This window comes from Chryseobacterium sp. HNCC26DJ241, from assembly GCF_057180505.1.
In genome coordinates this window covers 1-57,671 of record NZ_JBXUGL010000004.1, presented here as the reverse complement: position 1 = coordinate 57,671, position 57,671 = coordinate 1, and the positions used below count along the sequence as shown (strand labels likewise).

The following is a 57,671-nucleotide window of genomic DNA, read 5'->3' as shown; positions in this document are numbered from 1 at the left end:
AATTCAAATTTCAAAAAAATCAAATTGATTCTTCATGGTTTTGATACTGTAAAATCTGAATTAAATGTAAAAATAGAAAAGCAAAAACCATTTGATCCGTTGGCAAATCTAGATCAGATTTATTATGATGCTTCCGCACTGCAAAACATGAGAAAACAAAATGAAATAAAAGACACACAGACTTTTGTTGTGGAAAATAAGAATGAAGAAATGATTTTTACCTATTAATACAGTTCCCTTATGAAAACCTATTTTTTTTCCATTTTTTTGATGGGAATAAGCCTGATAAAATCACAATATAAAATTGAAAATATATTTGTGACCTCAGATTCTTTAAAGGCAAAACTCATCAAAGCAGAATCAAAAAACCAGTGGAAAACCTATACAGAAATGGGAGAATGGGACAATTATATTGTTATAGACCCTAAAAAAACATATCAGGAATTTTTAGGAATTGGTGGAGCGGTTACTGATGCCTCCGCAGAAGTTTTTTACAAATTACCAAAAGCAAAACAAGAAGAACTTCTAAAAGCCTATTATTCTAAAGAAGGACTTAATTATTCTTTGGGAAGAACCAATATTCATTCATGTGATTTTTCTTCAGAATCATACACGTATGTTGCTGAAAATGATAAAAGCCTGTCTACTTTTTCTGTAGAGCATGATAAAAAATACAGAATACCTTTGCTAAAGGAAATTTTAAAAATTCGCAATAATGATTTAACGCTGTATGCAAGTCCATGGAGTCCACCAGCTTGGATGAAAACTAATAATGACATATTGCATGGTGGTAAGTTGAAAAAGGAGTATTACGAAACTTGGGCAAAATATTTTGTTAAATTTATTCAAAACTATCAAAAAGAGGGAATACCGATCTGGGGAATAACAGTGCAAAACGAACCGATGGCAACGCAAATATGGGAAAGCTGTCAGTTTTCTGCTAAAGAAGAAGCCGATTTTGTGAGAAACAATCTGTCGCCTCAGCTCAGAAAAGCAGGATTTTCTGATAAAAAGATAATTATTTGGGATCACAACCGTAATGCAATGGCACAGCGTACTTTTGAAACTTTAGATCCTGAAACTGCAAAATTGGTTTGGGGAATTGGTTATCATTGGTATGAAGACTGGTCTGTTGGAAGACCAATGTACGAAAACGTAGCAAAAGTACAGGAGATGTTTCCGAATCACCATCTGCTTTTTACGGAAGGATGTAACGCTCCTTTTGATTTTTCTAAAATGAACGATTGGAAATGGGGAGAAAGGTATGGTTCGGCTATGATTAACGATTTTAACGCAGGAACGGTAGGTTGGACAGACTGGAATATACTCTTGGATGAAAAAGGAGGACCAAACCATGTTGGAAACTTTTGCTTTGCGCCGGTACACGCAGACACAAAAACAGGAGAGCTTATTTATACTCCGGCGTTTTATTATATCGGACATTTTTCAAAATTTATAGAAAAGGGAGCGAAAAGAATTAATATTTTTCTGAATAATGCCTATCTCCAAGCAACAGCTTTTCAAAACCCTGATGGAAAAATGGTTTTGGTAGTGATGAATTCTTCTGATAAATCTTTACCCTATAAAATCCTTATCAACAATCAGGAAATTACACAAAAAGCGGTTCAACATTCTATCTACACTTTTATTATTAACAAAAAATAAGACGTAAAAATATTTTAAAACAAATTTTATGAAAAAACTATTAGACACAAATCCTATTGTAGGACATCAAAATCTGTATTTTTTATTAAGACTAATTCTGGGAGGATTAATGATATGGCACGGAAAAGAAGTTTTTGATGGGCAACTGATGATGGATTATTCTAAATGGGATCAGTTTAAAAACTCGTCCAATCCTTTATTGATGGTGTATCTTGGAAAAGGAACGGAATTGGCCTGTGGAATTCTCATTGTATTGGGTTTTTTGTTCCGTTTTGCTTGTTTGGTTCTCTCAGTTACTATGTTTTATATTTGTTTTAAAGTAGGAAATGGCGAATTTTGGTATGCAGATCAATTACCATTTTTGTGGGGATTGGTAGGAATATTACTTTTTGCACAAGGTGCTGGAAAATGGAGTGTAGATGGGATTTTCCGTGATAAAAATTATTATGGATAATTTTTATCATTCAGATTCGTACTAATGAATGAGGGATTCGATTATTGATTGTGAATAAAGAATCACCTAATTTATTATAAAAAACACAAATCAATATAAACGATTGATCGTCAGATTTATATTTGACTTTTTAAACATTTTTAGTTGAAATATTCTGTTGAAAGGCAGGATATTTCTTTTTCTATTCATAGTTTTTTAAATTTAATTTATTATTTTTCAAATTTTTTATTGTTATTATAATTTTACAAAATTTTGACAAAGCAGCCTTTTTTGATTTATCTGATAAGCTTTATTCTGGGAATTTTTTTTCAGAATAATTTTTTTATTGGCAAGTATTGTATTTTTACATTGTTGGGAATCAGTTTTTTATCCATTCTTTCACTTTTTCTGAAAAACCTATATATCCAGAAAATGAAGGAAGTTTTTGTTGTTTTTTTATTTTTTTCTGTGGGAATGTTTATGCATTTCTATAATTCTCAGAAGCCAGACCTTCCAAATTTGGAAAAAGAAAAAAAGATGATTTTCACTCTTGAAAAAAAGCTGAATTCTACCGCAAAAAGTAGAAGATATGTTATCAACCTGCATACAAAATCAGGAATTTTCACCAGTGTGCTTACTGCTCCTAAAAATTTAAAAGAATTGGATTTTCTACATTTTTACCGTGCAGATTTATGGATAAACAGGCCTCAAAAACCGGATAATGATTTTCAGTTTGATTATCAGAAATATCTTGAAAGGGAGAGAATTTATTTTCAAAGCTATCTCCCAAACTCTTACGAAATTGCTGACCGAAAAAATCTAAACTATATTGATAAAATTAAACAAAATAGAGTAGACCTTTTACGGAAAATTGATAATTCAGCAATATCATTTCAAACAAAAAATCTACTGAAAGGTATTATTCTGGCTGATCGTACGGAAATGGATGAGGTTACAATTCAGGATTTTAATAAATCGGGATTGGTACATTTTTTGGCAATTTCCGGAACACATATTGCGATCATGTATTGGATAATCATGATGATTCTTAAGAACCTGATTCCTGTAAAGTTTCGCAATGTAAGCATCATAATAAGTTTGCTTTTAATTTGGGGATTTGCCATGTATATTGGTTTTGGGAATTCTGTTGTGCGTTCTTGCATTATGATTACCATTTATTGTATTTATATACTTTTGCAGCGGAAGCCGGATTTGTTGCATTCACTTTCTTTTGCAGGGTTGATCATTCTTTTTGCAGATACGCAGCAACTTTTTGATATCGGTTTTCAATTAAGTTTTCTTGCCGTTCTTGGGATTTTTTGGCTGAATCAGCCTATTTTGAATTATTTTCCGATTGCAGAAAAATGGTATCAAAAGTTATTTTATAACGCTTTTTCTATGTCAGTTTCTGCACAAATTGCAACCTTGCCTTTGGTTTGTATTATTTTCATCAGTTTTCATGGATGTCGGTTCCGGCTAATCTTATTATAATTCCCTTTTCGGAATTCATCATTATTTTTTCATTGCTCATGACAATCCTTTTCAATTTTGAAATGAACATTAAATATATAAATCAGATGTATGATTGGATAATTGAGATTTTGCTTAAAATCATTCATTGGTTTGCAGATAAAGATTTTGCTTTCAATAAAATGATTCCGATGAATGCTGTTGAAGTATTGATTTGTTTTATTATTGTTTTCAGTCTGAAGTTTTTAATGGAGAAATTTAATTTTAAAACTTTGTTTCTGACAGTTTCATTATTATGCAGTTTTATATTGTTCCGAATTTTTTTCACATTACATGAAAATAGCAAAAATGAAATCCTAATTTCCAAACATTTTAAAGACAAAGTATTGATTAGTAAAGAAAGGAACGAGGTACATTTTTATTTTTCAGAAAAATGCGATACTGCTAAAATTAGAAAAAATATCATTGAGCCTTATCTTGCCTCGAGAAGAACGGAGGAATATGATGTATTTTTCGTTTCTGCAAAAGGATTGAATGTCAATGGGAAGTATTATTCTCTAGAAAAAGAATGATTATTAAGCGTTAAAATTTCCCAATGTCTTATTTAGAAGGATTACAAACTATTGAATTCTGATAAATCTCACTTTTAAGGTAGTGACACATTTTCTAAATTTGTGAAATTACATCTATTAAAAAAATACTATGTCGGGATTTTTAAGTTCTACTATTGGTAGAAAATATGCAATGGCATTATCGGCGATATTTCTGCTGATCTTTTTGATTATGCATGTTTCCGTAAATATGCTTTCTGTTTTTAGTGAATCTGCATTCAACGATGCATCCTATTTTATGGGATACAATCCTTTTGTGCAATATCTCATGCAACCGATTCTTATTTTTGCAGTGGTATTTCACTTTGTGATGGGTTTTGTTTTGGAAATTAAGAATAACAAGGCGAGACCTGTGAAATATTCAGCAAATTCTCCGGCAAATAATTCCACTTGGATGTCCAGAAATATGGTTATTTCGGGAGCAGTTATTTTGGCCTTTTTAGTGCTTCACTTTTATGATTTCTGGATTCATGAGGTATCTTATAAATATATTCCTGGAAACGGAGACCCTTCTGATACTACTAGATTTTGGGGAGAATTGCATGAAAAATTTGCCGATTTATGGAGAGTAATTTTATATGTAGTTTCCTTTATTTTGTTGGGATTGCATTTAGCGCACGGTTTTCAATCGTCTTTCCAGTCTGTTGGAGCAAGACATCCAAAATATACACCGGTTATTAAGACTTTAGGAAATTGGTATTCAATTTTGATTCCTTTAGGATTTATCATTATCGCTGTTTTTCATTACGTAACTCAATAATATCAAGATAAAATATGAGCACATTAGATTCAAAAATTCCGGCAGGTCCTTTAAAAGACAAATGGAAAAATCATAAAGACCATATGAACCTTGTTGCACCAAACAATCGTGATAAAATTGATATTATTGTTGTAGGTACAGGTTTGGCAGGTGGTTCTGCCGCAGCTACATTAGCAGAGCAAGGATACAATGTGAAAGCATTCTGCTATCAGGATTCTCCAAGAAGAGCACACTCTATTGCTGCACAAGGAGGTATCAACGCTGCTAAAAATTATCAGGGAGACGGAGATTCTACATACAGATTATTTTACGATACTATCAAAGGTGGAGACTACAGAGCAAGAGAAGCAAACGTTTACAGACTTGCCGAAGTTTCTGCAAATATTATAGATCAGTGTGTTTCTCAGGGTGTTCCTTTTGGTCGTGATTATGGCGGTCAGTTGGATAATCGTTCTTTTGGAGGAGTTCAGGTAAAAAGAACTTTTTATGCAAAAGGACAAACGGGACAACAACTTTTATTGGGTGCATATTCTGCAATGAGCCGTCAAATTGGTAAAGGTAGAATCAAAATGTACAACCGTCACGAAATGATGGATCTTGTAATTGTGGATGGAAAAGCAAGAGGAATTATTGCAAGAAATTTGGTAACGGGAGAAATTGAAAGGCATTCTGCACATGCAGTTGTAATTGCTTCCGGAGGTTATGGAAATGTATACTTCCTTTCCACCAATGCAATGGGATCCAATGTTTCTGCTGCTTGGAAAATTCATAAAAAAGGAGCGTATTTTGCAAATCCTTGCTATGTTCAGATTCACCCGACTTGTATTCCAGTTCATGGAACTCAGCAGTCTAAACTGACTTTGATGTCCGAATCTTTAAGGAATTCCGGAAGAATTTGGGTTCCGAAGAAAGTAGAAGATGCAGAAGCCATTCGTGCCGGAAAATTGAGACCGGAAAATATTAAAGAAGAAGACAGAGATTATTATCTTGAAAGAAGATATCCTGCTTTTGGAAATTTAGTTCCGAGAGACGTAGCTTCCAGAGCAGCAAAAGAAAGATGCGATCATGGATTTGGTATCGAAAATAATGATACTAAAGAAGGGGTTTATCTGGATTTTTCTACAGAAATCATCAAAAAAGGAAAAGAATCAGCTTTAGAAAAAAATATTCATAATCCTACCGATAAGCAGATTTACGATTTAGGAAAAGCATGGGTGGAAGAAAAGTATGGAAACCTTTTTCAGATGTATGAAAAAATTACAGCCGATGATCCGTACAAAACTCCGATGAAGATTTATCCTGCTGTTCACTATACAATGGGTGGAGTTTGGGTAGATTATAATTTGATGTCTACCATTCCGGGATGTTTTGTGATTGGAGAAGCTAATTTCTCAGATCATGGAGCGAATAGATTGGGAGCTTCTGCTTTGATGCAAGGATTAGCCGATGGTTATTTTGTTCTTCCTTATACAATTGCGGATTATCTTTCTGCGGATATCAGAACCGGTAAAATCCCTACCAATACAGCTTCTTTTGATGAAGCGGAAAAAGATGTTCAAGAAAAGATACATTTCTTTTTGAATAATAAAGGAACACATTCTGTAGATTATTTTCATAAACGATTAGGACACATTATGTGGAATAAAGTAGGAATGGGAAGAACTCCGGAAGGTTTAAGAGAAGCTATTAAAGAGATTGAAGAAGTACGAAACGATTTCTGGAAAAATGTAAAAGTTCCGGGTGAAGCAAACGGAATGAACACCGAGCTTGAAAAAGCATTTCGTGTTGCAGATTTTCTGGAATTAGGACATCTTATGGCGATCGATGCGCTTAACAGAAACGAATCTTGTGGTGGACATTTCCGTGAAGATCATGCTACTCCTGATGGTGAAGCTGAAAGAGATGATGTGAATTACAAATACGTAGCAGCTTGGGAATATAAAGGGGCGGATATTAATCAGGAAGTGATGCACAAAGAAGATCTGGTGTACGAAAACATTGAAGTGAAAACTAGAAGTTATAAATAATCTGTCTATGAAAAATCTAAAAAAAATATTAATACTCTTTGTATTTGTAATAGGATGCATAAATATTTTTTCACAAAAAATAACTACACAAGCCATTGATAAACCTTCAGAAGGAAAATCATTAGTATATTTTGTGAGATCAGGTGCTGGGTTTATGTTGAACTTTAGATTTTATGATAAAGATACTTTTTTGGGAGCAATTTCTGGAAGTAACTATTTGGTTTATGAATGCGAACCAGGAGAGCATTTGTTTTGGGCTGCATCTGAAAATAGAGACTACATTGAGGCAAATTTGGAGCCTAATTCAGTATATGTTCTAAATGGAGAAGGTCAATCAGGAGCATTTATCGCAGGTGTAAATTTTAAGCCATTAGATCCTAAAGAATTTAAAGATAAAAAACTTTTTTATCAGGTGATTAAAAATGATACTAAACAGGCTTTTACAAAAACTAATGATGATAAGTCAGAAAACATTAAAAAAGGCTTAGAAAAATATCAGGAATTAAAGAAAAATAATTCAAAAAAAATAAAAATTTTGAAACCTGATATGAAGTTTGAAAATGCAGACAAGCCCACAAAAAATTAATCTCCAAAAAGTAAGAAAATGAGTGCAAAAAAAGGATTAAATCTGACTCTGAAAATTTGGAGACAGAAAAACAATAAAACAAAAGGACAATTTGAGGTATATAAAATTTCAGACGTTTCTACGGATTCTTCATTCTTAGAAATGTTGGATATTTTGAATGAAAACCTTATCAACGAAGGAAAAGAACCTGTTGCTTTCGACCATGATTGTCGTGAAGGAATTTGCGGTATGTGTTCGCTTTACATCAACGGAAGAGCTCATGGTCCTGATACAGGAATTACAACTTGCCAGCTTCACATGAGAATGTTCAAAGATGGCGAAACCATTACTATCGAACCATGGAGAAGTGCAGCTTTTCCGGTAATTAAAGATTTGGTGGTGGATAGAAGCGCATTCGATAGAATTATGGCTGCAGGTGGATTTATTTCAGTGAATACTTCCGGAAATACTACCGATGCCAATAGTATTCTTGTTCCTAAAGAAGATGCCGATAAAGCGATGGATGCTGCTGCTTGTATTGGTTGCGGAGCTTGTGTTGCAACTTGTAAAAACGGTTCTGCAATGCTTTTTGTGGGAGCAAAAGTTTCGCAATACGCTTTACTTCCACAAGGAAGAGTAGAAGCGAAGAGAAGAGTTCTGAATATGGTAAAAGCAATGGACGAAGAAGGATTCGGAAACTGTTCCAATACTGGAGCTTGCGAAGTAGAATGCCCGAAAGGAATTTCTCTGGAAAACATTGCGAGGATGAACAGAGAATATCTTGCTGCATCATTAGATACAAAATAAAGACAAAGTTAATAAGCCTCCTTTTTTGGAGGTTTTTTATTGTTAAATCTTTCACAATTTTTAAAAAGAAATTTTAATAAAATTCCCGAATAATGTATTTTTGCCCCAAATTAAAATTCAAAAATGAAATCGAAGATTCAATTATTCCGTAAAAAAAAAAATAATATAATGATGATTAAGAAAATTTTTTTAGTGCTTCTCATAGCTTTTTTTGCTGTTTCATGTTCTAAAAAAGTAGAAGTAAATGGTAAAATTATCGGTGGTTCTCCTTTGGAAAGGATAGAATTTATTGAAGCATCAGGTGTGGGTACATTACCTTTGGTGAATTTAGGTGCAGACAAGAATGGAAATTTTTCAGGAAGTTTTGAAGCTCCAAAAAACGGTATGTATCTAATTAGCTACGCTGGTAGACAGGGTTTTGTATACTTGAAAGGCGGGCAAAAATTTGATTTTACAGCCAATGCAAATGATTTTCCTGAAAGTATAAAAGTAACAGGTGATGCACAGAAAAATAATGATTTCCTGAAAGAAACACAAAAATTTGTTTCTACTTATGCTGCTAAAATAGATATGGGATCTTTATTGACGAAAAATGAAGGAGAATTTTTGAAAGAGGCTAAAAAAATAAAAGCGGATGTTGAAAAAAATCTTGATGATGTTTCTAAAAAATTAGGTGCTGATAGTGAAGTTTTGAACTTCAAAAAAGATGAAATCAAAGCAAGCATTCTTGGTCTTTTGAGTCAATATGCTATTAATCATCCAATGGCTATTCAAAATCCGGGTTTCAAAGTTTCTAAAAATTTCAAAGATTATGAGAAAGAATTGGAAGCCGACAATGACCAAATGGTAAAAAGCCAACCTATTTATAGAAACTATCTTCTTAATAAATTATCATCTGATTATCAGGTTTTTGCCAATAATAATAAAAATACTAAAAGTACTTCTAATTCTGAAATTTTTTCAAAGTTTCTGGATACGAGAAAAGACCTTTCTCAGGTAACGAAAGATTATCTTTTAGCATTTATTATGGGACAATATGATATCAATCCGAGTCTTGATGCAAAAGGAAAAGAAAAGCTAAGCAAACTTATTGATGATAAGATTAAAGAAAGCTCTGTAAAGGACGACCTGAAAAAAGTTCTTTTTGTAATTTCCGGACCAAAAATCGGAGAAGTGCCAGAAGAAAGCGGAATGATAAAGCAGGATGGGAAATCTTTCAAATTTACTGATGTTAAAGGAAAACCAACGATGGTAATGTTCTATACTTCATGGAATCCTTATATCAATGAATCTGTAATCCCTATTTTGAAAGAGGTAACCAATTTTTATAAGTCTAAAATGAATTTTACTTATGTGAATATGGATGATACTAAAGAGCAATTCGTGAAAACCAGCAACGCAATGTTGAAAGGATTTCCTGGAAATAATGTATATGCTGAAGGCGGATTGAATTCTAAATTTGCTGAAAAATGGGGAATGTATTCTTTTAAAACTCCGGGTTACGTTTTCTTGGATAAAGACGGAAAAGTTGTAAGTAAATTTTATTTCAATGTAAGTCCGGGAGATCAAATGTTGGTTGCAGAGATGGATAAATTAACTGGATTGAAAGCTCCAACAGCAAATCCAAATGTTACTTTACAAAACGACATTTTAAAAGCACCAGCGGAACAGCCAAAAGAAAAAGAAGCTCCGAAGGAAGCCTCTAAAAAATAAAGATCAATTAAAAAAACTTTGCCATTTGGCAAAGTTTTTTTTAACAATATAATCTAATTTTAGGATTAGTTTCCTCCTGTTCTTTGTTTTATTTCGTCATTGGCTCCGCTTGCTTTTTTAGCCTTTTGCAATTTTTGATTTCCGAAAGTGTAGGTTGCTGTTAATGTTACCATTCTGTTATATTGATTTTGTTTCACGGAGTTGTACGTTCCGTCCTGCTGAATTCCATAGATGTAATTTCTGTTTTGATCGAATATATCATTGGCTTCAAAGTTAAGCGTCCATTTTTCCCAGATTTTCTTGATAGATAAATTGAAATTCTGTATAGTTCCCAATCTTCCCATCTCTAATTGCAATGGAGTAAGAAGGAAATAATTGAATCCTAAAAACCAATCTTTTTTAGAAGAAAGACGAATTTGATTGTTTAGTTGCAACTGTACATAATTTGCATTTCCATCTATAACGTAAGGTGTAAAGGTGACATTGTTTTTAATATCTGCAGGATTACGATCAACAGTTCCTTTGTAAATATTTCTTCCAAATGTAGCACTGTGATTGGCATTCCAGATTCCTTTAAAAAATTGTTTGTTCATTCCTAATGTTATTCCCATTTCCTGTTTGTCTCCATAATTTGTTCTGATGTAAGCCAATACTCTTTCTCCATCTCCGTTCACTCCCTGAAGCGGAATTTGTTCTGAAGCATCTTTTACATAACTATGACTGATGGTGATGAAATAACTGTTTTTCAGCATATACATCAATTCCTGATTGTAATAAGTTTCTGCTTTTGCAAACGGATTATTTTGTACATAGTTCGTTTTGGTCAGCAAAATAATTGCGGGATTTATTGCCCAAAATGAAGGTCTTCTTATTCTGCTGCTAAAACTGTAAGAAAAGCTGTTATTCTGATTTGGATTGTAATTCAAGCTAAAATAGGGAAGTAGATTGTCAAGATTTCGGGTAATATTTAAGTTTTTATCCAAAACATTTCCTTCGCTTCTTGTCATTTCAAAACGGCTACCTATTTTTCCTGAAAATTTTTCTCCGAAACTTTTCTCTAAAGTCACATAGATGCTTGGAATATTTTCCCGGTAAACAAAATGATTAGATTGGTTTGCATCCAAACCTGTTGGTGGAATCAGATTGAAAAATTCCGTGTTGCTATCGGTTTTTGTAGTGTTAAAGCTCCCTCCGAAACTTAATGTATAGTCCTTGTCAAATTTTTGGATATAATCGATCAACACTCCAAAATTATCAATATACAAAGGAATTTTTTGCTGAATTTTTGCTCCCACTTTTACAAATTCCCGATTCTCATTCAATACATTTGTGACGTTTTCATTTTCCTGAATTCTTTCAAAATGCAGATAAGAAACATTTGCACTCAATTTACTGCCTTTATCATCCGTTTTCAGTTCATAATTCAGATTTATATTATTGTTAACAGAATGAGCATTTTCATTATTATTGGTACGAGTTCTTTCAATAGTATTATTCAATAAATTGGTAAATTCATTATACAGTTCACTTCTTGAATTATTACTCCAATTGTATCGGGAATTAAAAGAAAATGCAAGATTTTGCTTTTCATTGATGTCATAATCCAGATTTATGTATCCTCCAAGATTTAAATTAGGATCAGTAATAGCACCTTCTGAAGTTTGTCTGAAAGGTTTAAGGCTTATATTATTTCCATTTTCCAAAATATAATACTGTCTTTGCGTCCAAGATCCTGCATTGATGTTCCCACTAATTCCCAGTTTATCTTTTCTGTAATTGAGGGTGAAAGAAGCATTAGGATTATTGTAAAAAGACTGTGTATCTTCGAGTTTTACGTTTCCACTGGTTCCGTCTGTACTTTTCTTTTTAAGAATAATATTGATGATTCCTTCGTTGCTTTCCACCGGAAATTCTGAGGAAGGAACTGTAATTACCTCGATTTTAGAAATATTTTCAGAAGGAGTGGCTTTTAGCATTTCGATGATTGCATCTGCATCCATATTGGATTTTCTGCCATTGATATAGATAACGGAAGCATTTTTTCCAAGAATTTTCAGAGTTTTGTTGTCCGTTGTAGAAATCATTGGAGTTTCTTTCAACAATTCTAATCCGTTGCTTCCTTTCGCAATGGGAGAATTTGCAACATCAAATACCAAACGATCGGTTTTTTTCTGAATAACTTTTTTAGTCATCGCAACTTCCTGAATATCCTGAACTTTTGTGGAATCTTTTTCCTGAGCTGAAGCAAAAACTCCGGAAATTAAAAGAATGGGAATAATTAATTTCTTCATGGTGTATTTTTTTGTTTATTTCTGAAAAAAAATGAAGTGAATATGGTTATTAGTCTTTTTTGGTTATCAGTTGTAATGTTATTAGCTTTTAATATTCACTTCTTTTTATTGGCTATTAATTTACATTACAAAGATATATTAAAATAATAGTATCATGCAATACAAAGTAGTAAATAAATTTTATTTTTAGATTAAAACATTGATAATCAGTGCTAAAAATTTAAATTGATTTTTTTGCCTTTCACTTAATAAGACAATAGAAAAGAAATTTTGTTACATTTTGAAAACAAATTTTCTGAAAACAAATTATTCTCTGTCAAATTTTGCCAATTTTTTATCTATCCAAATGGTTGCAAAAGGAAATAATGAAGCCAACAAAGCGAAGACAAAATCTTCATCATCCCATTTGAAAATTTTCTTTGCAGGAAGGCAAAGAAGTAAGTAAAGTGTGAAAAAGAGTCCGTGGAGATTTCCAACAATAATAATGAAAATTGTAGGCAGCAATCCTTCTTCATCATATCTTTTCCAGATCATTGCGATACAATAAAGTAAAAAACATGAAATCGCTTCAGCCACACAAATCTGTCTAAACCATTTTATGATTTTTTCTTGCGGATATTTTGAAAAGAATTTTTCGATGAAGTTCATATAAATGTATTAAATTGTTTATAAAATTAATTATACATTTTTTTAAGTATCAATTTTAATGAAAAGTCTGCTATCTTGTATCTACTATCTTGAATCTATTTATAAAAACTACTACCATCCAAATATTCAAAAACTTCGGGAGGAAGCATTGGTCTTACATTTTTGCCTTCTTTTATCATATTTCGGATTTCGGTGGCAGATAGTTCTATAATCGGAGCATTTATGAAGGAAATATTTTCATGTTGGAAGTATTCGGAATCTTTTTTTTCTCCGTCAAAAATTCTTGGATAAACAAGAATCTGATGATTTTTAATTAAAGTTTCTGCATTTTTCCATTTGTGGAGGCCTTCCAGATTATCTTCTCCCATAATCAGACTGAAAGAGTAGTCCGGATATTTTTCGTGGAGATAGGTAAGAGTATCAATAGTATAACTTGGTCTCGGCAAAGAAAACTCTATATTGGAAGCCCGTATTTTTGGATAATTTTTTACGGCTAATTGTACCATATCCAATCTGTTGTTATCCTTCAGAAGAGATTTTTTTTCCTTAAAAGGGTTTTGCGGACTTACCACAAACCAGAGTTCATCCATATCAGAATGTTCCAGAATATAATTGGCTAAAATGAGATGTCCGATATGAATGGGATTAAAAGATCCGAAAAATAATCCGATTTTTTTCATTAATACCGTTTATTAAATTATCACTGTTTTAAAATATAAACTACAATTTCAAATTTTTCAGAACCCATATCTTGAAACCAGAAACTCTAATAAAATTTCACATCACGAATATTGAGATAATAAGTGACATTTCCTTTCCAGTGATTTTCTTCTACAGTGAAAGCAATATCGAATTTTTTTTCACGGAACTGATCTGAAAATTTACCAAGTTTGAAACCTACACATTCGATATTTCTTCCTGTAGCTTCCTGTTTGATGTAAAACTTCAAATGATTGCTTTCTTTTCCCATGGTTTTTACAATTCCGTGTACTTTCTGGTTTTTAAGTACCAGTATCGGTTTCATATTATGAGGACCGAAAGGAGCGAGCTTTCTATGAAAATTATAAAATTCTCGATTAAGAATATTAATATCAATTTCAGTGTCAATCTGAATGCTTGGTTCTTTCTGATGATCCTGAATTCTATCGGCTACCACTTTTTCGAATTTCAAACGAAATTCTTCAAAACGGTCTTTTTCCATGGAAAGTCCGGCTGCAGCCTGATGTCCTCCAAATTTCAGAAAAAATTCTGAACAAATATCCAACGCTTCATGCACATCAAAATCGGCAACGGAACGAGCTGAAGCCACCATTTCGCCATTATTTCCTTCTGTGAAAACAAGGGTCGGTTTGTAGTAGGTTTCCGTCAATCTGGATGCAACAATCCCAATCACACCTTTATTCCATTGAGGATTATAAACAATAGTGGTGAAATTTTTTATTTGATTGGTTTCAATAATCTGATTAAGTGCGTCTTGAGTAGAATTCATGTCTAATTCCCTCCGTTCATCATTCAGATCCATGATATTATCTACAATTTGATGGGCTTGTTTCAGATTATCGGAAATCATAAGTTCTACCGCTGCTTTTCCATGCGAGATTCTTCCGGCAGCATTAATTTTCGGGGCAATTTCAAAAACAATATTCGAAATCTCAAAAGTGGAAAGTTTTTCCTGAGGAATCAAAAGACGAATCCCGAGTTTTCTGGTTTTGCGCAATGTTTTCAGTCCCAATTTGGCAAGAACCCTATTTTCTCCCGTCATTGCAACAATATCGGCAGCAATGGAAATGGCAAGTAAATCCGTTAATTCAAAAAGTTCATTTTCCGGAATTTTATACATTGTATTCAGACCTTGGCAAAGTTTAAATCCTACTCCGCAACCTGAAAGTTCCTTGTAAGGATATCGGCAATCTTTTCTTTTCGGATCTAATACAGCGTAAGCATTTGGAATTTCATCACCAGGTAAATGGTGATCACAAATGATAAAATCTACTCCGAGAGAATTGGCATATTCTATTTTATCGGCTGCTTTTATTCCGCAGTCTAAAGCGATAATTAACGAGAAATCGTTTTGTTTGGCAAAATCAATTCCTTCAGTAGAAATTCCGTATCCTTCAGAGTTTCTGTCGGGAATGTAAAAATCAAGGTATTTTTTTTCTACAATTTTGGAAAGATAAAGATACATCAGCGCAACAGCTGTAGTACCGTCTACATCGTAATCTCCATAAACCAGAATTTTCTCTCCATTTTCGATGGCAGTTGCAATACGTTCTACTGCTTTCTGCATGTCGGCCATAAGAAAAGGATTATGAATATCCTCCATTTTTGGCTTGAAAAATTCTCGGGCTTTCTGATAATTATCAATTCCTCGAAGAACCAGAATTTTGGATTCAAAAGTTCCAAAACCAAGAGACGAGCTTAGTCCGTCTACAATTTCTTCGTCGGGTTCGGGTTTATAAATCCATTTTTGACTCATAGCCTACAAAGCTACGACTTTTAAATTTCTAAAACCAATGTTTACGGTAAAGTAAAATTCTAATTGAAACCCTGCGAATTCTAATTCGTATAAAATTCTATGAACTATTAAAATTAAGCACAGCCGAATATCACTAACCAAAAAAATCCGTCTCAAACCAAAAAAGTGACACGGATTTTTTATTTTTATCAATTTCTATTCATTCTGGAAAAAAGAAAAAACCGTCTTCTTAGGCAACTTTCTTTTTTGTCCGTATTAAGCTCATAAACCACTGTATAAAAATCTAATTTTACTGTACCCATATCTAAAAACCCTATACAAAAATCATAAATCCCTCCGCTAATTTCTTTTTCCACTGTATTAATTTCATAAATCCCTGCATAAATATCTAATTCTACTGTATGAATATCTAAAAATCTTATACAAAAATCACAAATACCTTTGCTAATTTCTTTTTTCCCTGTATTAATTTCATAATTCCCTGTACGAATATCAAAAATGACTGTATTAGTTTCTTTTATCGGGGCTTTGTAAATTCTAAACCTGATACTTGCCTGAACTGAGGACTGGTAGCACCAAAAACAGATTTTATATACAACTTGACTTCTTTTGCTACCTGAAAAAGACCACTGAGAGGATTATAAAGAACCTGATCTCTTCCTATTCTTGCGTTGGAATATTCGGTATAGGCATTAATCAATGCTGTATTTTTAGCCTGCATATCTGCTAATTTGCTTTGCAGGGAAGTGGTTTTTAATTCTTCTTCATTGGGATTGTATTCTCCGCTTTCCACCAGCACCTGAATGAGATTTGCAAAGTGGTCTATCTTTCTATCATAGCTTTGCTGTGATGTGGAAATGCTATTAACTGTAGGCTGGTTGCTGTCTGTTGCGGGAGGATTTGCAGAATTGCTGCTGCTTTTTCCCTGCAATTTTTTGTTGTAGGTTTTGGCATTATTAACAGTTAAGGGACTTACGCCGGAAACGGTTAATGAATTAATGATTTTTGTTGCTAAAGGATTAAGACCTTCAAAAGCTTCTATTCTCTGATCTGTGGAATTATCGAAAAGAGTTTTTTTGTTTTGAGTTTCTGAAAGTTTTTGTGAAGCCTCCTGATAAAGATTTTCCAAGCTTGCTATCTTTAATGATTCTTTTACGGGAGCATAGGTTTTATCATAACCTTTACAAAAGGAAATAAGTGACTGGAAGTTTGCAATGTTTTTAGCGTGACCTGTTTCGTAAACTACTGGCATAATCAATTTGTTTTTAATAGATATATTTAAAAAAGGTATTTTTCACAATTTTAAAAACTATTCCTGAAATTATCAAAGGGTGTTTTAACGGTTTTTTGTGACCAACAAAAGCCCAGTATTTTGTGTGGCTTTCTTATTTTAATTTTTTACTTTGTCTATCCAAAAAAAAATAAATCCGTTTCAGTTGTGAGACGGATTTATTTTTTTGTTTTGGACTTGAAATTTTATAAAAGGATATTTCCTCTTCCACCTCCTCCTTTTGTAGGTACCAACTGAAGAACTCCATTTTGGTCGTATACATATTCATAACCTTCCGGAGCAACATTTGCACCACCTTGTACTTTCTTCATTTCTTTAGATGAAAGTTTTTTAATTTTTGTGTTCATATTCATAATAAATTATTGTTTGAATAACGAAGATAAATATTTTTTAAATAAAAACAAGAAAAAATTATATTTTTTAGAAATAAATTTGTTTACACTTTTTATTTAACCACAAAAGACAGCTATAACATGCTGAAATTATAGATATACTCAGAGCCTGTTTAAATTTTATTCAAATATTTTTAAATAGTTGATTTTCAATAATATTTTCGAATAATTTGTCATTCCGTAGGAATCCTAACTCTGATTTAAGCTCTTATAAATGTCTAGATTCCTACGGAATGACAGAGTTACGTTAATTTTAATTTAATTTTTAACAGGCTCTTAAATGTAAAAAATGCGATTCGATACAATAGAAAATCGTAGAGATTCTTCATTCCACTACGTTTCATTCAGAATGACAATTCTTTACATACTGTCAAAATATAATAATCTGATATAGCTGATATATATCTTTGATGTAAAAAACATATTATGACAAACTGTTCACTTTTTTACTAAACTATTAACTCTTACAAACAATCATTCAATATTTTTCTAATCCAAAAAACAATCAGAATATTTCTGCGAATTCTAATTCAGAATACGCAAATACTCAATCATTCATTTTATATCTTATCATTTTTCCTATTTTTGGCCTTACGAACATACATGATGAAAAATAATGTATTGAAATTACTTTTTGTTTTCTTTTTCGGGTTTGTTTTTTCACAAAATAAAAGCCTGGATTCACTTTTGATAAAGCTCAATACTGAAAAAAATCTTTCCTCAAAATCTGAAATACTAAACCATGTCTCAGATGAATATAAAAAAAGTGATCCCGAAAAAATGCAGTATTTTGCCAGACAAGCTATTGCCGCAGCTCAACAATCTGGTAACAAAAAAGAGGAGAGTATAGGTTTTATTAATATTGCAGTTTCTAATATTATTCTTGGCGATTATTCTGAAGCACTAAAAAACCTTAACTATGCAGAGCGTATTTATAAAAATTTAAACTCTAAACGTGATGGTCAAGAAGTTATAGCAAAAATATTTGGATATAAAGGGATGATTTTTTCTGAACAAAACAATTATTCTAAAGCTATTGAATTTGACTTGAAAGCCTTAAAAATATATGAAGAATTAGATGATAAAGAAAAAATTGCCAAAATAAGCAATAATATAGGTGTTATATATCGCTCAACAAATGAACTTGATAAGGCTTTTCAATATTTTTGGAGATCCAATAAAACTAAGAAATCTGGGATTGCATGCTCAAATATTGGCTTTATTTATTTAAGTAAAAATAATTTTAATAAAGCAAAAATTTTTTTTGATGAAGCTTTGCTTCAATATAAAAAGACACCAGATGCAAGAGGTTTAGGAGATCTCTATCATAATTATGCCACTTATTTTTTGAAAAAAGAAGACACTGTGCAGGCTAAAAAATATCTTTTTGATGCAGAAAAAACATTTTTAAGCATTCAGGATAAATTTGATGTTACGGATACATATTTAGATTTAGCGAATATTTTTTTTAAAGAAAATAATTTTTCAAAAGCTCTTTTTTACTCTCAAAAAAGCCTGAATTTATCTAATGAATTGGATATTACTGATATCAGAATGCATAGTGAAAAATTGCTTTCCGAGATTTATGAAAAACAAAATGAATCTATTCTAGCACTACAACATCTTAAAAACTATACTGTAATAAGAGAAGAACTTCTAAAGAAAGAGAATTATAAAAATATAGAAAAAGCTGAACAAGCATATCTTAAAGAAAAGCAACAAATTATTACACAGAATCATTTGAAGCAGGAGAAACTGAAATGGATGTTCATTATTTTTTTAATAATCCTCTTTTTTATATGTGCTTTAATCTTTTATAGAAACCATCAAGAGAAAAAAAGAATTTTATTGGAGAAAGAATTGGCGGAGTATGAGCAGAAAGCTCTGCATATGCAGATGAATCCTCATTTTGTTTTTAATTGTCTGGCTTCTATTTCGGCATTTATAATGCAAAACAGTAAAGAAGATGCTATAAAATATTTATCCAAATTTTCAAAGTTAATGAGATTGACTTTAGAATATTCTAAAGAGTCTTTTATCCCCATTCATAAAGAAATTGAAAGTCTTCAGAACTATCTGCAACTGGAGCAGTTGCGCTTCAATCACAAGTTTATTTTTACAATCACAAAAAATCCTGATATTGAAGATGACACGGCTTTGCCTTCCTTATTATTACAGCCTTATGTGGAAAATGCCATTATTCACGGTATCGCTCCTAAAAAAGAAAATGGAAATATAAACATTGATTTTTCTCTTGAAAATGATTTTTTAGTTTGTAAAATTCAGGATAACGGAGTAGGTATAGAAACTTCAAAAAAGAATAAAGAAAACCTCCTGAACGTTCATAAATCCAGAGGATTGGAGATTTCGGAAAAAAGATTAGGAAAGATTAAGGAAATTACCGGAAAAGATGTTTACTATAATATCAGGGAAACTAAAAATGAAACATCTGAAAATACGGGTACATTGGTCACAATAAAATTACCTCTTCAATTTATAAAAAATTAAAAATGATTCGGACAGTATTAATAGATGATGATGAAAATCTTCGCAATGGTATGAAAGCACTTTTGCAGACGTATGCGCCGGAAATAAAAATTATTGGTGAGGCAGGAAGTGTAGAAACCGGCACCCAGATCATACGAATGCAAAACCCGGATGTTGTTTTTCTGGATATACAAATGCATGACGGAACCGGATTTGATATTTTAGAACAATTGAGTTCTCATGCTGACAAAATCATTCCACATATCGTCTTCATCACAGCTCATGAAGAATACGCTATTAAAGCTTTTCGTTTCAGTGCCTTGGATTTTTTATTGAAACCAGTAGATCCTGAAGAATTGCAACATGTTATTCTCAAAATAAAAAATATATTGCATCAGAATGATAGTAATGCTCATATCAATCTTTTATTAGATAATATCCAAAAGAAAGTAAACAGCTATCAAAAAATTGCGCTTTCTACTTCCGAAGGAGTTCATTTGTTTGATATTAAAGATATTATACGATGCGAAAGTCAGGATAATTATACAAAATTCCACATAAAAAATCAAAAACCGTTATTAATTTCCAAAACTCTTAAGGAATATGAAGAATTGTTGGGAGAACATAATTTTGAGCGAATCCATCAATCACATCTCATTAATCTAAACGAGCTAAAATCGTATATTAAAAAAGACGGGGGCTATGTTATTATGAATGATAACTCCCAGATTCCGGTATCACAAAGAAAGAAGGAAAGATTACAGGAACTAATTATGAAAATGAATTAAAAAAAATTAAACATACTATGAAATTAAAATTATTTTTATTGACAATATTTATGTTTTGCTTTATACAGAATAAAGCAGAAATAAACAGTATGCCCAATTCCAAAAAAAATCCGGGTAATAATATTGTGTGTATGGAAGGGGAAACCATTCCCGTTACTTCAGTTGGTAAATACATGCATTATGTAGTGAATTTCCAAAATACCGGAGCAACAACGGTAAAAGATGTGATGGTAAAAATGGACATTGATCCGCAAAAATTCGATATCAATACTCTTGTTGTAGAAAACGCTTCCGCAAGTATTTCCACTCAGATTACGGGTAATACAGCTCAATTTACTTTCAGTAATATACAGCTAAAAGGAGGAGGAAAAGGAGACGTCTTATTACTCGTAAAAACCCGATCGAATCTTCAGGAAGGAGATGTTGTAAGCAACAGCGCGGATATTTATTTTGATAATAATACACCAATAGAAACAAATAATTATACAACAACTATTGATAATCTGAGCTCAGTACTTAAAGCCAAAATTAATTATACCGCTAATTTTAGCTCCGGCTATTTTGTTAATTTTGACGGCAGCCTCAGTACCGGAGATATAGTTTCGTATTCGTGGGAATTTTCCGGAAATCCGGTAGTTTCATCTACTACAGTTGTCAATCCAGACGTAACCTATAATAATCCTGGAAATTACACTGCAAAACTTACTGTTTATGATAGTAATAATAACACTTCATCCCAAACCGTAACTTTCACAATTGGCGGGAGCAATGCAGATATATCCACCGGAAAAAATAGTAATGGTAGTTTTATAGCCATAGATAGTGATGAAGACGATTGGAAAGGATATGATGTCAATGGAACTTTATTTATACCAAAAGTGAGACATGCCTATACAGGCTGGAGCAATGCTGATTTAGGAAATGGAATAAACAGCCAATGGATTACACTGAATAATTTAGAAGGGTACTATAATTATAAAAGCAAAGAATTTGCAATTCCGGAAAATGCTACAGATGCCAAGTTAAATTTAAGATCTCTATCTTTTGTAAGAAACTGGACTTATCTGGTAAAAGTAAATCCTGACGGAAGCGAAACGGAAACAAAAATTACCGAAACACAATGGATGAACGATGGAGCTAAAGGTTGGCTGAATAGCAGAAGCCCTAAAGTTGATAATTATGTATTAACTCCCGGAACTTATTATATTAAAGTATTGGTATATTCCAATAATGAAAATATAAGAGAATCTTTGGATGTAAACGCATTAGTCACTTGTTCGGTAGGTCTTATGAATACCCATAGATTGGGAACTTTTGGAACTCAGGAGCAAAACCATTCGGAGCAGAACATTACAGTATATCCTATCCCTGTAAAAGATGAACTTACAATATCGGCAGATTCTAAGATATTTTCTGTAGAAATCCATGATGCACAAGGAAGAGCAATACAAAGATATAATGATAATTCCGGATCAAAAGCTGTAAAGATTCGTTTACAAGATAAAACTCCGGGAACGTATTACTTGAAAATAAAAACCGAAAAAGGCGTGAAAGTAAAAACACTAATTAAAAACTAATTTTTTACATCCTATATCTTAAACCTTCCTTCAAAATTTTTTGAAGGAAGGTTTTTTTACTGCAAATTCTAATTGAAAACTGTCGAATTCTAATTTGTATTTTGGCATAAGTATCTAAAGAGAGTAGCTTTACAAAAAACATAAATGATATGAAAATAACTAAATCTATTCTTTTTTTATTAGTGTTTTTATGCATTGGTATAAAAGCACAAATCGTTAATTTTCCGGATGCAAATTTTAAAGCCAAACTGCTTTCATCTTCTTCCGATAATACTATTGCAAAAGATTTGAATGGAAATTATTTTGCGATTGATGCGAATGGTGATGGCGAAATAAGCGTAACTGAAGCGCAAAATGTAGGAGAGATAAATATTCAGCCGGAAATGGATAACCATTTCAATGAACCGATATTCCCGGATCCATATCCAATGATGAGTTATGAAGGAATTAATTCTTTCACTAATGCTACTTCGATTGCTCTCAATAGAGTAGCTATTCCTACAGAAGAAGTAAATATTTCTAATCTTTCAAATCTGAAAAATTTTTCTGCTATATTTCACGCTTATGATCCCGGATCTGTGGTGGTTAATAATTGTCCGGCTTTAATAGGCTTGAAAATTTCAGGAATTAAATTCAATAGTCCATCAGTAATTCCTCAACTTAAAAATTTAAGCATAGCGATTGACCATGTTAATCTTCTTAATATTCTTCCACAAATAGAGAATGCAGATCTGCTTGAAAATTTAGAACTGATAAATGATGCTTTCAACTTTTCTGCACTCGATGACAATCGTTATTCATTAAATTTAAGTCATCATCAAAATTTAAAATCGGTTTATATACATTCAATCGGTTTATATAATCTTAATTTAAGCTATTGCAGTCAGTTAAGTAATTTATCTATTAATAGCGATTATTCTCATTATATACCAATGATGTTTGGAGGTGTGGATGTAAGTAATTGTCCACTAATTTCGATTTTAAGTTTTAACGATTATTCAAATATTGGTGGTTTGAAAGCCAACAATTGTCAGAATCTTACAAGTATAGAAAGTTCTTCAGAATTTTTAGGATTGATTGAAGCTAATAATTGTCCTGTTCTTTCTTTAATAAATGTATTTTCCAACTCCGGAATTTCGATGAGTAATGTTCCAAATTTGGAAAATATTTTAGTATCAAAATATAGTGCAGCATCTTTCGATGCGACATCGGCTTCTAATTTAAAAGTATTGAAGTTGAATTATTATGTGAATGGCAATAGTATGTATGATAATTTTTTTGGACCATTAAAAAACCTTACCATTAAGAACAATTCACAACTTCAGGAATTAAGTATAGAAAATCAGACGATATCCCAACTGGATGTTAGTGGTCTACAAAATTTGGTGTCTCTATTTTTAAGAGTAGGATATAATATCAATGCCCAACCTTTACCTGACTTTACAGCAAATTTCTTACATGATTTGAACGCAGAAAACTGTACAGCTCTTAAAAATATTAATATTTCAGGACAAGAAGGTTTGATAAATGCTAATTTTAAAAATTGTACAGCTTTAGAAAAATTTTCATATTATTATGGGCAAGGATATATACAAGGTGTTTTAGAAAAACTAAATTTCGAAAACTGTACCTCAATAACAGAAATAGATGCGATGCAGACAAACTTGCAAGATTTTAATATTAAAAATTGTACTAATCTGATAAATTTATATATATCCAGTGATAATTTAAATGAGATAAATTTTGATAATACTCCAAAAATTGAAAACTTAACTATTGGTAGTAATAAAATATCATCATTAGATATTTCATCTCTTAAAAATCTTAAAACTATATATTGTAGTACAAATATTTCTACTTTTGACGCATCTCAGAATGCCAATTTGGAAGTTCTGGTAATCACTAATAATCCTAATCTCCAATCATTATTTCTGAAAAATGGGAAACAACAATATATAGAAACTTATGGTGGTGCATTTACTAATACCAATATCCAATACATCTGTGCAGATGAATCAGAGATAGAAATGATCAATGCTATTTTGTCTAATGAAGGCAAAACAGCTTCCATCAACACCTACTGCACCTTTGTTCCAGGCGGAACATACAACACGATCACCGGAACGGCAAGATTTGATGAAAACGGAAATGGCTGCGATTCCGGAGATGAGGTATTTAAATATCTTAAGCTAAAAATAAATGACGGAACCAACTCCGGAGAAACATTCACAAACGTAGAGGGAAATTATAATTTCTACACTCAAGATGGAAATTTCACCGTAACTGCCGAAGCTGAAAATCCTGCATTATTTCAAGTTTCTCCAGCTTCCGTTTCTGTGAATTTTGCAGATACTAATAACAATGTTTCTACTCAAAATTTTTGTGTAACAAAGGTTGGAAATGCAAAAGACTTGGAAGTAGTTATTGCACCAGTTACCAATGCAAGACCGGGATTTGATGCCACCTACAAAATGATGTGGAGAAATAAAGGAAATACGAATCTTTCAGGAAACGTAACGTTCAGTTTTGAAAATTCTAAAATGAGTTTTGTATCTTCATCTTTGCCTCATACTTTAGCAGGAAATCAGATTACATATACTTTCTCCAATTTAAAACCGTATGAAAATACAGCTACGGAAATTGTTCTGAATGTAAATCCGCCAACACATCCTACAAATCCTGTAAATAATGGAGACAAGTTGAACTTTAATGCAATAGTTCCGGTTTTAGGAGATATCCACGAAAATGACAATTCATTTGCATTGGAACAAACTGTAGTAGGCTCATTTGATCCGAATGATATTGTATGTTTGGAAGGCAAAACCGCTCCTGTTGAAAAAATCGGCGAATATCTTCATTACATCGTAAATTTTGAAAATACCGGAACTGCCGCTGCCGAAAATATTGTAGTGGAAATGGACATCAATCCGGACTATTTTGATGCTCAAACACTTCAGGTGCAAAATTCTTCTCATTCACTTTATACAAAAGTAACAGAAAATAAAGCTGAATTTATTATGAAAAATATAAATCTTGGAAGTGGCGAGCATGGAAATGTGGTGTTGAAAATGAAAACCAATACGTCTTTGCAAAATGGAGATCATGTAGCCAACAATGCCAATATTTATTTCGACTATAATTTCCCGGTGAAAACCAATGATGCAGTAACCACTTTTGGTGAAGAAACCTTTCAGGCAAATGAAGTGAAGGATAATTCTGTAAATGTATATCCTGTTCCTACAAAAGGAGAATTGACTATTGATGCGGATTCTAAAATCCTTTCTGTAGAAATATATGATGTTCAGGGAAGAATTGTACAAAAGCAAATTGGCGATTCTAAGAACACAAAACTTTTTTTGAAAGCAAGTTCGGGACTTTATTACTTGAAAATAAAAACCGAAAAAGGCGTGAAAGTAAAAACACTAATTAAAAACTAATTTTTTACATCCTATATCTTGAACCTTCCTTCAAAATTTTTTGAAGGAAGGTTTTTTTACTGCAAATTCTAATTGAAAACTGTCGAATTCTAAATATGAATTGATGTCATTATTGAAATGATTTAATTTTACTTAAAAACACAAATGACATGAAAACAATGAGATCTATTCCTTTTTTGTTGCTGCTTTTCTGTATTACGACAAAAGCACAAATCATAAATTTTCCGGATGCAAATTTTAAAGCCAAACTACTTTCATCTTCTTCTGACAATATTATTGCAAAAGATTTGAATGGAAATTATTTTGCCATAGATATGAATGGAGATGGAGAAATACAAATGAGCGAAGCAGAACAAGTGAGCGAATTATCTTTTGGTCTTGCTTATTACATGACATCTGTTGAAGGTATTTTGAATTTTACTCATTTAAAAAAATTAAATATTTCCGAAATAAACAATGAATCTTTCATTGCTTTTGATTTGCACGAAATGCAAAATTTAGAAGAAGTATCTGTAGCAGATTTCCCGCTAAATTCCGATGCAATTCTTTACAATATTTCATTTGATTTATCCAATTGTTTAAAATTAAAGAGTTTCAAGGGGGCTGTAGACGGGTTAAATTTAACCGGATGTACATCCTTAGAGTCTATTGAATGCAGTGGTAATTATTTTGGATACACAGATGCAAATGTTGTTATAAATTTTCAGCAGACTCCGAATTTAAAGAATATTTCATTTCATAATGTGGATCTCAGCTCTATGAATTGGAATGGATTAAATAGACTGGAAACATTGAGATTAACATCCCGAGCTCAAGATTCAAATCAGTATAATGCTATAAGTAATATAGATTTGTCTAACAATATCCATTTAAAAAAGGTATACATCAATTATTGGTCAAATTATCGCTTTCATGATGAGTATACTACAAATAATGATTTAATTTTAAATTCACTGAATGTACAAGGCTGTTCACAACTTGAGATATTGGATTGTGAATATGGTAGGGTAAATATAAATTATAATGGCTGTAATAATTTAAAATATCTAAGTTATGAACCTATGGTTTCAACTTTGAATTTTGCCAACTATACAAATTTAGAAACGCTTATTCTTTCTCATGGTGTAGCTTATAACGTCTATTATGAACCAATAACTTCTCCTACTTTAATCTCTTTAAATGCGAACGGATTACAACAATTAAAAAATTTGAAAGTAGACAATCAACTTCTTACAATTTTAGATTTAAGCGGTGATAGCAACCTACTACAATTATCTCTTTTAGAAAATCCTTTAGAAAATCTATATATAAAAAATGGTAGTAACGAAGAGGTAAATCTTCCTTATTCAATATCATATATCTGTTGTGATGAAAGCCAAATACCATCAGTACAGAATTATCTTACACAGCATAATATTAATGATTGTACTGTCACATCATCCTGTTCTTCTTCCACACTGCAAACCCAAGAACAAGATAGACAAAATATTTCCATTTATCCAGTACCAACAAAAGCTGAAATTACTATTAAATCTGATGAAATCATTCAGTCTGTCGAAATTTATGATGTGCAAGGAAGAATGCTTCAAAAACAAAATGCTAATTCTAAAATTTTAAAACTTTCAATGCAAGGAAAAGATTCCGGAGTCTATCATCTGAAAATAAAAACCGAAAAAGGAATCATAAACAAAAAAGTAGTTAAAGAATAAAAAACACAAATGATGAAAAGTCTTTCAAATTGAAAGACTTTTTTTGTTTTGATTTTCAATTATTTACAAATTCTAATTAAAAACCACCGAATTCTAAATGTCTATTAGCAGTAATATTTAATTACCATAATTTTACTTAAAACAAAAATACACTGATTATGAAAATTAAATTATTTCCTATGAGCCTTTTCATGGCTTTATGTACTTTTCAATTTATAAGTGCTCAAATTAATTATTGCATACCTAATATGGATGCTCTTGAAGAGAAGATACAACACGTGAAATTTACTAATATTGATAATCCAAATACTGGAGAAAATGGATATCAAAATTTTTCAAATATTATCGGAAATGTAACTAAAGGAAAATCTTATACTTTCGAAATGGAGGTTTTATGGCCTGTTGGATTATACGAAGAAGCAATAGGAGTATATATTGACTGGAATAACGATGGCAATTTTGAAAATGATGATATTGCTTTTTCCAATTTTTTAAGTTATGAATCTATCAACAATACTATTATCGGCACTATTACTATTCCTACAAACATAAATACTGGAAATGTAAGAATGAGAATAGTTTTTGAAAATAGGAATACAACAACTCCTTGTAATACTTCTTTACTTTATGGACAAGTGGAAGACTATACTCTTAATATTTCTGAAGCTAATATTTTGTCTACTTCCAATACTGAACGTGAAAAACTCACATTATATCCAAATCCTGTAAAAGATATTATTAATATCCAGACAAAAACGTCAGGAGAATTTTCTTATAGAATAATCAATACAGCCGGACAAATAGCCTCAACAGGAAAATCCAATAATAAAAAAATAAATGCCCAAAACCTACAAAATGGAGTTTATATCATAGAGTTATCCGATGAAAAAGGAAAAATAGTGGATAAACAAAAATTTATTAAGAAATAATGCATAGAAGATTTCTGATTTAGTTGATTATAACCTTAGGTTAAAAAAACAGAACCGGCCAATGTTGGCCGGTTCCGTTTTTTTTTTAATAACTATTAAGAGTACATTTTCTCTTTCAGCTCTTTAATTTTTTTATCTTCAAGATATTCATCATACGTCATATCTCTATCAATAACACCGTTTGGAGTAAGCTCGATTACACGATTACAAACAGTTTGTAATAACTCGTGGTCATGAGAAGCTAAAAGAATATTTCCTTTAAAATTGGAAAGAGAGTTGTTTAAAGTAGTGATACTTTCCAGATCTAAGTGGTTAGTTGGTTCATCCAACAAAAGTACATTGGCTTTCTGAAGCATCATTCTGCTAAACATGCAACGCATTTTTTCACCTCCGGAAAGTACTTTACAAGATTTCAACGCTTCATCCCCTGAAAATAACATTCTTCCTAAAAATCCTCTCATAAATTCTTCATGTCTTTCCTCATCATTTTTTGTAAACTGTCTTAGCCAGTCTACAAGATTTACATCTTCCTGAAAAAACTTGGTATTGTCAAGTGGCATGTGAGATTGTGTAGTAGTTACTCCCCAATTGTACTCGCCTTTGTCTTGTTTTACATTTCCGGCAATTATTTCAAAAAATTCAGTAATTGCCAATGAATTTTTAGAGATGATAGCTACCTTGTCGCCTTTCTTTAATTTAAAATCAATATTGCTGAAAAGAACTTCTCCATCCTTAGATTTTTCCAAATCCTTTACTTCAAGAATCTGATCACCGGCTTCACGTTCCATTTCAAAAATGATAGCAGGATAGCGTCTGGATGTAGGTTTGATATCTTCAATGTTTAATTTATCAAGCATTTTCTTTCTGGCAGTTGCCTGTTTTGCTTTTGCCACATTGGAACTGAAGCGAGCAATAAATTCTTGAAGTTCCTTCTTTTTTTCTTCCGCCTTTTTATTGGCTTGTGCTCTTTGTCTTGTTGCCAATTGTGAAGCCTGATACCAGAAAGAGTAATTTCCGGTATAAAGGTTTAATTTAGCATAATCCAAATCGCAAATATGCGTGCAGACAGCATCAAGGAAGTGACGGTCGTGAGAAACCACAATTACCGTGTTTTCGTACTCAGCAAGAAAATCTTCCAGCCAAGAAATGGTATCAATATCCAAATCATTGGTAGGCTCATCCAGAATCAAAACATCCGGATTTCCAAATAACGCTTGTGCAAGAAGAACTTTTACTTTGTCTTTATTCTCCAGTTCACTCATCATTTGCCAGTGCATATCTTCTTTGATCCCGACATTGGAAAGCATAGTTTGCGCATCGGATTCTGAATTCCATCCTCCCATTTCATCATAGATTACACCCAGTTCTCCAGCCTTAATTCCATCTTCGTCAGAGAAATCCGGCTTTGCATAGAGTGCATCCATTTCTTCTTTTATTTCAAATAATTTTTTGTTTCCTCTTAGTACAGTTTCAAGAACGGTGTAGTTATCGTATGCAAAATGGTCTTGCTCCAAAACCGACATTCTTTTTCCGGGTTCAAGCGAAACATTTCCTGTTGTAGGGACTTGTTTCCCAGTAAGAATTTTGAGAAATGTAGATTTTCCCGCTCCGTTTGCACCGATCACACCATAACAATTTCCTTTGGTAAACATCATATTCACCTCATCAAAAAGTACTCTTTTCCCGAATTGTAAAGATAAATTGGATACTGTTAGCATATAGTTTGTAAATTTGGCGCAAAATTACAAAAAGAAATTGGGTTTACAGAATGAAACTTAATATTATTGGCTTATAATTTAGTTTGATTTTAAATAACTTTTATGTTGAAAAAATTTTAAAATTATATCCTGAAATTGTATAAATTTAAAATTATTAAGATTTAGACATTTGCAAAAAGAAGCTATGAAAATTGAAAAAACGGTAAATATCTTAAATAAAAGAGCAAGATTTGAATATGAATTGCTTGAGGAAATTGAAGTGGGAATTGTACTTACCGGTACCGAAATAAAATCTTTGCGCTCGTCCAAAGCCTCTATTACTGATGCGTTTTGTCAAATTATTGAAGGTGAGCTTTATATTATCAATATGTTGATAGATGAGTACAAGTTGGGAACTTTCTATAATCATAAGACAAAAAGAGAAAGAAAACTTCTTCTTCATAAAAGAGAATTGCAAAAATTTGAAAGGAAATTGAAGGATGCTGGTAATACCATAGTTCCATTAAAGTTATATATAAATGATAGGGGAAAAGCTAAACTGTTAATTTCATTGGCAAGAGGGAAAAAACTTTATGATAAAAGAGAAACCATAAAGGAAAGAGAAAATAAAAGGAATCTTGATAGGATATTGAAGAAAAGTTAAAAAAACCTTAAAAAACTTTGTATATAAAGAAAAATTATATTTATTTTGCATTATCAATTATTTAATCATTTAATTCTATGAAAAATCTAAAATTAGGAATTTCAGCTTTGGCACTTACAATTGCCTCAACTGTATTCGCTCAAACTACTACCAACAAATGGGTGATTGGTGTAGGTGCTCATGCGGTGAATCATGTTGCAGCTGGAGGTGGTATGAACAAATTTTTTGATAACTTAACTGGAGATCAACTGTGGAATATCAATAACTTTACTATTACTCCACCTTTATCTAAATTAACAGTTGCAAGAAATTTGAATAAGTATTTAGTACTTGACTGGCAAACTTCCGTAGGGAATGTAGATAATAAGAGAATTGGCATGGGGAAAGAATTTTTCCTAATGACAGGTCTTGGTCTTCAATTCAAGTTTAACGGACTTTGGAATGAAGAATCTTGGTTTGATCCTTATTTAAGAGTTGGTGGTAACTATCTAAGACATGACTATACAGGTGTTACTTTCCCACTTAAAGATGTAAACGGAAATACTTACCCTGGATATTCAGATGGTGAAGCAGGTACTCAGAGAAAAGCTGATCACATTACTGTTAATGGTGGTTTAGGTTCGAATTTCTGGATTACTAAAAACTTTGGTCTTGGTGTTCAAGGAGATTACGTTACCACTCCAGTAGATAAATCTGATATTGCTAATTTCTGGCAGGCTTCTGCTTCCTTATTATTCAGATTTGGAAACACAGATAGAGATAAAGATGGTATTTCTGACAAAGACGATGCTTGTCCTGATACACCAGGTTTAGCAGAATTCCAAGGATGTCCTGATACTGATGGCGATGGTATCGCTGACAAAGACGATCAATGTCCAGATGTAGCAGGTCCAAAAGAAAACAACGGTTGTCCTTGGCCAGATACAGATGGTGATGGTGTTCTTGATAAAGATGATGCTTGTCCAGATGTAGCAGGTCCAGCTGAAAACAAAGGTTGTCCTTGGCCAGATACAGACGGAGATGGAATCCTTGACAAAGATGATGCTTGTCCTACAGTTCCAGGTCTTGCTCAATATAACGGATGTCCTAAACCAGATACTGTAATTGAACAAGAAGCTACTGGCGCTCTTCAAGGTATTTTATTTGATTACAATAAAGCTACCATCAGACCAGAATCTAATTCTAAATTAGATCAGGCAGCTACTATCATTAAAGAGTCAAAATCTGGAAGATTCCTAGTTACAGGTCATACAGATAAAAAAGGATCTGATACTTACAATTTAAAACTTTCTAGAGAAAGAGCTGCTTCTGTAGTTGCTGCTTTGGAATCTAGAGGAGTTAATCCTGATCAATTGAAATCAAGTGGTGTTGGTGAAGCTGAGGCTAAAGTAGATGAGAAAGCTACTGATTCAGAAAGAATGGTGGACAGAAAAGTTGTAGTTAAAGCTATTGATGCTGCTGCTTGGGACGCTATTCAAAAGTCAGACCTTCCAGTTGTACAAAAGAAAACTGTTGTTAAGAAAACAACTAAAAAGAAGGCAACTTCTAAAAAGAAAAAATAATACATTTTTCTAAATATATAAAACGTCCTCACCAGAGGACGTTTTTTTATTCTTATAAATTCATTATTTTTGTAACCAAATTTTAAAATTCATGGGACGCGCATTTGAATATAGAAAAGCATCAAAAATGGCTCGTTGGGATAAAATGGCCAAAACGTTTTCTAAAATAGGAAAGGACATTGCAATTGCAGTTAAAGCAGGAGGTTCTGATCCTGAATCTAATCCAGCATTAAGACGTTGCATCCAAAATGCAAAAGGTGCAAATATGCCGAAAGATAATGTAGAAAGAGCTATTAAAAAGGCTTCCGGAGCTGATGCTGAAAGTTATGATGAAATTACTTATGAAGGATACGGACAAGGCGGTGTCGCTTTTTTTGTGGAGTGTACCACTAATAACCCAACTAGAACTGTAGCAAATGTAAGAGCTGTTTTCAATAAATTTGATGGAAATTTAGGAAAAAATGGTGAGCTTGCTTTTATCTTTGACAGAAAAGGAATTTTTACTATTGATAGATCCCTGATAAAAATGGATTGGGATGATTTCGAAATGGAAATGATAGATGGCGGTGCAGAAGAAATTGATCAGGATGAAGAAGAAGTAATGATTACAACCGCTTTTGAAGATTTTGGATCTTTATCTCATAAATTAGATGAATTAAGCATAGAAGTTAAAAGTGCAGAACTTCAAAGGATTCCTAATTTGACGAAAGAAGTGAATGAAGAGCAATTCAAAGCAAATATGAAAATGCTGGAACGTTTTGATGATGATGATGATGTACAAAACGTTTATCACAATATGGAAATGACAGATGCTCTTTTAGAAATTCTGTAAAAAAAATAAAAAAAATCCGAAACCTCATTTTGGTTTCGGATTTTTATTTTAGAAATATATCTTCTATATCATCCATGCGCATCATTACAGATCGGGCATAAGAGCAATGAGGATAAACTTTCAAGGTGTTTTCTTTTGCAAATTTTATGATTTCTTCTACAAGATATTTTCCCATTCCTCTTCCTTCAAATTTTGGGTGGACTAATACAAAGGAAATAATTAGCCTATTGTCCTCAGGAAAAATAGTGTAAGTAAGTCTTCCTATTTCTTCTGTCTCATTTTGAAGAGACAAAAATCCTCCATTTCCTGATCTATTATTCTCAAATCGCATTTCAAAAAAATTTATCTAAAATACAAAATTAATTTTCTTTTCCTGTGTAATAATTATAATCTTTAATAATGGTATTGATAAACTGTCTTTGCGTAAATTGCCTATCATCATATTCCATTTTGAGTATCTCTTTGATTTTTTCGGTCAATCTTTGGATAATTACTCTATCGTCTATCCGAACTGCTTTTTGAAAATTCTCCTTAATAATTCTTATATCATTATCCGAAAAGGCAATAACCTGCGGAAAAGTTGGAATGTAATCCTCTTTCAGATTTTCCAGAATAGTGTGAGAAATATTGACTTTATTTTTCAACGAAATTACAGCAGTACCGGATGCAATTTCTCCTAATCTCTGATTGTTTTTCGAAATAATAATAGATAAAACAGCAGGAATACCCATAGTCATAAAAATTTCTACAATACGGAAAATCCATCGTATCAGATAGTCGCCAAAGCCTGCCTGATAGCCGTCAATTTTTACTACTTTTATTTTTAGAATTTTTTTTCCGAAAGTTTGCCCTTCCATTAGGCTTTCTGTAAGCAATGCGTAGAAACTTACCGGCAAAAAAATAATAGTAAGAATGGCAATAACAGACCAGTCATCTAATTTTGAAAAATATATATCCACATTCAGGACGTATGTTAAAAGTAGTGAAATAAGTATTCCATAAGCAATCATAACCAGAATGTCTAAGAAGAAAGCAACAATTCTTTCTCCGACACTTGCCAAAGTGAACGTAATATTTACATTTTGTGAGGTTGTGATATCTATCTGAGACATATTTTTTATTATTTTAGCATCAATTATGAGAGAGGTTGCATTTATAAAGCAAAATAAAGAAAAATGGTTGGGAATTGAGCAGGTTATTGACGGAAAGGTAAAAAAAAATCCGGATGATCTTTCCTCAATGTATATCAATCTAGTAAATGACCTTTCTTTTTCACAAACCTACTATCCGAAAAGTAAAACTACTGTTTATCTTAATTACCTTTCAGCTAGAATTTTCCAAAGAATATATAAAACCAAACGTGCAGAGCAAAACAGACTTGTCTATTTTTTTAAAACTGAAGTACCATTATTAGTCTATCAGTATCATCGCTATCTGTTTTATGCTTTCGGATTTTTCATATTGTTTTCTATGATCGGATTTATTTCTAGCTATTATGATAAAGATTTTGTAAAAATCATCTTGGGAGAAGAGTATGTGAACATGACCATCGAAAACATTAAAAAAGGAAATGCAGTAGGTGTCTACCAAGAAGGTTCTAATTGGGGAAGTGCTATTGGGATCATTTTTAATAACTTAAAAGTAGGAGCTACTCTTTTTACTATGGGAGTTTTTGCGGGAGTTGGTACTTTGATTTCGCTGATGTATAATAGTATTATGTTGGGAGCTTTTCAATATTTTTTTGCTCAATATGGAGCTTTGAAAGATTCTGCAAGAGGAATTTGGCTGCATGGTACTTTTGAGATTTTCAGTATGGTAGTAGAAGCTATGGCAGGTCTTATTTTAGGTGCTTCAATTCTGTTTCCAAGAACTTTTTCGCGTTATAATTCTTTTAAGATAGGATTCAAGGATGCTTTCAAAATTTTCCTGAGTACAGTTCCTTTTACTATTATTGCAGGAATTATTGAAGGTTATGTTACGCGTTATGCATTGAAAATGCCCGAATTTCTAAATCTGGTAATTATCTTCGGATGTCTTTTCATTATTAGTACTTATTATTTCGTTTATCCCTATATTGTTTATAAAAAAATAAATACCAACATAAAATGATGCAATTTTACAAAAAAAGAGACTTTGGAACTTTGGTAGGAGATACCTTCCAATTTTTTAAACTGTATGGTAAGAATTATTTTAAAAATTATTTTCTTATCAATGGTCTCTTACTGATAACTCTTGTGGTTTTTTTTGTACTTGGATACCGAGAGTTTTTCACACAGCTTTTCAGTGGAAATATAGATGGAAATTCACATTATTTCGAGCAATATTTTGAAGACAACATCGGTATGCTGATTTTCCTTGTGATTGTCTTTTTTGTATTGAGTATGGCTTTTTCCATCATAGCGTACTGCTTTCCGGTATTTTATTTGAAAAGAGTAAGTGAAAATGAAACTTCAAACATAAAAACCGATGAAATCTTAGGCGATATAAAGAATAATTTTGGAAGAATTATCATTTTGATGTTAGGTTTACTTTTTATAGTGACGCCAGCTTTTCTTGTATTGCTAAGTATCAGTTATGTATTGGTTCTTATTATAATAGGAATTTTCATTTTGCTTTTCCTTATTCCTTCTTTTTCCAATATGGTGAATTTCTTATTGTATGATTTTCTTCAGACCAGAAAAGGTTTTTTTGAATCTCTAAGCTATTCGGTGAGAGCCCAATTTTCTTACAAAAATCAAAACGAAAAATCACCATTCTGGAAATATTGGGGAGCAACCATTGTTATTTATTTTATTATACAGACTGTTACCAGTATATTTTCTATGGTACCGATGTTTATATATTTTGGTGCTTTATTCACCACTCCTTCTTCAGGTGGCGGATTTGAAGAAAATCCGTATGAAGGACCAATGGGATTTGCATTTTTTTTAATTTATGGAGTTTCTATTTTGGTTTCATTTATATTGATGAATGTTCTTTTGGTAGCTTCCGGATTGATGTATTATGACAACAGGACAGATCTACATCAGCAAATGGAAATTTTGGAGATTGATTCTATAGGCACTAATGAAGTATAAATTCTATTTTTTTCTACTGTTTTTTTTATATTCTTTTGCTTTTGCACAAGAAGAGCAAATTCCTATTCCTAATGCTATAGAATTGGATACGCTAAACGAAAATGAAAATGAGGAAGATTATCTAAAGGTAGATTCTGTATTACGCTATTCGCCTGAAACATCCAACACTGTTTATCCAAAAGAATTCGCGCCAAAATTTCGTGACAAATACAAAGGTGAAGAATTTAATTACACAACGGTGAAACCGAAAGAGCCGTTAATAGAGAAAATCAAAAGAAGAATCCGAAAAATTGTTGAATCTATTTTCGGAGAAATGGATCCTTTGAAGGCATCATCCATTACCGAAACCATCATCAGGTTTTTGGCAATCATTATCATTGGTTTTATTCTTTATTTTATAATACGATACATAATCGGAAAAGATGGGAATTTTTTCTTCAGCAAAAAAAATAAAAAAGTAGATATACAAACCGGAGATTTGCATGAAAATATCCATGAGATCAATTTTCCGGAAAGTATTCTTCAGTTTGAAAATCAGAAAGATTTTCGCTCAGCTATTCGTTATCATTTTCTTTATATTTTGAAAAAACTTTCAGATAAAAAACAGATCGACTGGAATCCCGAAAAAACCAATCGAGACTATCTCCACGAACTGAAAAACGAAAAATCTAAAGCAAAATACAGACAACTTGCCTATATCTTTGATAATGTTTGGTATGGAGAATTTGAAATCAATGAATTTGAATATCAAAATTTTAAAAACAAGTTTCAAAATTCTGAATTGTAAAAACTCATGAACAAAACTTTCAAACTTTATGGGATTATTTTCATCGTAATTATGGCGGTGTTGGCAATTTTGGAATTTTCTAAAAATGAGGTGACGGATTGGCGAAAGAATTTTGACCTTAATGAAAAATCTCCTTTCGGAATGTATGTCTTTGATCAGGAATCAAAAACGCTTTTCGGAAATGCAATACAAAAAATCAACGAATCTCCTTACAATTATTATGATGCCAATAAAACGAAGCAGCCTCATAATCTTTTATTTATTCTGAAAGAAATAGATAATGAATCTCTTAATAAAGTATTGGATCAGGTTTCTAAAGGTTCGGATGCTTTTATGATTTCGGATTATCTAGACCAAAAAATTCTGGATACGTTGAAAATATCTGCAATTGATGAGGTAAATTACGAAGAAACCAATACTTTAAAATTTACAGATTCCAAATTTAGAAATGATTCTCTTCATTTGGACAAACTTCCGGGAAGATATGGATTTAAATACATTCATAAGGATTCCGAAATTCTCGGAACTGTAGAAAGTACGGGTGAAAAAGGAGCAAATTTTATTAAAATTAAATTCGGAAAAGGAAATATTTATGTTCATACAGAACCTCTTTTCCTTACCAATTATTATCTTTTGAAACCCGGTAATGAAAAATACATTCAAGATGTTTTTTCCTATCTTCCGAAAAGAGAAACCATTTGGTTTAGAGATTATAGCATTTTCCAGTCTCAATCGGTGATGCGTTTTATTTTGTCTAAACCTGCATTGAAATATGCTTGGTGGTTACTTTTGGGAGGACTTTTACTTTTTGTACTCTTCAATGCAAAACGAAAGCAAAGAATTGTCCCGATTATTGAACCACTAAAGAATAAATCGGTAGAATTTGTGAAAAGTATCGGAAACCTCTATTTGCAGGAAGGAGATTTCCACGATATGATGGCGAAAAAAGCCCAGTATTTTCTCCATAAAGTTAGGATTGATCTTTTGATGGACACTCAAAAATTGGATGAAGATTTTGCAAAAAAACTTCACTTGAAAACCGGAAAAAATTTAGATAAAATAAATGAAGCCATTACATTGATGAAAAAAGGAATGGATCCTTATTCCAGTGTAATGCGCGAAGATCTGATAAGGATGAATACACTTTTAGACGAAATTTTAAAATAATATAACAATTTGAAAATGTAGCAGTTTGCTAATTGCCACATTTATATATAGGTAAATTACATTACTATGGAAAACTTTGAAAATCCAAATTACGAAAACCAAACCCCACAATTTCAATCCAGAATTGATATGGGAGAAATGCGTCAAAATCTAGATAAAGTAAAAGCTGAGATTGCAAAAGTAATTGTAGGTCAGGAAAAAATGGTAGAACATCTTTTGGCTGCACTTCTTTCTAACGGGCACGTTCTTATTGAAGGAGTTCCCGGAGTTGCTAAAACGATTACGGCAAAATTATTGGCAAAAACAATTGATGTCGGATTCAGCAGAATTCAGTTTACACCGGATCTAATGCCTTCAGATATTTTGGGAACTTCGGTTTTCAATGTGAAAAATTCTGAATTTGAATTCAAGAGAGGGCCGGTTTTTTCCAATTTTATTTTGATTGATGAGATCAATCGTTCTCCTGCGAAAACACAGGCTGCGCTTTTCGAAGTAATGGAGGAGCGACAAATTACAATGGATGGAAATCGCTACGAAATGCAAGAGCCATTTCTTGTTGTTGCTACCCAAAACCCAATTGAACATGAAGGAACATATCGTCTTCCGGAAGCTCAATTGGATCGTTTTCTTTTCAAAATAGAAGTGGGCTATCCAAATCTAGAGCAGGAAGTGCAAATCATCAAAAATCAGCACGAAAACAGAACGGAGGATAAAACGGAAGTGGTAAAAGCTGTGATTTCCGGAAGTCAGTTAAAAAGCTACCAAAAAGTAGTAAAAGAAATCATTCTGGAACCGAATCTTTTGGAATACATCGCAAAAATTATTGTGAACACAAGAGAAAACCAATTTTTATATTTGGGAGCTTCTCCAAGAGCAAGTTTAGCTTTACTCACTGCTTCTAAAGCATTTGCCGCAATCCGAGGAAGAGATTTTGTAACTCCGGAAGATATTAAAGAAGCAAGCTTTGCAGTTTTGAGACATAGAGTAGTCGTTTCTCCGGAACGCGAAATGGAAGGTTTAACAGCTGATGAAATTATTCGCCAGATTTTAGAAAGTATTGAAATCCCGAGATAGAAATAAATAATAGTTGATAGTTGGCAGCTATCAGATAATCAGTAGTTTAGAAGTGTATTTAGTATGGGGAATTTTAAAGATTTGATGGTTTGGCAAAAAGCAATTCATTTTGTTAGTGAAATTTATATGGCTACAGAAAATTTCCCGCAGAAAGAAACTTTTGGTCTTGTTTCGCAATTAAGACGAGCTTCGGTTTCTGTACCATCAAATATTGCAGAAGGCAGTTCCCGAAGAGGTACACCAGATAACTTACAGTTTTTAAGAATAGCAAGAGGAAGCTGTGCGGAAATTGAAACTCAGTTAATCATTTCTAAAAATTTAAATTTTATTGAGGCTGAAAAATATGATTCATTGATTAATCAAATTTTGGAAATTTCAAAAATGCTCAACGGACTTATCAATTCTCTCAAAATCTGATAACTAATACCTATTATCTGCTATCTGAAAATGAAAAATCTTTACATCAATAATCGTTTTTTTTACCTGCTTTTTGTAGTAGGTATTCTGTATATTTTATCTTTCTTTTTTTCAGGATTGATGATAGTTGCGCATGGTTTTTTGATATTAGCTATAATTGCTTTTATAGTGGATTATCTTTTATTATTTAATCAAAGAAATGCAATTCAGGCTCAGAGAATTCTTCCGGAAAAATTATCTAACGGAGACGAAAATTCTGTAAAAATTGATATTCGGAACAATTATTTTTTCAAGATCAAAGTGAAAACTATTGATGAAATTCCGTTTCAGTTCCAAAAAAGAGATTTCTCTATAGAAAAAGAAATTTCTTCCGGAAAAAACGTTTATTTCCAGTATATTCTTGAACCGAAAGAACGTGGAGAATATAGTTTTGGAAACCTGAATATTTTTGTTTCTTCTCCGCTTGGTTTGGTTTCAAAAAGATTTATGTTTCAGAAAGATGCAATGTTGCCCAGCTATCCTTCTTTTATCCATTTAAGAAAATATGAGTTGATGGCTCTTCAGAATGAACTTCTTTTGGGTGGAATCAAAAAAATACGCAAACTCGGTCACACTATGGAGTTTGAGCAAATCCGGGAATATGTTCAGGGTGATGATATCAGAACCATTAACTGGAGAGCGACCTCCAAATACACTAAACTAATGGTAAACCAATATCAGGATGAAAAATCTCAGAGGATTTTTATGCTGATTGATAAAGGAAGAACCATGCAAATGCCTTTTGGTGGATTAAGTCTTTTGGATTATTCTATTAATGCGACAATGGCACTTTCGCATATTATTCTTAAAAAAGGAGACCGAGCCGGAATGATGACGTTTTCCAAAAAAATGGAAAATAAAATCGCTGCGGATAATAAATCGGGACAATTGAAGAAAATTTCGGAGGCTTTATATAATATACAAACCAATTTTTTTGAAAGCGATTTCAATCGTTTGTATCAGGACGTGAAATTTAGTATTAATCAACGAAGCCTAATCCTGCTTTTTACCAATTTTGAAACCTTGGATGCGGTAAACCGACAAATGAAATATCTTCGCGGAATTGCTAAAAATCATTTATTGGTCGTGGTTTTCTTTAAAAATGCAGAATTGCAGAGTCTTATTCATAGCAATCCCGAAAATATGCAAGATGTGTATGACGAAATTATTGCTGAAAAATTTGAATTTGAAAAGAAGCTGATTATTCAGGAGCTTCGTAAGTACGGAATTTATACTGTTTACACTTTGCCGGAAAATCTCAATATTGATGTTATTAATAAGTATCTTGAAATAAAAGCAAGAGGAATTTTGTAAGTTTTAAATTTACAATTCTATTGGTATACCTAAAAAGATTCCGGCGCCTTCGGCGCCGGAATCTTTTTAGGTATAGCTGGAAAATTATTTCTTCTCTTCCGGTTTTTGTTCCGCTTTCTGTTCCGGAAATCTTGCTGCTGTAAACTCTCTAGAAATAGCTGCTTTTTCAAATTTTAGCTTTCCTGAAAGCGTTTCTATTATTATTCCGTCTTCTAATATTTGGGCAATTCTTCCATGTAAACCGGAAGTGGTTACCACTCTGCTTCCCACTTTCAAAGATTCCTGAAAAGATTTTTCCTGCTTTTGTTTTCTCATCTGTGGACGAATCATAAGAAAATAAAATGCAACGAACATCAATGCCATCATTATTAGCGTTGGTGTCATAGAACCTTGTTGTCCTGCTGCTTGTAAGAATATTGTTATCATTTTGTATAAATTTTATTTAACTACATTTCCGGTAAATGAAATAGTAATAGGAGTTTTTTCTACATTAGCATATACATCGGCTTGCTTATGGATTTGTCCGTCAAAATTTGAGGAATCAAATTTTAAAACAACTCTTCCTTTTTCACCTGGCATAATAGGATCGTGAGTATAATCTGGAGCTGTACATCCACATCCTGGTTTTACCATAGAAATAACTAAAGGGTTTTTCCCGGTATTTGTTACTTCATATACATGTTCTACAGTTTCGCCTTTTTTAATATCTCCAAAATCGAATACATTTTCTGAAAGAGCAAGAGTAGTAAGCGGTTTGGATTGAGCATCTTTAATAAATTTTTCATTTGCTTGCCCCGGATTTGGGGCAGAAAAAGATGCATTATTTTCACTTTGTGGTTTCAGTTGATCTGCGGCTTCGTTTTTTTTGCAGGACTGTAGACCGATTGTTAAGAAAGCAAACGCTAAAGAAGGAATTAAACTTTTATAAATCATTTTTTTGCTTTTTTGGTTATTATAGATCAGTGATTTTTTATTTTTAATTAATACGATTGATATCTTTTGAATATTTATCTAGAATTCCGTTTACAAAAATATTGGATTTTTCGGTTCCGAACACTTTAGAGATTTCTACATATTCATTAATAATGATTCTGGAAGCAGTAAAAGGAAAACTGTCCAATTCAGAAATAGAGGCTACTAAAATAATTTTATCAATCAGTGACACTCTTTCCAATTCCCAGTTTTGGAGACGTTCTTCAATCTTTTTTTCATTATCTTCCCAATGGTTAAGAGTTTCCCTTAAAAGTTTTTTTGCAAATTCCCGATCATCTTCATCTTTAATCATTTTTATTAAAGTATTGGAAATTTCGTTTTCTCTCATAAAACCAATGGTTTTTTGTACCATAGAATTGGCAATATGAAAATCATCGGCCCAGCTTATTTCTTTATCTTCGAAATGATCATGAAAATCTTCATTTTCTGCAATATATCGTAAATAAAGTTTTCCAATAAATTTCTGATCTTCTTCAAAAGAATAGTCTTTTTCCTGCATAAAATCCTGATATCTTTTGCCGGAAACCATTCTCTGGAAGGTTTTTACAAGAAGATCATCATGAAGATCCCAATTTAGCTCCTTATGTTTTGCTGTATAGGAAATCCTTTCCTCATTTTCTTCGATTTTTTTCAGTATCTGATTGTTGATGAATTTTTGGTTAGGATTAATATCCTTTTCGGTTTTGATAAATTTATTCTTTCCGATTTCAATTTGCTGTTCGGCAAGATCTTTCAGAGCTACTAAGAAATTAAGCTGGTAGATGTAGAGATTATAAATTTTGTCAATTTCCGTAAACATGTTTTTTTCTAAAACATCATATTTGATCGGATTCTGATAGTACGAATAAAGGCTTTCTATTACTTTTTCACGGATTTGTCTTCTTCCTAACATTCAAAGAGCTTTTTATTGGCTGCAAAGATAGCAAAAATGTTGAAAATCAGAAGACGGAAAATGGAAGTTTTGTGTTTCTTGATTTGGGTTTCAAAATATAAATTTCAGAATATAACCTTTGGAGTTTGAATTTTAAATTTTCGTATTTTTGCTAACGTTTATGAAAGCATTAAAAACCTTAAATCCGTATTTCTGGAAACATAAAGTTCTTTTGTTTTGGGGATTTCTGTTCATTATTGCCAGTAATTTTTTTAATATTTATAAAGTTCAGTTTATTGGAAAATCAGTAGATCAACTTTCCAATTCCGGAAAATTGGGCTTCAATAAAGAAATTCTTTTTTATGTCGCTATTATCGTAGGTTCATCACTTCTCACGGGATTTTTTACTTTTATGATGAGGCAGACTATTATTGTATCTTCCCGAAGAATAGAATATGAACTGAAAAATAAAATCTATCGACATTATCAGGAAATGTCTCTTACTGATTACAAAAAAACAACGATCGGCGATCTTATGAATCGTTTGAGTGAAGATATAGTTGCGGTAAGAATGTATCTTGGTCCGGGTGTAATGTATGTAATCAATCTTTTTATATTACTTGCGATTACGAGCTTTTACATGTATCATACCAATGAAGAAATGACTCTGTGGACATTGATTCCTTTGCCTGTTTTATCTTTCGTAATTTACAAAGTAAGTTCTATTATCAACAGAAAATCCAAGACAATGCAGAAAAGTCAGTCTGCCATTTCTACATTTGTGCAGGATAGTTTTTCCGGAATCCGTGTTGTCAAATTTTTTGCAAAAGAAAAATATATAGAAAAAAACTACGGGATAAAAGTAGGAGATTATCAAACGAAAGCTTTGGATCTTGCTAAGACGGAAGCCTATTTTTTTACGATTATTATTTTTGTTATTGGTATCTTGAATGTTGCCATTCTCTACATAGGTGGTCAAAAATATATTTCAAATGAATTGACTGTTGGGAAGATAGCAGATTTTTTCATGTATGTCAATATTTTGATTTGGCCTTTTTCAATGGTGGGTTGGGTTACTTCTGTCAATCAACGTGCAGAAGCATCCATGTCAAGAATTAATGAATTTTTGGATCAGAAATCGGAAATCGTTAATATCAATTTTGAAAACTATGAAATAAAAGGTGATATAGAATTCCGTAATGTTTCTTATGTTTATCCAAATACAGGAATCAAAGCACTTGATCATCTTAATTTCAAAATAAAAGCAGGGGAAAGCCTTGCAATAATGGGAAAAACAGGAAGCGGAAAATCTACAATTGCATTACTTCTTTGCAGACTGATTGATCCTACAGAAGGGGAAATTTTGATTGATGGAAAAAATCTGAAAGATCACAATCTTGATCTTTACCGAAAATTTATAGGATACATTCCTCAGGAAAGTTATCTGTTTTCTGATACTATTGAAAATAATATCGGTTTTGCTATTGATGATCCTACTCTTGAAAAAGTGGTAGAATTTGCAAAAAAAGCGGATGTTCATAAAAATATTGTGAAATTCAAAGAGCAATACAAGACCATGGTAGGAGAGAGGGGAGTTATGCTTTCCGGTGGACAAAAACAAAGGATTTGTATTGCAAGAGCTATGATCAAAGAACCAAGAATTCTTATTTTTGACGATTCTTTATCAGCCTTGGATACAGAAACGGAAGAAAATATCCTTCGGAATATGGAACACGAAATTAAGGATTGCACTTCTATCATCATCACACATCGTGAAAGCAGCGCAAAAAGAGCAGATAAAATACTGAACCTTACAGATATAGAAAACCAACAATCTGCATAGATTTATAAAATCTTTGAATAAAATTTCAATTTTTAACAAATTTTAAAAAAAATATTTGGCAGTCAAAAGAATTCTATTATATTTGTTATAATAAGATTTCTAAAAATATCGTACAATGAGTGATTATAAGGAACGCCATGAGAATGAAATTTTCACGAAGGTGTTAAAAGCAGGAAGAAGAACGTATTTCTTTGATGTGCGTGAGACAAAAGCAGGAGACTATTATCTTACGATTACCGAAAGCAAAAAAAATTTCGGAGAAAATGGCGAAGCTACTTTTGAAAAACATAAAATCTACCTTTATAAAGAAGATTTTAAGAGTTTTATGGAAATGTTTAAGGAATCAGCAGAATTTATCATTGATGAAAAAGGTGAAGATGTGATTTCTGAAAAACATGACAAAGACTTCAAAAGCCGTTCTTATACAATAGATAACGACGACGAGGTTTAATAAATTATAAATGCGCCTTTTTTGGCGCATTCTTTTTATAGAATTATGGTGGTTTGGACATGCTAAATTGTGTGTTTCTATAATTCCTTTACAATAATTTTTGCAGCATTTTCACTTGCACCTTTTCCTCCCAGTTTTTCTCGGAGCGTTTTGTAATTTTCTAAGATCTGGTCTCTGTTTTTTCCTAAAATAAGATTCAGCTCTTTAACTAAATTTTCTGTATTCAAATCTTTTTGGATCAGCTCTTTCACCACTTCTTTATCCATAATTAAATTGACTAAAGAAATATATTTGATATTTTTCACAAGACGTTTCCCGATTTCGTAAGAAATCGTACTTCCTTTGTAGCACACTACTTCGGGAACATTCAAAAGTGCAGTTTCTAAAGTTGCTGTTCCGGAGGTAACCAATGCTGCTTTTGAACATCTCAACAAATCGTATGTTTTGTTGGAAACAAAATGTACGTTTTCATCCACATATTTTTCGTAAAAATCTTTCGGAAGACTTGGAGCTCCGGCTATTACAAATTGATAATCTTTGAAATTTGGACGCACCGAAAGCATGATTTCCAACATTTTTTCTACCTCCTGTTTTCGAGAACCAGGTAAGAGAGCAATGATTTCCTTTTCGTTTAAATTATTTTCGGATTTGAATTTTTCAGAATCTATTTCCTTCAATCCTGAAATCGCATCCAACAATGGATGCCCTACAAAATGAGCATCAACATGATGCTTCTTATAGAAATCTTTCTCAAAAGGAAGAATTACCAACATCTCATCCACATAATTCTGAATGGTTTTTACTCTTCCTTCTTTCCAAGCCCACAATTGGGGTGAGATGTAATAGATGACTTTGATTTTCAGTTTTTTAGCAAATTCTGCAATTCTCAAATTAAATCCGGGATAATCAATAAGAACCAAAACATCAGGTTTATGATTTTTGATATCTTCTTTGCAAAATTTAATATTATTCAGAATCGTTTTCAGGTTCAGTGCTACTTCCAGAAATCCCATGAATGCAAGATCTCGGTAATGTTTCACCAAAGTTCCGCCTACATTTTTCATTAAATCTCCTCCCCAAAATCTAAATTTAGCATTTTTATCTTCTTCTTTTATAGCTTTCATCAGATTGCTTCCGTGTAAATCTCCGGAAGCCTCGCCTGCAATGATATAGTATTTCATAGATTTTTTAGATAAAGAAAATTGAATGGCCGAAACTAAAAAATTAAACTTAATTTTGTGTAAATATACTAAATAAAATGGCTGAAGAGTTTGAAATAAAAAATCGTGTTGCAGAAAGTGGACTTGTAAATTTTGATATATCAGAGCTTGTTCCCAAAGGAGAAAGAAAAGGTATTGATCTTAAAGATTTTCTCTTTGAAGGACTTATTCTGAAGGAAAAAGATTTTCGTGAGAAGGTAAGCCGGATCAATCCTGATGATTATAAAAATTCTTATGTTTATATCTACAATTCCGCAGATGCTATTGTTCCGTTATGGGCATATTTTCTAATTACTGCAAAAATTACAAATGTTACACAAAAAATTGTTTTCGGAAATCGTGAAGATTTAGAAGTTCTGCTAATGCATAATGCAATCCGGACGTATGATTTTTCAGAATTTGAAGGAAAAAAAATTTTGGTGAAAGGTTGTTCAGATAAGCTGATTCCGGAAAATGCATACATCGAACTTGTAGAACAATTAAAACCTTTGGTAAAATCTTTGATGTTCGGAGAGGCGTGTTCCAATGTTCCGATTTTTAAAAACTGATTTACTGATTGTATGAATAAAAAAATTATTCCCTTTCTCATTTTCTTGATTTTTTTTAGTATTTATTATTTCTGTAGTTTCTCCAAAATTTCTTTTGGAGATTGTATCGGATTTATTTTAGATGTTGAAAAAGGTGAATTTATTAAGGTTGTTACTCCTTTATCTCATTATTTGTATATCAATACTGCTATTTTTTTTCTAAAACTTTTTAATGGAGACAGTGTGCAAATTATGCGCATGATGTCCGTGACTTCAGGAGCATTAACAGTGAGTTTGCTGTATGTATTTTTAAAAGAATTCATAAAAGAAAACTGGATTGCTATATTGGTATGTTTTGTTTTTGGCTTAAGTTTTACTTTTTGGAGAAGTTCTGAAACAGTAGAAGTATATACATATAATGCTTTTTGGGTAATTTTATTTTTGATATCAGCAGTGAAAGCGTTAAATGGTAAATCAGTAAACGCTAATCTATTATTTGCAAGCATCTTTCTTAGTGTTAGTTTTTGGGTACACATTCAGAATATCATGCTTATTCCAGCTTATCTGTTTTTATTGTATAGTTCCAAGGCATCCAAAAAAATGATTTTATTGTCTTCAGTCGTTTTTAGTTTAATGTTTTCCTTAATTTTTATAATAAATTACCTTAATGGAATTGAATTTAAATATGCCTTTTCAACGCGAAAAGGACCATGGATAGCCAATACATTCAATCAAAATTTCTACGATCTGGTAAAAGACATTATAAAATGTATTCTATATTTAATTTATAATTTTAATATTTTTATATTCTTTGTATACAGAGGTGCAAAAAATATGTATATGAACAATGATTCAAGAGCAGTATTTAGATTTTTACTTATTGCATCTCTATTTGTGTGTGGTTTTGCTACATTTTATGCAGTTACGGATAACTATGTTTTTTTTATTGGCTTTTATATTATTTTTGTTGTTCCCATTGCAATTGGGATTCATGATGTTTTTCGGCAAAATTCTTTTTGGAAGTTGCTAAAATTTGCACCAATATTTATACCCCTATTTTATGTTTTCAACTTATTTGTTGTATCTTTAACGAATGCTGGACAACAATTCCAACAGAAAAAATCATATAAAGGAGGGCTTCAATATTATATGCTTCCATGGTTGAGAAATAATATTGGTTGTATAGAATTTACACTCAAAGATATAAAATGTGACGACGATGTGGAGGCATTAAAAGAGCAGTCCATTGAGTTTATGGAATTTCGGAAAAAGTATCAAACATTAGATGAAATTCGAAATTTATAAAAATGAAATAAAAAAATTAGTTATACATTTACCATTTTCAAAATCTTTAATTTTAAATAATTCAAACTATGAGTTTAATAGACTTAATTACAGGAAACGCAGGAAATCAGGTTGCAACACAAGCTGAGAACAAGTTCGGAATTAGCAGAAACCAAGTAATTGCTTTACTTGCAGTAGCTGCTCCACTTATTATTTCTTACCTGAGAAACAAATCTCAGGATTCTAACGAAGCAGAAGCCTTGAACAATGCATTGGATCGCGATCATGATGGAAGTATCTTGAATGATCCTTCTCAAGCTGAAGCAAGACAAGCGGAGGGAGGATCCATCCTTGATCATATTTTTGGTGGACAAAAAAGCAATGTAGAAAATCAGCTTTCTCAAAATACAGGAATTTCTATGGATAAAATCGGACCGATTCTTGCCATGTTAGCACCTGTGATTATGGGATATATTGGAAAGGAAAAGCAACAAAACAATGTAAATGCAGGTGGACTTGGAGATCTTTTGGGCGGAATTTTAGGTGGTGCTCAGCAACAAGCACAAGCTCAGGATTCTAATCCATTGAATGAAATTCTTGGAAGCGTTTTAGGAGGTGGACAGCAACAGTCTTCCGGAAATGTTTTAGGTGATATTCTTGGTGGTGTTCTTGGAGGAGGGCAACAGCAACAAGGAGGTGGTTTAGGAAATATTCTTGGAAGTATTTTAGGAGGTAGATAATTATCATCCTTTTTGTATATGAATAAAAAACCGAAGGCTATTCTTCGGTTTTTTTCTTTCTGGTAGTTTTGGGTTTTTCTTCAGCTGTCTCTGTTTTTTCAGCTTTAGATTTTGTTGTTTTGGGTTTTGCTTCTTTTTCAGCCTCTGTTTTTTCGGGTTTTGGCTTTGCCGTTTTTTTAATTACGACAGCATTAGCTGATTTTTTTGGTCTGGTTTTTCCATAGCTTCCTGCGGTGATTTTTCCGCGCTTAGTTTTTTTGTCTCCTTTTCCCATAATTATTAATTTTATGATTATGACGAAGTTAAGAAAAAAATATAAATCTTCAATGCGTTTCAAAATATCTGCTCTTACTTTTTATTTTTCTATAATTTCCTATCATTCTATTTTGTAGAAATTATTTTTTTTAATTCAAATTAAACCTAAAATCAGGAATTAAAACCATTATCTTTGTATTTCAAAATGACTGAATGAAAAAGAAAAAAAATCTCATTCTTGAAAATATAGTGCTTACTTCTGCCGGAGCAAAAGGAGTAGCAGTGGGAAGAACAGAAGAAGGGAAAACAGTGCTGGTTTCCGGCGCAGTTCCGGGTGATGTTGTGAATGCGAGAGTGAAAAAAGCAAAATCCAGATATTATGAAGCTGAGGCTGTTGAGATTTTGGAAGAATCACCATTTCGTGTAGAAGCAAAATGCAGACACTTTGGAGCTTGTGGAGGTTGCAAATGGCAAAATCTCAGCTATGAAAAGCAATTGGAGTTCAAGAATGATGAAGTGTATAACAATATCAAAAGAATTGGCGGAATTGAAAATTTTGAAAGTTTGCCTATTTTAGGTTCTGAACAACAGTATTTTTATAGAAACAAGATGGAATTTTCATTTTCCAATTCACGTTGGCTCACAACAGAGGAGGTGAATTCTACTGAAGATATCAATGATAAAAACGCTTTAGGTTTTCATATTCCCGGAATGTGGAGCAAAATTTTGGATCTAAAGGAATGTTTCCTTCAGGAAGATCCATCCAATGCAATTCGTCTTGAGGTAAAAGAATTTGCCGAAAAAAATAATTTGGAATTTTTTGATGTAAAAAATCAAGAAGGATTTTTGCGAACATTGATGCTTCGCCAGAATTCAAAAGGGGAATGGATGGTGCTGTTTCAATTATTCAGAGAAGAAAAGGAAAATCAGGAAAAACTTTTTAATCATCTTTTAGAAAAATTTCCACAAATCAAAACATTGGTTTTTGCTATCAATTCCAAGCAAAATGATTCCATTTATGATTTGGAAATTCAGAATTATTATGGAGAAGGTTTTCTGATGGAAGAAATGGATGGTTTGAAATTTAAAATAGGACCTAAATCATTTTTTCAGACCAATTATAGACAAGCGATTGAATTGTATAGAAAAACACTTGAATTTGCAGATTTGAAAGGAGACGAAGTTGTCTATGATTTGTACACAGGAACCGGAACTATTGCTCAATATGTTGCAAGAAAAGCAAAACATGTTATTGGAATAGAATCTGTTCAGGAAGCAATAGATGCTGCTACTGAACATGCTAAGTTGAACGGACTAGAAAACTGTACTTTTTATTGCGGCGATATGAAAGATGTTTTTACTGAAGAATTTCTAGAAAATCATCCGAAAGCAGATGTCCTGATTACCGATCCTCCAAGAGATGGAATGCATCAGAAAGTAGTGGAACAGATTTTAAAACTTTCTCCGGAAAGAATAGTATATGTAAGTTGTAATTCTGCGACGCAAGCAAGAGATATTGCTTTAATGAAGGATAAATACAAGGTGAAAAAAATTCTTCCTGTAGATATGTTTCCACAAACACATCACGTAGAAAATATTGCCGTATTGGAACTGATTCATTAATTATTTAGATTTTATGAAATTGAGAAATTCACTGATTTATATTTTTCTTGTTTTTTTAATGGTTTCCTGTGGAAGCGATGATGATATTTGTACCAGTGGCGAAGCTACTCCAAGACTTAAATTGAAATTTAAAACTAATGAAGGAAAAGATAAAACTTTGGATACTTTATATGTCTCTGTAGATTATGAGTCAGGAAAAAGCCAGATTTTTCATGATGATAAAGTTGATTCTATTTTGATACCGTTGCGAGTGGATAATCAGCTTTATACTGATATTTATATCAAACAAAGATTAAAAGGTCCAGAATCTAAAATCCGCATCAATTATACTACAAAGTCGGAATATGTTTCTCCAGCTTGTGGAATCAAAAGATTATATGAAAATGTAGAGCCAACCCTTTTGCAATCAAATCCGGTAACAGCTCTGGAGAAAAATCAAAATCAAATTACCAATGAAAGTAAAACCCATTTTTATCTTGTTTTTTAGTCTTTTTTCCTTGCTGAACTTTGCTCAGAAAGTGAAATCCGATTCTACCGCAAAAAAACAATGGAAGTATGAGCCTAATTTTATGATAGGGATTGATGTATTGAATACTGGAGTTTCTTTTTTTTCTGATAGAAAGTTGTATCAAGGTTTTGTTTCAACAAGGATTAAGAAAAATTTACATGTGGTGGCTGATCTTGGTTTTGAAAAGAATATTTATCAGAAAAATAATTATGATGCCGAAGCAAAAGGAGTTTTTTTGAAATTAGGAACATTTTATATGTTGGCAAGAGATGCAGAGAATCCATTTAACGGATTTTATGGAGGAGGAAAAGTGGCTACCTCATTTTATAAGCAAGAATATTTTGCTGTTCCTATACGAGGATTTGAAGGTGGTGATTCTACTGATGCTTTTCCTCAATCTTCACAGTCTTCGTATTGGCTCGAAGGATCTCTTGGAGGAAGAGTTCAACTTTTTAATTCAAATTTATTTATTGATGTTAATATTCAGCCACGCTATTTGATATATACTACAAAGCAAGATGATATTTTTCCTATGATAGTTCCAGGGTTTGGAAAAAGCTCTACGAAATTCAATATGGGATTTGCTTGGAATCTTGCGTATAAATTTTAGGGTAATCGTATTTATTTAAAAAAATATTGTTGATTATTTTCCTTAGTGTTTTTAAATGCTTCATTTTTATTAAAATGAGGCTTTGTTTTTTAATGAATTCGTAATTTTTTTTTAGTTTAAATAATTAAATAGAATTAATTTTATGTTTATCATATTTGTTTTACTGAAAAAAATCAATATATTTGAAAAACTTTAAAAAGAATTATTTATGAAGAAAATTTTTACTTCTTTACTTTGCGGAGTTATGGTTTCTACTGCTTATGGACAGTGGAGTCCTGCTACTATGCAAGGCGAAAGAATTAGACCAGAAACCCAAGTTAAAAGTTATTATTCTTTGGATCTTAACACACTTAGAGGTCAGCTGAGTTCGGCAGTGGAATCAGGAAAAGGCGCTGCTCCTGTAATTATTAGTTTGCCTACTTTAGGTGGCAAAATCGAAAAATTTGCAGTTTACAGCCGTCCGGTTGTAGTACCATCATTGGCAGAAAGATACCAATTGGGATCTTATGTAGGTGTAGGTATTGATGATCCTGAAAAATATGTGAGATTTTCTGTAGCTCCTAATGATTTCCAATCTATGATCATTAAAAATGGAGTATATGAATTTATCGAGCCACAGAATAAAGAAAAAACAGTTTATGGAGTTCATCCTAAAACTAAAAAAGATGCATCTGGAAAAGGATTCTTCTGTTCAATGGATGAAAATATTTTATCAAAACAACATATTGATAAACTAATGTCTCAAGGACATACGTTTTCAAATGATCCTAAAAGTTTTGAAAAATCTTCAGACCAAAAGTATAGAACTCTTCGTTTAGCTATGTCTGTAAACGGAGAATATACAACTTATTTTGGTGGAGTAAGTGGTGCATTAGCTGCTATAAATGCTACTATTACAAGATGTAATGGAGTATTTGAAAATGATTTTGCCCTTCATCTTATCTTGCAAGATTTCCCTCAGTTGATTTATACAAATGCAGCTACAGATCCATATAGTACTCTGTCTAACTGGAATTTGGAGTTACAACAGACATTAACTTCTGTAATTGGAAATAATGCATACGATATAGGACATATGTTTGGAGCTTCCGGAGGAGGAGGAAATGCAGGATGTATTGGATGTGTTTGCGTAAACCCGGCTACTAGTTCTACTAAAGCAAAAGGTTCTGGTATTACTTCTCCAGCTGATGGAATTCCTCAAGGTGACAATTTTGACATAGATTATGTAGCTCACGAAATGGGACACCAATTGGGAGCAAATCATACATTCTCATATGGTCTTGAAGGAACTGGTCAAAATGTAGAGCCAGGATCTGGATCTACTATCATGGGATATGCTGGTATCACAGGTGCTACCGATGTACAGCCGCATTCAGACGCATATTTCCACATAAATAGTATTATTCAAGTTCAGAATAATTTAGTTTCTAAAACATGTGATATAGAAACTGCTATTACAAACCAGCCACCTGTAATCACTGCAATGGCAGATGTTACAATTCCTAAGAGTACTGCGTTTGTACTTACTGCACAAGCAACAGATCCTGAAAATGATCCTATTACTTATTGCTGGGAGCAAGTAGATAGTGCATCAAGTACAACAAGTACTTCAAATTTAGGAACTCTTACAAGTGGACCAAACTTTAGATCTTGGAATCCAACAACTAATCCAACACGTTATTTCCCTAAATTAAGTACTGTATTAGCTGGAAGTATTAAAAATACCGCTGATTGGGAAGCTGGGTCTACAGTTGCAAGAACTATGAACTTTAGAGTAACAGTTAGAGATAACAATGCAGCTGTAGATAAACAACAGACAGCAAATGCTCTTCAAAAAGTAGTAGTTGGAAGTAACGGTCCTTTCGTTGTTACCTCTACTAAAGTATATAACAATGGAAATGCTCCTTTAACATGGGATGTTGTAGGAACCAATGCAGCTCCATACAATGCTGCTAATGTTAAAGTTGATTATACTACTGATAATGGTGCTACTTGGACAGTATTGTCTGCATCCACTCCTAATGATGGTTCTGAAGCTTTTAGCTTTACAGGAATACCTACTGGAACGGTAATTAAAGTAAGAGTAGCTGCTGTAGAAAATGTTTTCTATGCAGTGAAAAGTGTTACTGTATCACAGTTGGTAGCTTGCGACGGTTCTGCTCCAGTTGGAGTTATGGTATCTAACATTACTGTATCGGGAGCTACTATTTCTTGGGATGCTTTTAATGGAGCAACATATAATTTGAGATATAGAAAAGTAGGAGATGCTACTTGGACTGATGTTCCTACTGCTGGAACTAGTGTAAATCTTACTGGTTTGGATGAAAGTACAAATTATGAATATCAGGTAGCTGCTATCTGTTCAGGAACTACAGGAACTTATTCTAATCTTGCTCAGTTTACTACAAGTTTACTTCAGTACTGTACATTATCATCTACAAATTCTGCTGACGAATATATTTCTAAAGTTGTAATGACTCCAGAAGGAGGAACAGTAATGACAAGTAATTCTGGAGCTAGTACGTACACTGACTATTCTTCAGATTCTTCTAGAATGATTACTTTATATAAAGGTAGTACAAACAATACTATTGCTGTTTCTAAAGCTTGGACAGCAACACAATATAATGAAGCAATTACTGCATGGATAGATTTTGACAGAAGTGGTACTTTTGATAGTAGTGAATTGATAATGCAAACAGCAGCAGATAAAACTACACCTGTTACAGCAACTTTTGCAGTTCCAAGTGGAGCATATTCAGGAACTAAGCCTGTAAAAATGAGAGTTGCTCTAAGATATAACACTGCTCAAACTTCTGCTTGTGGTACCTATACTTATGGTGAAGTTGAAGATTATGCAGTAATAATCCCTGGTTCATTAGCTGTTTCCGAAGCAGGTAACGCAACCCAAGTTCAGGTTTATCCTAGTCCAGCTACAGATGTATTAAATGTAACAAAAGTTTCTAATAATGCTATATATACTATTTATAGTGTATCAGGACAATTAGTTGCAAAAGGTAAACTAGTAGATAATAAAGTAACTGTTTCTAACTTACAAAAAGGAGTTTATGTAATCTCTGTAGAAGATAAAGGAAACGTTTCTAAAGTTAAATTCATTAAAAAATAATTAGAATTTAAATACCTAAAAATAAGAGGCTGTCTCAAAATCGAGACAGCTTTTTTATGTTTATAATATGAAAAAAAGAAAGCCGAAAGACTTTCCTTTTTCTTGCAATTTTCATAATTGCTGTATATGTCATAGTTCAAAGGTAGTTTTTAAATCAACTGGACTAGTAGATAAATATTTTACAAATTGCTCTGGAAAATCTATTTTTAAGTAACTCTAAATTTTCTTCTGGAAAAAGAAAAACGTTATTTATAATTCAGAAATTGATGCCTCCGAATTTTCGATTTCTTTGTACGTTCTACTACTCTTATAAAATGAAACCCCGATTTTCAACTTTTTTTGCTGAATTTCAGAGTTTACTTATTGTAAATATTTCAATTATTTATTTGTGTTTCAATACATTATTTTTTTTAACAAGCCTATTTTTTATCATACAAAAAATCCTAAATCATTTGTGAACATGATTTAGGATTTATTAAGAGGTACCTAGCGGATTCGAACCGCTGTAGATGGTGTTGCAGACCACTGCCTAGCCGCTCGGCCAAAGTACCATTTATCGGTGTGCAAATATAGGAATTTTTTGAAATTACAGAAAAAAAATATCAGCTTTCTTTTTGACCAATATTTTGAATTTCTAAATCACGGGTTTTTGCACTCTCAAAATCTTTTATTTTTACCACTCTTGTATCGCTCCAGTTATCGTGCCATCCATTATTTCCCAAAAAAGAAAGCTGATCGAAAGGAACTGCTCTGGAAATGTTTCTAATAAAATAATCCTTCATTTTTGGTTGAGTTCCGTCTAGCATTACTACTTTGGTTCCGGTAATGTATTTGCCAATGCTCCTTCCTTTTAGTACGGTTTCTACAAATATCATATAAACAGCATATGTGATTAATGTGATCATTCTGTCAAGAAGCGGATTAATATTTTCTAAAGATTCTAAACTTTCCACATCTTGCGTAGTTATTCCGTATAAAAAAGCAGCGCCAAAAAAGATGCAATAAAAAATAATTAAATCAATCAAATAATTTACAAATCTTAATCCTTTGTCTGCACGATTGTCTTCTACAATCCGTAAATGTTTCATTCTATATTTTTTGTTTTAAAGTCCTTTTACTAATAATCTTAAACTTGCCTGAGTATCAATAACCGCTGTTATTCCGGAAGGATTGAGAAGGATTTTACTTGGTTTCAGGCTATAGACTTTTCCGGTCATTTTCAGACCTTTGTAATATTCTTTATTGAAGGTTTCTTCAACACTTTTTTTGGAAGAATCTTCGATTTCCTGAGTTGGAATTCCATATTCTTCTTCTATCATTTTTACGATTTTCCCTTGAAAAAGAAGTGTTGCCGCTTTTTGTAGAATATTTTTAGTTTTTAATTTGAATTTCGTATCTGAAAGTACAATCTTTCTTTTCGCCTGATTGTAAACCGGAATTCCGGAGATAAAAGAAGTTCCTTCCACAGAACCTTCTGTATGAGCTTCTATCATAATTCTTTCTTCATCGCCATAAACTTTAATGTCCGTAATTTTTATTTTGGATTTCCCTTCACGAAAGTCAAATTCTTTATTCAAAAACATACTAGTTGCAATATTGGTCGCTTCCGTAAAAGGAACATTTGCCGTAGTCTGAAGAAGAAAACTATCAGGAAGATTCTGAACATAATTAAAATTGGTGACGGTTGTAATATTGGGAGAAGAAGCCGGTTTTTGTCCCGTAAAAGTTTCCGAATACGTATCAATTCCGATATTAGCGTCTATTGCATCAGCATAAAATTTCAACGGACTCATATTTACAGAAATTGGCGAAATTTTCAGCCAAGTATTGTATTGTTCCGAAACATTGAAAGGCTGCGAAAAAAGATTCCAAGCCATTAGCGTATATTGCTGGAAATTCAATTGTGAAGCCATTTGTTTATCAATAGTTTTACAAAAATCGGCTTGTTGTTGAACCAGATTTTTTTCTACGATCGGAGTAATGGGAATCTGAATTTTGCCAAAATCCAACACCGGTTTTGCTACCCACTTGAAACCCATTGGTTTTGTCGTGGTTGTAATCGTCCAATTGCTGTTAAATAAAATGGAAGTACTGAAATACATTATCGTTTCAAAAGTAGTATTCTGATAAGAATATACTCCGAGCGTTCCTATTCCTTTTTCTGCCCAAACTTTCAAAGGAACTTCAATAATGATATTCTGGCTTTTTCCTCCAGCTAAACGAATGGGTTTGGTCTTCCAGACTTTGATTTTAAACTGGTCGTTATTATTATCGGTATAAGAATCGTCCTGATACATTAAATCTTTCACCGAAGTATTTACCATATTGCTGATTTCCGATAGCGGAATACGAACAGGCATCGTCAAAGAAGATTTGATCTTTGGGAAACTATATTGTTCTACCGTCTGTTGTGCAAATACATTTACAAACAACAAGAGAAAAAGAAATTTTAAATTTTTCAAGATTTATATTTTTTTCAAAACTATTAAAAATATAAAATAGTATATCAGAATTTTTAAAAATTTAAAGTCATTCATCAAATTTTTTCTTCAATTCTATACTTGCTCCTTTTATTTCTCCCTTCATTGGTGGATTGGTTTTGGTAATTTTTACTTTGACAAAAGAAATTTGCGGAAATTTTTCATGAATTTTTTTGATGATTCTTCCGGTTGCATGTTCCAATAATTTGGAATGAATTTTCATTTCGGCATGAATCAGATCACTAATGTCGGCATAACTGATGGTATCATTCAAATCGTCCGATTCTGCTGCTTTCCACAAATCGGTGTGAATTTCCACATTCAGAATATAATACGTTCCAATAATTTTTTCTTCGGGAAGAACACCGTGATACGCATAGATTTTTATGTCTTCAAGAATAATCCGTGATTTCATTTTTATTTATTTTTAAGC

At 32.3% G+C, this 57,671-nt stretch carries 50 protein-coding genes, 1 tRNA gene and 1 pseudogene (1 of these 52 running past the window's edge); 34 read left to right on the top strand and 18 right to left on the bottom strand.

The window, feature by feature from the left end:
- From AC2A1C_RS04170 to AC2A1C_RS04130, 9 genes and pseudogenes are all read left to right on the top strand, one after another.
- Window positions 1-228 carry the 3' portion of a glycoside hydrolase family 31 protein gene (locus AC2A1C_RS04170; RefSeq protein ID WP_484023731.1) on the top strand. It extends 2,217 nt beyond the left edge of the window, so only the last 228 of its 2,445 coding nucleotides appear in the window; its start codon lies off the left edge, out of view; the stop codon is at window positions 226-228.
- Between the two features lie 12 nt (window positions 229-240).
- On the top strand, window positions 241-1,665 hold the full coding sequence (locus AC2A1C_RS04165) for a glycoside hydrolase family 30 protein (protein ID WP_484023729.1): 1,425 nt from the start codon (window positions 241-243) through the stop codon (window positions 1,663-1,665).
- Between the two features lie 28 nt (window positions 1,666-1,693).
- Window positions 1,694-2,119 carry a DoxX family protein gene (locus tag AC2A1C_RS04160; protein ID WP_484023728.1) on the top strand — a complete coding sequence of 142 codons (426 nt, stop codon included), beginning with the start codon at window positions 1,694-1,696 and terminating at the stop codon, window positions 2,117-2,119.
- A 411-nt stretch (window positions 2,120-2,530) separates the two neighbouring features.
- Window positions 2,531-4,140, top strand: a pseudogene (locus tag AC2A1C_RS04155) (ComEC/Rec2 family competence protein).
- Window positions 4,141-4,270: 130 nt separating this feature from the next.
- On the top strand, window positions 4,271-4,939 hold the full coding sequence (locus AC2A1C_RS04150) for a succinate dehydrogenase cytochrome b subunit (RefSeq protein ID WP_484023726.1): 669 nt from the start codon (window positions 4,271-4,273) through the stop codon (window positions 4,937-4,939).
- A gap of 14 nt (window positions 4,940-4,953) precedes the next feature.
- The gene (locus AC2A1C_RS04145) at window positions 4,954-6,966 is read left to right on the top strand and encodes a fumarate reductase/succinate dehydrogenase flavoprotein subunit (protein ID WP_484023724.1); all 2,013 of its coding nucleotides are present in this window, start codon (window positions 4,954-4,956) and stop codon (window positions 6,964-6,966) included.
- A gap of 7 nt (window positions 6,967-6,973) precedes the next feature.
- The gene (locus AC2A1C_RS04140; protein WP_484023723.1) at window positions 6,974-7,552 is read left to right on the top strand and encodes a hypothetical protein; all 579 of its coding nucleotides are present in this window, start codon (window positions 6,974-6,976) and stop codon (window positions 7,550-7,552) included.
- An 18-nt stretch (window positions 7,553-7,570) separates the two neighbouring features.
- Window positions 7,571-8,338, top strand: coding sequence for a succinate dehydrogenase/fumarate reductase iron-sulfur subunit (locus AC2A1C_RS04135; protein ID WP_484023722.1), 768 nt, complete (start codon window positions 7,571-7,573; stop codon window positions 8,336-8,338).
- A 171-nt stretch (window positions 8,339-8,509) separates the two neighbouring features.
- The gene (locus tag AC2A1C_RS04130) at window positions 8,510-10,051 is read left to right on the top strand and encodes a TlpA family protein disulfide reductase (RefSeq protein WP_484023720.1); all 1,542 of its coding nucleotides are present in this window, start codon (window positions 8,510-8,512) and stop codon (window positions 10,049-10,051) included.
- A gap of 65 nt (window positions 10,052-10,116) precedes the next feature.
- On the opposite strand, the gene AC2A1C_RS04125 is transcribed toward AC2A1C_RS04130, so the two are convergent.
- From AC2A1C_RS04125 to AC2A1C_RS04100, 6 genes are all read right to left on the bottom strand, one after another.
- Window positions 10,117-12,342, bottom strand: coding sequence for an outer membrane beta-barrel family protein (locus AC2A1C_RS04125; RefSeq protein ID WP_484023719.1), 2,226 nt, complete (start codon window positions 12,340-12,342; stop codon window positions 10,117-10,119).
- Window positions 12,343-12,648: 306 nt separating this feature from the next.
- Window positions 12,649-12,990, bottom strand: a complete 342-nt coding sequence (locus AC2A1C_RS04120) for a DUF3817 domain-containing protein (protein WP_484023717.1) — start codon at window positions 12,988-12,990, stop codon at window positions 12,649-12,651.
- Window positions 12,991-13,085: 95 nt separating this feature from the next.
- Complete coding sequence (gene nadD, locus AC2A1C_RS04115) at window positions 13,086-13,670, bottom strand: nicotinate (nicotinamide) nucleotide adenylyltransferase (RefSeq protein WP_484023715.1); 585 nt, start codon at window positions 13,668-13,670, stop codon at window positions 13,086-13,088.
- Window positions 13,671-13,756: 86 nt separating this feature from the next.
- Entirely contained in the window at window positions 13,757-15,466 is a 1,710-nt protein-coding gene (gene recJ / locus AC2A1C_RS04110) for a single-stranded-DNA-specific exonuclease RecJ (RefSeq protein ID WP_484023714.1), read from the bottom strand.
- Between the two features lie 517 nt (window positions 15,467-15,983).
- Window positions 15,984-16,718 carry a hypothetical protein gene (locus AC2A1C_RS04105; protein ID WP_484023712.1) on the bottom strand — a complete coding sequence of 245 codons (735 nt, stop codon included), beginning with the start codon at window positions 16,716-16,718 and terminating at the stop codon, window positions 15,984-15,986.
- A 224-nt stretch (window positions 16,719-16,942) separates the two neighbouring features.
- A complete protein-coding gene (locus AC2A1C_RS04100; RefSeq protein ID WP_484023710.1) occupies window positions 16,943-17,104 on the bottom strand; it encodes a hypothetical protein in 162 nt (53 codons plus the stop codon).
- 666 nt (window positions 17,105-17,770) lie between these two features.
- Here AC2A1C_RS04100 and AC2A1C_RS04095 point away from each other — a divergent pair.
- The 6 genes from AC2A1C_RS04095 to AC2A1C_RS04070 all read left to right on the top strand — a co-directional run bounded on the left by AC2A1C_RS04095 (window position 17,771) and on the right by AC2A1C_RS04070 (window position 28,076).
- Complete coding sequence (locus AC2A1C_RS04095; protein ID WP_484023709.1) at window positions 17,771-19,657, top strand: tetratricopeptide repeat-containing sensor histidine kinase; 1,887 nt, start codon at window positions 17,771-17,773, stop codon at window positions 19,655-19,657.
- 2 nt (window positions 19,658-19,659) lie between these two features.
- Complete coding sequence (locus tag AC2A1C_RS04090; protein ID WP_484023707.1) at window positions 19,660-20,424, top strand: LytR/AlgR family response regulator transcription factor; 765 nt, start codon at window positions 19,660-19,662, stop codon at window positions 20,422-20,424.
- Window positions 20,425-20,513: 89 nt separating this feature from the next.
- Window positions 20,514-22,001, top strand: coding sequence for a DUF7619 domain-containing protein (locus AC2A1C_RS04085; protein ID WP_484023705.1), 1,488 nt, complete (start codon window positions 20,514-20,516; stop codon window positions 21,999-22,001).
- A gap of 149 nt (window positions 22,002-22,150) precedes the next feature.
- Window positions 22,151-25,438: a DUF7619 domain-containing protein gene (locus AC2A1C_RS04080; RefSeq protein ID WP_484023703.1), complete on the top strand. Its 3,288-nt coding sequence runs from the start codon at window positions 22,151-22,153 to the stop codon at window positions 25,436-25,438.
- 149 nt (window positions 25,439-25,587) lie between these two features.
- The gene (locus tag AC2A1C_RS04075) at window positions 25,588-27,147 is read left to right on the top strand and encodes a T9SS type A sorting domain-containing protein (RefSeq protein ID WP_484023701.1); all 1,560 of its coding nucleotides are present in this window, start codon (window positions 25,588-25,590) and stop codon (window positions 27,145-27,147) included.
- A 158-nt stretch (window positions 27,148-27,305) separates the two neighbouring features.
- On the top strand, window positions 27,306-28,076 hold the full coding sequence (locus AC2A1C_RS04070) for a GEVED domain-containing protein (protein ID WP_484023699.1): 771 nt from the start codon (window positions 27,306-27,308) through the stop codon (window positions 28,074-28,076).
- Between the two features lie 95 nt (window positions 28,077-28,171).
- Here AC2A1C_RS04070 and AC2A1C_RS04065 read toward each other — a convergent pair whose 3' ends face one another.
- The gene (locus AC2A1C_RS04065; protein ID WP_484023698.1) at window positions 28,172-29,794 is read right to left on the bottom strand and encodes an ABC-F family ATP-binding cassette domain-containing protein; all 1,623 of its coding nucleotides are present in this window, start codon (window positions 29,792-29,794) and stop codon (window positions 28,172-28,174) included.
- Between the two features lie 184 nt (window positions 29,795-29,978).
- On the opposite strand from AC2A1C_RS04065, the gene smpB reads away from it, so the two are divergent.
- The 3 genes from smpB (at window position 29,979) to AC2A1C_RS04050 (ending at window position 32,831) form a co-directional block, all read left to right on the top strand.
- Complete coding sequence (gene smpB, locus AC2A1C_RS04060) at window positions 29,979-30,437, top strand: SsrA-binding protein SmpB (protein WP_484023696.1); 459 nt, start codon at window positions 29,979-29,981, stop codon at window positions 30,435-30,437.
- A gap of 77 nt (window positions 30,438-30,514) precedes the next feature.
- On the top strand, window positions 30,515-31,999 hold the full coding sequence (locus AC2A1C_RS04055; RefSeq protein ID WP_484023694.1) for an OmpA family protein: 1,485 nt from the start codon (window positions 30,515-30,517) through the stop codon (window positions 31,997-31,999).
- A gap of 91 nt (window positions 32,000-32,090) precedes the next feature.
- The gene (locus AC2A1C_RS04050) at window positions 32,091-32,831 is read left to right on the top strand and encodes a YebC/PmpR family DNA-binding transcriptional regulator (RefSeq protein ID WP_484023693.1); all 741 of its coding nucleotides are present in this window, start codon (window positions 32,091-32,093) and stop codon (window positions 32,829-32,831) included.
- Between the two features lie 43 nt (window positions 32,832-32,874).
- On the opposite strand, the gene AC2A1C_RS04045 is transcribed toward AC2A1C_RS04050, so the two are convergent.
- Together AC2A1C_RS04045 and AC2A1C_RS04040 are read right to left on the bottom strand one after the other, a co-directional pair.
- Complete coding sequence (locus tag AC2A1C_RS04045; protein ID WP_484023692.1) at window positions 32,875-33,162, bottom strand: GNAT family N-acetyltransferase; 288 nt, start codon at window positions 33,160-33,162, stop codon at window positions 32,875-32,877.
- A 28-nt stretch (window positions 33,163-33,190) separates the two neighbouring features.
- On the bottom strand, window positions 33,191-33,943 hold the full coding sequence (locus AC2A1C_RS04040; RefSeq protein WP_484023690.1) for an RDD family protein: 753 nt from the start codon (window positions 33,941-33,943) through the stop codon (window positions 33,191-33,193).
- A gap of 25 nt (window positions 33,944-33,968) precedes the next feature.
- On the opposite strand from AC2A1C_RS04040, the gene AC2A1C_RS04035 reads away from it, so the two are divergent.
- The 7 genes from AC2A1C_RS04035 to AC2A1C_RS04005 all read left to right on the top strand — a co-directional run bounded on the left by AC2A1C_RS04035 (window position 33,969) and on the right by AC2A1C_RS04005 (window position 40,706).
- Window positions 33,969-34,940 carry a stage II sporulation protein M gene (locus AC2A1C_RS04035; protein WP_484023688.1) on the top strand — a complete coding sequence of 324 codons (972 nt, stop codon included), beginning with the start codon at window positions 33,969-33,971 and terminating at the stop codon, window positions 34,938-34,940.
- Window positions 34,937-35,908, top strand: coding sequence for a DUF4013 domain-containing protein (locus AC2A1C_RS04030; protein WP_484023686.1), 972 nt, complete (start codon window positions 34,937-34,939; stop codon window positions 35,906-35,908). The genes AC2A1C_RS04035 and AC2A1C_RS04030 overlap by 4 nt, the downstream gene beginning before the upstream one ends.
- Window positions 35,898-36,695: a DUF4129 domain-containing protein gene (locus AC2A1C_RS04025; protein WP_484023685.1), complete on the top strand. Its 798-nt coding sequence runs from the start codon at window positions 35,898-35,900 to the stop codon at window positions 36,693-36,695. The genes AC2A1C_RS04030 and AC2A1C_RS04025 overlap by 11 nt, the downstream gene beginning before the upstream one ends.
- Window positions 36,696-36,701: 6 nt before the next feature.
- A complete protein-coding gene (locus AC2A1C_RS04020; RefSeq protein ID WP_484023683.1) occupies window positions 36,702-37,862 on the top strand; it encodes a DUF4350 domain-containing protein in 1,161 nt (386 codons plus the stop codon).
- A 66-nt stretch (window positions 37,863-37,928) separates the two neighbouring features.
- Window positions 37,929-38,936, top strand: coding sequence for an AAA family ATPase (locus AC2A1C_RS04015; protein WP_484023681.1), 1,008 nt, complete (start codon window positions 37,929-37,931; stop codon window positions 38,934-38,936).
- Window positions 38,937-38,999: 63 nt separating this feature from the next.
- Entirely contained in the window at window positions 39,000-39,353 is a 354-nt protein-coding gene (locus AC2A1C_RS04010) for a four helix bundle protein (protein ID WP_484023679.1), read from the top strand.
- A gap of 30 nt (window positions 39,354-39,383) precedes the next feature.
- The gene (locus AC2A1C_RS04005) at window positions 39,384-40,706 is read left to right on the top strand and encodes a DUF58 domain-containing protein (protein ID WP_484023677.1); all 1,323 of its coding nucleotides are present in this window, start codon (window positions 39,384-39,386) and stop codon (window positions 40,704-40,706) included.
- Window positions 40,707-40,790: 84 nt separating this feature from the next.
- Here the strand turns inward: AC2A1C_RS04005 and yajC are convergent, their stop codons facing one another.
- From yajC to AC2A1C_RS03990, 3 genes are read right to left on the bottom strand one after another with little or no spacing between them, the layout of a single operon-like run.
- Window positions 40,791-41,132, bottom strand: a complete 342-nt coding sequence (yajC, locus tag AC2A1C_RS04000) for a preprotein translocase subunit YajC (protein ID WP_484023675.1) — start codon at window positions 41,130-41,132, stop codon at window positions 40,791-40,793.
- Between the two features lie 12 nt (window positions 41,133-41,144).
- A complete protein-coding gene (locus AC2A1C_RS03995) occupies window positions 41,145-41,639 on the bottom strand; it encodes a DUF1573 domain-containing protein (protein ID WP_484023673.1) in 495 nt (164 codons plus the stop codon).
- 43 nt (window positions 41,640-41,682) lie between these two features.
- A complete protein-coding gene (locus tag AC2A1C_RS03990; RefSeq protein WP_484023672.1) occupies window positions 41,683-42,591 on the bottom strand; it encodes a transcription antitermination protein NusB in 909 nt (302 codons plus the stop codon).
- Between the two features lie 160 nt (window positions 42,592-42,751).
- Here AC2A1C_RS03990 and AC2A1C_RS03985 point away from each other — a divergent pair, with 160 nt between their 5' ends.
- Together AC2A1C_RS03985 and AC2A1C_RS03980 are read left to right on the top strand one after the other, a co-directional pair.
- Window positions 42,752-44,413 carry an ABC transporter ATP-binding protein gene (locus tag AC2A1C_RS03985; protein WP_484023670.1) on the top strand — a complete coding sequence of 554 codons (1,662 nt, stop codon included), beginning with the start codon at window positions 42,752-42,754 and terminating at the stop codon, window positions 44,411-44,413.
- Between the two features lie 115 nt (window positions 44,414-44,528).
- Entirely contained in the window at window positions 44,529-44,864 is a 336-nt protein-coding gene (locus tag AC2A1C_RS03980) for a DUF3276 family protein (RefSeq protein WP_484023668.1), read from the top strand.
- A 77-nt stretch (window positions 44,865-44,941) separates the two neighbouring features.
- Here AC2A1C_RS03980 and lpxB read toward each other — a convergent pair whose 3' ends face one another.
- On the bottom strand, window positions 44,942-46,045 hold the full coding sequence (gene lpxB, locus AC2A1C_RS03975; RefSeq protein ID WP_484023666.1) for a lipid-A-disaccharide synthase: 1,104 nt from the start codon (window positions 46,043-46,045) through the stop codon (window positions 44,942-44,944).
- 77 nt (window positions 46,046-46,122) lie between these two features.
- Between lpxB and AC2A1C_RS03970 the strand changes: the two genes are divergently transcribed.
- The 3 genes from AC2A1C_RS03970 (at window position 46,123) to AC2A1C_RS03960 (ending at window position 48,635) form a co-directional block, all read left to right on the top strand.
- A complete protein-coding gene (locus AC2A1C_RS03970; RefSeq protein WP_484023665.1) occupies window positions 46,123-46,632 on the top strand; it encodes a DUF2480 family protein in 510 nt (169 codons plus the stop codon).
- Window positions 46,633-46,644: 12 nt separating this feature from the next.
- Window positions 46,645-47,916 carry a protein O-mannosyl-transferase family gene (locus tag AC2A1C_RS03965; RefSeq protein WP_484023663.1) on the top strand — a complete coding sequence of 424 codons (1,272 nt, stop codon included), beginning with the start codon at window positions 46,645-46,647 and terminating at the stop codon, window positions 47,914-47,916.
- A gap of 68 nt (window positions 47,917-47,984) precedes the next feature.
- Window positions 47,985-48,635: a DUF937 domain-containing protein gene (locus AC2A1C_RS03960; protein WP_484023662.1), complete on the top strand. Its 651-nt coding sequence runs from the start codon at window positions 47,985-47,987 to the stop codon at window positions 48,633-48,635.
- A gap of 37 nt (window positions 48,636-48,672) precedes the next feature.
- Here AC2A1C_RS03960 and AC2A1C_RS03955 read toward each other — a convergent pair whose 3' ends face one another.
- Window positions 48,673-48,909 (bottom strand): 30S ribosomal protein THX, encoded by a 237-nt coding sequence (locus AC2A1C_RS03955; protein ID WP_484023661.1) that lies wholly within the window; start codon window positions 48,907-48,909, stop codon window positions 48,673-48,675.
- A gap of 194 nt (window positions 48,910-49,103) precedes the next feature.
- Here AC2A1C_RS03955 and rlmD point away from each other — a divergent pair, with 194 nt between their 5' ends.
- The 4 genes from rlmD (at window position 49,104) to AC2A1C_RS03935 (ending at window position 54,758) form a co-directional block, all read left to right on the top strand.
- On the top strand, window positions 49,104-50,513 hold the full coding sequence (rlmD, locus tag AC2A1C_RS03950) for a 23S rRNA (uracil(1939)-C(5))-methyltransferase RlmD (RefSeq protein ID WP_484023659.1): 1,410 nt from the start codon (window positions 49,104-49,106) through the stop codon (window positions 50,511-50,513).
- 13 nt (window positions 50,514-50,526) lie between these two features.
- Complete coding sequence (locus AC2A1C_RS03945; RefSeq protein WP_484023657.1) at window positions 50,527-51,000, top strand: DUF6452 family protein; 474 nt, start codon at window positions 50,527-50,529, stop codon at window positions 50,998-51,000.
- Window positions 50,966-51,631, top strand: coding sequence for a DUF6048 family protein (locus tag AC2A1C_RS03940; RefSeq protein ID WP_484023656.1), 666 nt, complete (start codon window positions 50,966-50,968; stop codon window positions 51,629-51,631). The genes AC2A1C_RS03945 and AC2A1C_RS03940 overlap by 35 nt, the downstream gene beginning before the upstream one ends.
- Window positions 51,632-51,839: 208 nt before the next feature.
- Window positions 51,840-54,758 (top strand): reprolysin-like metallopeptidase, encoded by a 2,919-nt coding sequence (locus AC2A1C_RS03935; protein WP_484023654.1) that lies wholly within the window; start codon window positions 51,840-51,842, stop codon window positions 54,756-54,758.
- A 480-nt stretch (window positions 54,759-55,238) separates the two neighbouring features.
- On the opposite strand, the gene AC2A1C_RS03930 is transcribed toward AC2A1C_RS03935, so the two are convergent.
- The 4 genes from AC2A1C_RS03930 to folB form a co-directional block, all read right to left on the bottom strand.
- Window positions 55,239-55,309: transfer RNA gene (locus tag AC2A1C_RS03930), tRNA-Cys, on the bottom strand.
- 51 nt (window positions 55,310-55,360) lie between these two features.
- Window positions 55,361-55,846 (bottom strand): RDD family protein, encoded by a 486-nt coding sequence (locus AC2A1C_RS03925; protein ID WP_484023652.1) that lies wholly within the window; start codon window positions 55,844-55,846, stop codon window positions 55,361-55,363.
- A 15-nt stretch (window positions 55,847-55,861) separates the two neighbouring features.
- Window positions 55,862-57,220, bottom strand: a complete 1,359-nt coding sequence (locus tag AC2A1C_RS03920; RefSeq protein ID WP_484023651.1) for a DUF4403 family protein — start codon at window positions 57,218-57,220, stop codon at window positions 55,862-55,864.
- 67 nt (window positions 57,221-57,287) lie between these two features.
- Entirely contained in the window at window positions 57,288-57,653 is a 366-nt protein-coding gene (gene folB / locus AC2A1C_RS03915; RefSeq protein ID WP_484023649.1) for a dihydroneopterin aldolase, read from the bottom strand.
- Window positions 57,654-57,671 lie beyond the last annotated feature (18 nt).

What these genes read in the sequence shown, in the direction of transcription:
- AC2A1C_RS04165 (WP_484023729.1), top strand. Translation starts at nt 241, where the DNA reads ATGAAAACCTATTTTTTTTCCATTTTTTTGATGGGAATAAGCCTGATA.
- AC2A1C_RS04160 (WP_484023728.1), top strand. Translation starts at nt 1,694, where the DNA reads ATGAAAAAACTATTAGACACAAATCCTATTGTAGGACATCAAAATCTG.
- AC2A1C_RS04150 (WP_484023726.1), top strand. Translation starts at nt 4,271, where the DNA reads ATGTCGGGATTTTTAAGTTCTACTATTGGTAGAAAATATGCAATGGCA.
- AC2A1C_RS04145 (WP_484023724.1), top strand. Translation starts at nt 4,954, where the DNA reads ATGAGCACATTAGATTCAAAAATTCCGGCAGGTCCTTTAAAAGACAAA.
- AC2A1C_RS04140 (WP_484023723.1), top strand. Translation starts at nt 6,974, where the DNA reads ATGAAAAATCTAAAAAAAATATTAATACTCTTTGTATTTGTAATAGGA.
- AC2A1C_RS04135 (WP_484023722.1), top strand. Translation starts at nt 7,571, where the DNA reads ATGAGTGCAAAAAAAGGATTAAATCTGACTCTGAAAATTTGGAGACAG.
- AC2A1C_RS04130 (WP_484023720.1), top strand. Translation starts at nt 8,510, where the DNA reads ATGATTAAGAAAATTTTTTTAGTGCTTCTCATAGCTTTTTTTGCTGTT.
- AC2A1C_RS04125 (WP_484023719.1), bottom strand. Translation starts at nt 12,342, where the DNA reads ATGAAGAAATTAATTATTCCCATTCTTTTAATTTCCGGAGTTTTTGCT.
- AC2A1C_RS04120 (WP_484023717.1), bottom strand. Translation starts at nt 12,990, where the DNA reads ATGAACTTCATCGAAAAATTCTTTTCAAAATATCCGCAAGAAAAAATC.
- nadD (WP_484023715.1), bottom strand. Translation starts at nt 13,670, where the DNA reads ATGAAAAAAATCGGATTATTTTTCGGATCTTTTAATCCCATTCATATC.
- recJ (WP_484023714.1), bottom strand. Translation starts at nt 15,466, where the DNA reads ATGAGTCAAAAATGGATTTATAAACCCGAACCCGACGAAGAAATTGTA.
- AC2A1C_RS04105 (WP_484023712.1), bottom strand. Translation starts at nt 16,718, where the DNA reads ATGCCAGTAGTTTACGAAACAGGTCACGCTAAAAACATTGCAAACTTC.
- AC2A1C_RS04100 (WP_484023710.1), bottom strand. Translation starts at nt 17,104, where the DNA reads ATGAACACAAAAATTAAAAAACTTTCATCTAAAGAAATGAAGAAAGTA.
- AC2A1C_RS04090 (WP_484023707.1), top strand. Translation starts at nt 19,660, where the DNA reads ATGATTCGGACAGTATTAATAGATGATGATGAAAATCTTCGCAATGGT.
- AC2A1C_RS04085 (WP_484023705.1), top strand. Translation starts at nt 20,514, where the DNA reads ATGCCCAATTCCAAAAAAAATCCGGGTAATAATATTGTGTGTATGGAA.
- AC2A1C_RS04080 (WP_484023703.1), top strand. Translation starts at nt 22,151, where the DNA reads ATGAAAATAACTAAATCTATTCTTTTTTTATTAGTGTTTTTATGCATT.
- AC2A1C_RS04075 (WP_484023701.1), top strand. Translation starts at nt 25,588, where the DNA reads ATGAAAACAATGAGATCTATTCCTTTTTTGTTGCTGCTTTTCTGTATT.
- AC2A1C_RS04070 (WP_484023699.1), top strand. Translation starts at nt 27,306, where the DNA reads ATGAAAATTAAATTATTTCCTATGAGCCTTTTCATGGCTTTATGTACT.
- AC2A1C_RS04065 (WP_484023698.1), bottom strand. Translation starts at nt 29,794, where the DNA reads ATGCTAACAGTATCCAATTTATCTTTACAATTCGGGAAAAGAGTACTT.
- smpB (WP_484023696.1), top strand. Translation starts at nt 29,979, where the DNA reads ATGAAAATTGAAAAAACGGTAAATATCTTAAATAAAAGAGCAAGATTT.
- AC2A1C_RS04055 (WP_484023694.1), top strand. Translation starts at nt 30,515, where the DNA reads ATGAAAAATCTAAAATTAGGAATTTCAGCTTTGGCACTTACAATTGCC.
- AC2A1C_RS04050 (WP_484023693.1), top strand. Translation starts at nt 32,091, where the DNA reads ATGGGACGCGCATTTGAATATAGAAAAGCATCAAAAATGGCTCGTTGG.
- AC2A1C_RS04045 (WP_484023692.1), bottom strand. Translation starts at nt 33,162, where the DNA reads ATGCGATTTGAGAATAATAGATCAGGAAATGGAGGATTTTTGTCTCTT.
- AC2A1C_RS04040 (WP_484023690.1), bottom strand. Translation starts at nt 33,943, where the DNA reads ATGTCTCAGATAGATATCACAACCTCACAAAATGTAAATATTACGTTC.
- AC2A1C_RS04035 (WP_484023688.1), top strand. Translation starts at nt 33,969, where the DNA reads ATGAGAGAGGTTGCATTTATAAAGCAAAATAAAGAAAAATGGTTGGGA.
- AC2A1C_RS04030 (WP_484023686.1), top strand. Translation starts at nt 34,937, where the DNA reads ATGATGCAATTTTACAAAAAAAGAGACTTTGGAACTTTGGTAGGAGAT.
- AC2A1C_RS04025 (WP_484023685.1), top strand. Translation starts at nt 35,898, where the DNA reads ATGAAGTATAAATTCTATTTTTTTCTACTGTTTTTTTTATATTCTTTT.
- AC2A1C_RS04020 (WP_484023683.1), top strand. Translation starts at nt 36,702, where the DNA reads ATGAACAAAACTTTCAAACTTTATGGGATTATTTTCATCGTAATTATG.
- AC2A1C_RS04015 (WP_484023681.1), top strand. Translation starts at nt 37,929, where the DNA reads ATGGAAAACTTTGAAAATCCAAATTACGAAAACCAAACCCCACAATTT.
- AC2A1C_RS04010 (WP_484023679.1), top strand. Translation starts at nt 39,000, where the DNA reads ATGGGGAATTTTAAAGATTTGATGGTTTGGCAAAAAGCAATTCATTTT.
- AC2A1C_RS04005 (WP_484023677.1), top strand. Translation starts at nt 39,384, where the DNA reads ATGAAAAATCTTTACATCAATAATCGTTTTTTTTACCTGCTTTTTGTA.
- yajC (WP_484023675.1), bottom strand. Translation starts at nt 41,132, where the DNA reads ATGATAACAATATTCTTACAAGCAGCAGGACAACAAGGTTCTATGACA.
- AC2A1C_RS03995 (WP_484023673.1), bottom strand. Translation starts at nt 41,639, where the DNA reads ATGATTTATAAAAGTTTAATTCCTTCTTTAGCGTTTGCTTTCTTAACA.
- AC2A1C_RS03990 (WP_484023672.1), bottom strand. Translation starts at nt 42,591, where the DNA reads ATGTTAGGAAGAAGACAAATCCGTGAAAAAGTAATAGAAAGCCTTTAT.
- AC2A1C_RS03985 (WP_484023670.1), top strand. Translation starts at nt 42,752, where the DNA reads ATGAAAGCATTAAAAACCTTAAATCCGTATTTCTGGAAACATAAAGTT.
- AC2A1C_RS03980 (WP_484023668.1), top strand. Translation starts at nt 44,529, where the DNA reads ATGAGTGATTATAAGGAACGCCATGAGAATGAAATTTTCACGAAGGTG.
- lpxB (WP_484023666.1), bottom strand. Translation starts at nt 46,045, where the DNA reads ATGAAATACTATATCATTGCAGGCGAGGCTTCCGGAGATTTACACGGA.
- AC2A1C_RS03970 (WP_484023665.1), top strand. Translation starts at nt 46,123, where the DNA reads ATGGCTGAAGAGTTTGAAATAAAAAATCGTGTTGCAGAAAGTGGACTT.
- AC2A1C_RS03965 (WP_484023663.1), top strand. Translation starts at nt 46,645, where the DNA reads ATGAATAAAAAAATTATTCCCTTTCTCATTTTCTTGATTTTTTTTAGT.
- AC2A1C_RS03960 (WP_484023662.1), top strand. Translation starts at nt 47,985, where the DNA reads ATGAGTTTAATAGACTTAATTACAGGAAACGCAGGAAATCAGGTTGCA.
- AC2A1C_RS03955 (WP_484023661.1), bottom strand. Translation starts at nt 48,909, where the DNA reads ATGGGAAAAGGAGACAAAAAAACTAAGCGCGGAAAAATCACCGCAGGA.
- rlmD (WP_484023659.1), top strand. Translation starts at nt 49,104, where the DNA reads ATGAAAAAGAAAAAAAATCTCATTCTTGAAAATATAGTGCTTACTTCT.
- AC2A1C_RS03945 (WP_484023657.1), top strand. Translation starts at nt 50,527, where the DNA reads ATGAAATTGAGAAATTCACTGATTTATATTTTTCTTGTTTTTTTAATG.
- AC2A1C_RS03940 (WP_484023656.1), top strand. Translation starts at nt 50,966, where the DNA reads ATGAAAGTAAAACCCATTTTTATCTTGTTTTTTAGTCTTTTTTCCTTG.
- AC2A1C_RS03935 (WP_484023654.1), top strand. Translation starts at nt 51,840, where the DNA reads ATGAAGAAAATTTTTACTTCTTTACTTTGCGGAGTTATGGTTTCTACT.
- AC2A1C_RS03925 (WP_484023652.1), bottom strand. Translation starts at nt 55,846, where the DNA reads ATGAAACATTTACGGATTGTAGAAGACAATCGTGCAGACAAAGGATTA.
- folB (WP_484023649.1), bottom strand. Translation starts at nt 57,653, where the DNA reads ATGAAATCACGGATTATTCTTGAAGACATAAAAATCTATGCGTATCAC.